Raw genomic sequence first — 55,871 nt, forward strand, 5'->3', positions numbered from 1 at the left:
GTCAGGTAACGTCAGCCGAAGGGAAAAAGTTTCTCCGGCCGCTCTTTATGCTTTTAAGATGGTAGCTTTAGCGGAATTGCGCAAGGCGTTTCTTAAGAAAGGGTTAACTTCCACAGTTTCATGGAAATGGTCCCCAACGCAATAAAAAAGAAGAGCCGCAAAAGCGGCTCTCAAGGTAAAACAGGGAGAAAAATCAGACCAATTCACCGCATGGAAAACTGTCTGAGATCCAGAGAAGATCTGGATGAGTACAGTAATACCTTATAAAGCTTAATGGCCGCTTAAACCTGTCCCAGTTTAGTCCTTTACGGAAGCATGGTTTGCTGCTTTAGCCAGCCGCCGATCAGGAGCGGAAGAGGCTTTCCGCCGCTGATCTTGTCGAGGTCTTGCTGGCCACCTCAGTTTCAATTCTCACGATCTCGGCCTTGAGCAGCTCAATGCGCGATCTCAATTCGTCGACCGAGACGGTCGAGAGATCGCCACCGATCTCATGCGCAACCTTTTTCTGCGGCCGGTCGTCGTCGATGAAGCTCATGTGCTCCTCCCTTTTCTGCCTCAGTTATATTTTAGGGCAGGATCGCCGGTTTCGGGAGTCTTGGCGGTTCCGCGATCGGCAAGCGACATGCTTTCGGGCGTCAGCGTTTGCGATGTGGCCGTCGGAATTGTGGTAAAGGCGTCGCGATCGCCGACCGGAACGGCGGCGCGCATGCGGCTGCGGATGATGGCATAGGCGGTGATCAGCACATGGGCGATCGCCGTCACCAGGAAGAGGGCGTGCGGGTTGATCATCGACATCACCGGACCGCCGATGGTCGGGCCGATGATCGTGCCGATGCCGTAAAGGAGCAGCAACCCGCCGGAGACTTTTACGAAGTCCTCGGCGGAGGCAAAGTCGTTCGCGTGCGCAACGGCGATCGGATAGAGCGTGTTGGCAACGGCGCCATAGAGAACGACGAGACCGATAATGAAGTAGGGCGAGTCGGGGTGCAGGATCGCCAGCAGCAGGCCGGCGAGAGCGGCAATCGCCGACATTGCCGCCAGTACGTAGCGACGGTCGATACGGTCCGAGAGGCGGCCGGCCGGCAGTTGCATCACGGCACCGGCGAAGATCGTGGAGCTCATCATGATGGCGATGCTGGTATCGGACAGGCCAGCGCCAGCACCAAAGACGGCGCCCAGCGTACCGTAGGCGCCGTTGGCGATACCGACGAGGAGAATGCCAAGACAAGAGACGGGAGAGTTGCGGTAAAGGGCCGGCAGATCGAGCTTGACGGCTTTCAGCGGCTGTGGCGAGGCCGCGGTCGAGAGCGTCGTCGGAAGCATCGCGATGCAGTAGAAGATGCCGCAGATCATGAAGAGCACGGGCGTGCGCACATCCTCCAGCGGAATCATCATCTGGCCGGCCACGACGCCGAAGAGCGTGATGGAGATATAAAGCGAGAAGATCGCGCCGCGGCTTTCGTTGGTGGCGCGCTCGTTCAGCCAGCTCTCGATGATCATCGACGTACCGGCGGTCGCAAAGCCGGTGACGGCGCGCAACAGGACCCACCAGACCGGATGGATGATGATACCGCTTACGAGCGCGATAATCGCGATAATCGCAATGAAGCCGGAGAAGGCGCGAACGTGGCCGACACGGCGCACCAGTTTGGGGGCAACAAGGCAGCCGATGACGAAGCCGGCCGCCCAGGACGTGCCGAGCAGCCCGAGGGTGGTCGTTGCATAACCTTCCAGGTTGCCACGCACTGGAAGCAGGATGCCCTGCAAGCCGTTGCCCATGAAGAGAAAGAGCGTCCCGAAAAGAAGTGAGGCGACGGACAGCAGATTTCTTTTCATATACCCAGACTCTATGCGTTGAATGTCAAAGGACATATGGCAACACGCGAGTGTCGCCCAGCCTCGAGAAGATTGATTGTGCCCCCAAATGCCGCTACGGCATGAATAATTGCAGTCGTGACGCGAAAAAATGTCCGTCCTGTGACAATCAGAAGAGATGGAAAAATAAAGACATGACGAAGCTGATCGCTCTGCTGCTCATCCTGGCGATGGCGATCCAGCTGATCAAGCCGCTGGGTGTCCCGGGGCTACGTCGGCGCATGGATTTCTGGAAGATCGCGCTGATCGCTTTCGCAATATGGGCGCTGGCGCTGATCGGGCGCGACTTGTTCGTTTAATACGCGATTTCGCCGCGCATGACGGGCGCGCAACTGCCGGAAATCGTTACGTCGGTGACGGTCCCGTCCTGCTTGACCACATCGATCCCGATGAGGCTGCGGCGTCCCATCTCGACGCCTTGCTCTATGGTCAGCGAAACGCTCATATTCGCATCCGGCTCCAGCGAAACGAGGTAGGCGCCAAGTGCAGCAGAGGCGCTGCCGGTCGCCGGATCCTCGGGCACGTTGTCGAGTGGCGCAAACATCCGTGCGCGGATCATCCACGGATTTTCCTGCGAGCGCACGTAGACGAACAGCGAGAAGTCGTGGTTGCCTTCAAGGGTCGACCCGGCCGCATCCTGAAAATAGGCAAGGTTCGGTCGGGCGCGGCCGAGGGCGGCAAGGCTCGCGAGTTCGGCAACCACGAAACTCAGCCCAACCGATGCGATAACAGGTTCATGCGTAGATACGCGGATTTCGTCTGGTTCGATGGCGATGCAGCGAGCAACGGTGTGCTCCGAGATTGTGTCGCCGACAGCAAGCGGTCTCGGCGCGCGAATGGATGCGGACAGCACCTCGCCACGGTCCCGCTTTAGGTCAACTTCGACGAGGCCCGCCTTCTCCTCGAAGCGCAGCTTCTCTCCAGTGGGGCGCCCGAACACCTCGCCCTGCCGCCCGAGCACATAGGCGGTACCAACGTTCGGATGGCCGGCAAAGGGCACCTCCATGGTCGGCGTGAAGATACGGATACGGGCGGTATTGGCGGGATCCTCCGGCGGCAGCACGAAGGTGACCTCCGAATAGCCGAACTCCGCGGCGATGTTCTGCATGTCGGTATCGGTCAGACCACGCGCGTCCGTCATGACAGCCAGCGGATTGCCTTCGAAACGGGTGGAGGTGAAAACATCGACGGTCGTGAAGGCAACGGTTTTCATGGCGGCTCCGAACGGGCTGATGCCATGATCCTTACTTGCGATCGGAGGGCTGCAGAAGCTGGAAACTTGTCGCTGTTACAATAGAAAACCGGCCGCTTTGGGCGGCCGGTTCTGTTTGTCTTCCAAGTCGAGAAAGGCTTAAGCGGCCTGCTCGAGGTCCTTCTTCCAGCTGCCCTTTGCGGCGAGGCTGTTCATCTCGGCGCGATGGGCGAAAGCGCGCTGGCCGGCAGCGACATTCTCCGCCTTGCCACCCCAGGCCTTGAGGGCCGTATCCTGCAGGGCGCGGCCATAGGAGAAGGTGACCGCCCAGGGCAGGTCGTAGCCGGAGTTGATCGCGGAAAGATGGGCGCTTGCTTCTTCGGTGGACTGACCGCCCGAGAGGAAGGCGATGCCGGGAACGGCCGAGGGAACGGTGCGCTTCAGAACTTCGACGGTACGCTCGGCGACTTCGGCGACAGACGCCTTGCGGGCGTTCTTGCCGTCGATGACCATGTTCGGCTTCAGGATCATGCCTTCGAGGCTGACGCGGGCATCTGCCAGTTCCTCGAAGACCGTGCGCAGCGTCCATTCTGTGACTTCAGCGCAGCGATCGATGTTGTGGTCGCCCGGCTTGCCATCCATCAGGCATTCCGGCTCGACGATCGGAACGATGTTGGCCTGCTGGCAGAGCGCCGCGTAGCGAGCGAGCGCGTGGGCGTTGGCCTTCATGGAGCCCCAGGTCGGCAGCGTGGAGGAGATTGCGATGACGCCGCGCCACTTGGCGAAGCGAGCGCCGGCTTCATAGTACTTCGCCAGGCGATCTGCGAGACCGTCCAAACCTTCGGTGATGGTTTCACCGGGATAGGCGGCCATCGGTTTTGCGCCGATATCGACCTTGATGCCCGGAATGCTGTCTGCCGCGCGGATGATGTCGACGAAAGGCGTGCCGTCTGCTGCCTTCTGGTGGAGGGTCTCTTCGTAGAGAATGACGCCGGAAATATACTGACGCATCGCCTCGTCGGTACGGAACAGCATCTCGCGGTAGTCACGACGGCTCGTTTCCGTCGATTCAAGTCCGATCGTGTCGAACCGCTTACCGATCGTGGCTGTCGATTCATCCGCTGCAAGCAGCCCGCGGCCACCAGCTACCATACGCACGGCAATGTCTTCCAAACGTTCGCTCATATCGTTCTCTCCACAGCAAAGAAAAATCGTCAACCGATGAATATAGGTCGCGGATAACAGAAGTTTATGGGCGGGAAAACGGCAGCAAAATTCTTTGAAACGTTTGAATTTTTTTTAATCGTTTGAAAGTTCGGGCTTTTGTCCTCTCATTGAGCAAAAGACCGCGACGCTTTCGCGCCGCGGCCTATCTACATGTAAAATCTGTTAAATTCGGCTGTTCGGATCACTTGACCTTGTTCAGGACCGCGACGCCCGGAAGGACTTTGCCTTCCATCCATTCAAGGAAGGCGCCACCCGCCGTCGATACATAGCTGAAGTCATCGGCAACGCCGGCATGGTTCAGCGCAGAGACCGTATCACCGCCACCGGCGACGGAGGTGAGCTTGCCGGCCTTGGTGCGCTCGGCCGCAAACTTCGCTGCCGCGACGGTTGCCTTGTCGAACGGTTCGATCTCGAACGCGCCAAGCGGACCGTTCCAGACGAGCGTATTGGCGCGCTCGATCCAGGCCATAATCGCCTCAACCGACTTCGGACCGACATCCAGCACCATCGCGTCGCTGGGGATCGCATCGATCGCGACGGTCTCGTTGGCGGCGTTTGCCTTGAACTCGCGGGCGACGACGCCGTCTTCCGGGAGAATGATGGCGCAGCCCGCCGTGGCGGCTTCGATCATGATCTGCCTGGCGGTTTCTGCCAGATCGTGCTCGCAGAGCGACTTGCCGACATTGGTGCCACGGGCGGCAATGAAGGTGTTCGCCATGCCGCCGCCGATGACCAGCGCGTCGACTTTCTTCACGAGGTTCATCAGGAGATCAATCTTGGTCGAAACCTTGGCGCCGCCGACGATCGCAACGACAGGTCTTGCCGGATTGCCGAGGCCACTTTCCAGCGCTTCGAGCTCAGCCTGCATGGTGCGGCCGGCATGGGCAGGAAGATGATGGGCGAGGCCCTCCGTCGAGGCGTGCGCGCGGTGGGCGGCGGAGAAGGCGTCGTTAACGTAGACGTCTCCCTGCGCGGCGAGCGCTTTGATGAAATCCGGGTCGTTCTTCTCTTCGCCCTTGTGGAAGCGGGTGTTTTCCATGAGCAGGATGTCGCCGTTCTTCATCGCAGCAACGGCGTCGCTGGCCGCAGGGCCGATGCAGTCGCTGGCGGTCGCGACTGCGCGATCAAGCACCTCCTCGACCGAAGGCGCGATCAGGGACAGCGAGAGGTCTGGCGACGGGCCATCCTTGGGGCGACCGAAATGCGCGAGCAGGATGACCTTGGCGCCCTTCTTCGACAGTTCCAGGATCGTCGGGGCAACACGCTCGATGCGCGTGGTGTCGGTCACTTTGCCGTCTTTGACCGGAACGTTCAGGTCAACGCGAACGAGGACGCGCTTGCCGGCAATGTCGTTGAGGTCGTCGAGGGTCTTGAAGGAAGGCATAGAGAAGTCCGTTCGTTATTGCCCAAAAGATGCGGGGACCATAGCAAGGATGACTGCAGACGCAAGGCGGTCATTGCCGCTTTTCATCACCCTTGCCGGATGCCGCCGCGGCGGCTGCTTCGCGGTTCTTGCGGCCTTTGAAGCGGTCACGGACGCGGTCGATGATGTCATGCAGATTAAGGAAGATCGGCAGGGCGGTGGCAGGCTCCAGAGCCTCGAGCGACATGCCGACCGAAGTGATGTGGTCCTGGTCGTCGAGATCGCGGACGATCAGGATAATGGAACCGAGGCGCACTCGGTCGGCATAGTCGGCCTTGCCACCGAGACGATGCTTCATCAACTCGGCGATCGTCAGTCCCTTCTCGGATTCGTTCAGCAGTCCAGGGCCATAGGCGGCGTCGAGATCTGCGGCAGGGCGAGCCGGTGAGAGTGCGAAGGCGCCGAAGAAATCCGCATCGTCCTCCTCGACGGGAACTCGGCTGGCAAAGAGCTTGTCGAGCAGCCGCGAATAGGAGGGAACGACGAAGAGATAGACGAGATCGTTTTCGCGCAGCCGTCCGGCATACTGATAGCGCATCGACTTGCCATCTCGGATGACGAGCGAGGGCGTTGCCCAACGCGGGATGCGCTCACCGCGTAGGACCGGGCTATCCTTGACGACGCGGTAGGAGAGAAGTTCGTGGTTTGCCGCGCCCGGCAGATCCACCTCCACCTTGTCGACGGCACCCATCCGCGGTGGGGTAATGAGCCCGAGCTTTTTTGCAACCGGTTTGATCGTCCATCCCTGTACGAGCAGCGAGACGAGCACGATGATGAAGGCGGTATTGAAATAGACCTGCCCATTCTCCAGTCCGCCAAGGATGGGCATGATCGCAAGCAGGATCGACACTGCGCCGCGCAGGCCGACCCATGCAACAAAGCCAATCTCCTGCTGCGTATAGTCGAAGGGCAACAGCGAGAGCCAAATGGCAAGCGGGCGTGCAATGAAGATCAGGAACAGGGCAAGCAGTATTGCCGGAATGGCGATCGACGGAAACTGCGACGGAGTTGCAAGGAGCCCGAGAACGAGGAACATGATGATCTGTGCAAGCCAGGTCATGCCGTCCTGGAAGCGCTTGATGGCGGCATAGCCATGGAGCTTGCGGCTGCCTGCGTAGATGCCGGCAACGTAGACGGCAAGGAAGCCGCTGCCGCCGACCGCGCCGGTCGCCGAGAACACCAGTAGTGCCAGGGCCAGCACGAAGATCGGCGTCAGGCCGCGATCCGTCTCCAGCTTGCTGACGATCAGAACGATCATCATGCCGCCGAGCAGACCGAGGATGACGCCGAGGCCCATCTGCTGCACGAACATGGCGAGCATGCCGATGTTGATGCCGTGATACCGCTCGCCGCTGGCAAGAACCTCAACGAGCGCAATGGTCAGGAAGATCGCCATCGGGTCGTTGGAGCCGGATTCCACTTCAAGGGTCGAGCGCACTTTGTCGCGAATATTGATGCCGCCGATACGCAGCAGGAAGAAGACCGCCGCCGCGTCGGTAGAGGCAACGATGGAGCCGAGCAGCAGGCCTTCCAGCCACGTAAAATTCAACAACCACATGGCGACGACGCCAACCAACGCGGCCGTTATCAGCACGCCGACCGAGGCGAGTGTCAGTGAGGGCACGGCGGCGAGCTTGAAAGCTTGCACCGGCGTTCCAAAGCCGGAGTCGAACAAGATGATCGCGAGCGCGATCGAACCGAGGATATAGGCGAGATAGTTGTTGGTGAATTCGATGCCTAGGCCATCCGTTCCGGCAAGCAATCCGATCGCCAGGAAGAGCAGGAGGAGGGGGGCGCCGAAGCGGAACGCGAGCAGGCTGGAGAATGCGGCGAGGAGCACGAGCGTCGTCGACACCAGTACGACGATATAGAACGCTTCCATGCCTATCCCCTTACCTGCAATTCAATGCAGACCGCCCCCGGTCCCGCAGCCCATTCCCAGTCGCCCTTTCGTCGTCATCCAAGCTTGCTGCGAGTAAACGGCAAAACAAACGGGATGGGTAGGCCTTGCGGTCGAACCCCTGCTGTTTTGCGGCTTCATGCTGCTGTTTTGGCGTGCCGAACGGCAAAGCCGGATGAGCGCTCACGAAGGAGCTTGAAAAGAGTGTATGAGCAAATCGGGCGATAGCAGGGCAGAAGCAGCGCTCGCGCGCTTTTCCTGGCGATCAGTTTCTTGTCGGAAGTGAACCGCGTCGAGGCCTCAGCTCAGACGTCGTCGTCCTCATCGCCTTCGTCATCGCCGATGTCGGAAATTGGCACCAGGAAGACGACGAATTCGTCATCGATGGTGCGCTCCGGATCGTCGTCGAACTCGTAGGCGTGCTCGACTTCGCTCGCCTCTTCGGCAGTTGCCTTGCGCAGGTTGAGCGCCGCGACGCCGTCCCAAACCGGCTTGCCTTGAGACTTCAGGACCGTGAGGTCCTCCCTGAAATCCTCAGCCTCGAAGAAAGTCTTGGCATCGTCGGCGTTCTCGGAGCGAAAGCTTGCGACTGGTTGTCCATCGATTTCGATCGTAAAGTAGTCCATCAGAATTCCTTCGCCTGCGCACCATCCGCGTCTACAGCGACAGTACGGTGATCGAACACCCCGCGCCAGCCCTATCCTTTAAGGATAACGATTATCGCGGTCCCATGACCTGCGTGGACGCCAGCAGCGGTTGCCCCTCGGCGATCTGCTTGGAACTGCGACCGCCAACAAGGCTCAAGCTCAGCACGCTCGCGATCATGCAAACAACAATGATCGTCATCAGAATTTTCATGGGGGACCCGTCGGCAATCCGGCATCTCTTATGCCTGTGACGCTAGCCAGTTTGACGATGGGACGCAAGCAGAAGGACCCACTCGCCACGGCCGTCGGACTGGCCATAAGAAAAGCGGCCCGGTTGCCCGGGCCGCTTTCCGAGATAATTCGGCAGGGCTGTTAGATGAGCTTCGCGAAAGCCACGGCCGTGTCGGACATGCGGCTGGAGAAGCCCCACTCGTTGTCGTACCAGGACAGGACGCGCACGAAGTTACCTTCCATGACCTTGGTCTGATCGGTTGCGAAGATCGAGGAGTGGCTGTCGTGGTTGAAGTCGCGGGAAACGAGCGGCTCGTCGGTATAGCCGAGGATGCCCTTCAGTTTGCCGTTTGCGGCCGCCTTGATCGCTTCGTTGATTTCGCCGACCGTCGTGGCCTTCTTGGCGACGAACTTGAAGTCGACGACCGAGACGTTCGGGGTCGGAACGCGGATCGACGTACCGTCAAGCTTGCCCTTCAGATGCGGCATGACGAGGCCAACGGCCTTGGCTGCGCCCGTCGACGTCGGGATCATGGACAGGGCTGCGGCGCGGGCGCGGTACAGGTCCTTGTGCATGGTGTCGAGCGTCGGCTGGTCGCCGGTGTAGGAGTGGATCGTGGTCATGAAGCCGTGGTCGATGCCGACCGCGTCATCGAGAACCTTCACAACCGGCACGAGGCAGTTCGTCGTGCAGGATGCGTTGGAGATGACCAGGTGCTCCTTGGTGAGCTGGTCGTGGTTGACGCCGAAAACGACGGTCAGGTCAGCGCCGTCGGCAGGGGCCGAAACGATGACGCGCTTGGCGCCTGCTGTCAGATGGGCAGCGGCCTTGTCGCGAGCGGTGAAGATGCCGGTGCACTCCATCGCGATGTCGACGCCGAGTTCCTTGTGTGGCAGCGTCGCCGGATCCTTGATCGCCGTTACCTTGATCGGCTTGCCGCCGCCAACAGTGATCGTGTCGCCTTCGACCTTCACCTCGGCCGGGAACTTGCCGTGGATAGAGTCGTAGCGCAGCAAGTGGGCATTGGTCTCGACCGGGCCGAGATCGTTGATGGCAACGACTTCGATGTCGGTGCGGCCGGATTCGACGATAGCGCGGAGAACGTTGCGGCCGATGCGGCCGAAGCCGTTGATGGCAACCTTTACAGTCATGTGCATTCACTCCCTAGAGATGGGGCTTGCGGATTGAGTTGGAGAGCGCTTGTGCGCTCCCTTTATAGTTTTGCTTCTGCGGCCGCGACCACGGCGTCCGCGGTGATGCCGAAATGTTCGAAGACCTTCTTTGCAGGGCCCGATGCGCCGAAGCCCTTCATGCCGACGAAGCTGCCTTCCGGACCGATGAACGCATCCCAGCCTTCGCGGACGGCGGCCTCAACGGCAACCTTGACCGGCGAGTTGCCGATGACTTCCTTGCGGTAGGCCGCCGGCTGGTCGAAGAACAGTTCCGTGCAGGGAACCGAGACGACGCGGGTGGAGATACCCTTGCCTTCGAGCGTTGCGCGGGCGGCAACGGCGAGTTCGACTTCGGAGCCCGAAGCGAAGATCGTGACCTTGGCGTCGGCGTTCCCGGCAAGCGTGTAGGCGCCCAGCTCGCAGAGGTTCTTCTCGCTGTACTCAGCGCGCACAGGCGTCAGGTTCTGGCGCGTCAGCGCGAGTGCGGACGGGTGGGTCTTCGACTTGATGGCGATCTGCCAGCACTCGGCCGTCTCGGTCGGGTCGGCCGGACGGAAGACCCGCAGGTTCGGAACGGCACGCAGGCCGGCGATCTGCTCGACCGGCTGGTGCGTCGGGCCGTCTTCGCCGACGCCAATCGAGTCGTGCGTCAGGACGTGGATGACCCGGATGCCCATGAGGCTGGCGAGGCGGATCGGCGGGCGGCAATAATCCGAGAAGATCATGAAGCCGCCGCCGTAGGGAATGAGACCGCCGTGCAGCGCGATGCCGTTCATGGCCGAAGCCATGCCGTGCTCGCGGATGCCCCAGTGCATGTAGCGGCCGGCGAAATCCGTCGGCGTGATCGAATGCATCTGGCTGGTCTTAGTATTGTTCGATGGCGTCAGGTCGGCTGAGCCGCCGAGGGTCTCCGGCAGGAAGCCGTTGATGACTTCGAGCGCATCTTCCGATGCCTTGCGCGTGGCGATGACAGGCTTGGTTTCGACGAGCTTCTTCTTGTAGTCGCTGATTGCGGCGTCAAAGCCTTCCGGCAGGTCGCCGGCAAAACGGCGAGTGAACTCAGCCTTGTGTGCGGATTTGGCGAGACCGTCTTCCCACGACTTGACAAGGTCAACCGAACGGCTGCCGGCTGCGCGCCATGCGTCTAGGATGTCAGAGGGAATGACAAAGGGCTCGTATTCCCAATTCAGCGCCTTGCGGGTGGCTGCGATTTCATCGGCGCCGAGTGGGTTGCCGTGGACCTTGTGAGTGCCCTGCTTGTTCGGAGCGCCGAAGCCGATGATCGTCTTGCAGGCGATGAAGGTCGGGCGGTCGGACTTGTGGGCGGCTTCGATCGCGGCGGCAATGGCAGCCTGGTCGTGGCCGTCGATCTCGATCGTGTTCCAGTGGACAGCTTTGAAGCGGGCAATCTGGTCGGTGGAATCCGACAAGGAGACGGCGCCGTCGATGGTGATCGAGTTGTTGTCCCAGAAGAGAACGAGCTTGTTGAGCTTCAGGTGGCCGGCAAGCGCAATCGCTTCATGGCTGATGCCTTCCATCAGGCAGCCGTCGCCGCAGATCGCATAGGTGTAGTGATCCTGCAGATCGGCGCCGAACTCCTCGCGCAGCTTCCGCTCGGCGATAGCCATGCCAACGGAATTGGCAATGCCCTGGCCAAGCGGTCCGGTCGTCGTTTCGATACCTGTCGCATGGCCATATTCGGGATGGCCGGCGGTCTTCGAGCCGAGCTGGCGGAACTGCTTCAGGTCCTCGACCGTCATGTCGGGATAGCCGGTCAAATAGAGCAGCGAGTACAGCAGCATCGAGCCGTGGCCGGCCGACAGCACGAAGCGGTCGCGGTTCGGCCAATGCGGCTTCTTCGGGTCGAACCGGAGATACTTCGTGAAGATGATGGTCGCTACGTCGGCCATGCCCATCGGCATGCCTGGGTGCCCGGAATTTGCCTTTTCGACTGCATCCATGGCGAGGAAACGGATCGCATTTGCCATCCGGTCGTTTTGTTCAGGAGAGGTCATGGCTGTTCCACGGGGTTCCGGTGTCGGGGGATGGCCTCAAGCCTGTGGAGACCATCAATGAGAGCGGGTGACACATAGCAGTTGGATCGGCCAAGTCAATAAAATGAAGGCGCACCAAAGGCCGCTCCAATCGATTTTAGACATTTGACCATTAATTTTTACAAAAGTTGAATACCGTGCGCGACAGCGATTGATTTTTGTCATCCACAGAATAGGTCTGCGGCTGCGGTACCGGCTTTATTGACGCGCCGTTTGCGAGGTGCGTATCCTTTTGAAAATACTGAATCGGGCGCACGCGCCGATTCGCGGGTCTTGCGCGGGGAACCGGAGAGACATGACGCCTACAGGCAAAATCATGGAAGCGGCACTGAACGAGCTGCGGCAAGCGATCTCGGGACTCGAGAACGCAGTCGACATGCGTATCGAGCAACAGCGAGAGCAGGGCGAGGTCGAAGGCGAGGTTCGCCGGATCCACGCGGATCGCTCGAAGCTTGCCCAGGAATTGGACCAAGCCGAATTCCGCGCGAACCGGCTGGAAGAAGTCAATCGCGAGGTCTCGCGGCGGCTGGTGACGGCCATGGAGACTATTCGCGCGGTTCTCGACCGATAGAAAGGCGCGGCAGATGGCGCAGGTAACGGTAACGATCGACGGCAAGGCCTACCGGATGGCTTGCGAGGAAGGGCAGGAAGATCACCTGACGGATCTCGCAACGCGCTTCGACAATTACGTCGGCCACCTCAAAGGCCAGTTCGGTGAAATCGGCGACCTGCGCATCACCGTCATGGCAGGCATAATGGTCATGGACGAGATCTCCGAGTTGACCCGCCGGATTGCGGATCTTGAATCCGAACAGGGCGCCTTGCGCAACAGCAGCGACACGGTGCTGGCGGCGAATGCACGCACTGAAGAGAACCTGGCGGCAGCACTCAGCGAGGTGACGAGCCGCATCCGCGGTATCACCGACAAGCTGAACGGCCGGGCGCCAGCCGAGCTCAATTAAATCGGAAGGGCGTCCCGGCGCCCTCTGGCGCGCCGCGGAAATCAGTCTTATATATCGGGTGCGGTCTGCGCCTCTCGACAGGAACCACAATCCCTGGGGCCATACTCGATCCAAAGGGAGCTGTCCCTGACCAGGCTCGTGGGCCTGGACACACGGTGCCCACCTACGTTTGTAGGCACCCAGGATCGTAAACATCCATCGGTTGCCGTGGATCGCGCTTTCCCCTCCGTCTCCTCCGCCCCTGCCATTCGTGAGCTCCGTGCGCGAACGTGATATTTTTTCACCAATCCCATATCGACGAGGTGTGGGCTTTGCTTCTGCCGTGCACCTACCGCTCTGCGTCGGCTTCTTGCTTCGCGTCATATCCAAATGTGACAGAGACTTCTCTTGCTTGCCGCATAGCGAGTGCTAGTTTCCGCATCATATCGATTTAATTTCCAGGAGATTTGAGATGCAGCTTGGCATGGTGGGTTTGGGCCGCATGGGCAACTACATGGTTCAGCGATTGATGCGCGGCGGCCATGAATGCGTCGTCTACGACGCCAAGCCGGAGAGCGTTGCCGATCTCGTCGGCAAGGGGGCTGTCGGGACCGCCTCTTTTGAGGAATTCGTCTCGAAGCTGTCGCGCCCGCGCGCGATCTGGCTGATGCTGCCGGCGGCGATCACGGACAAGGTCATCGCCCAGATCGTGCCGTTGCTGCACGACGACGATATCATCATCGACGGCGGCAACTCGTACTATCACGACGACATCCGACGTGGCGCCGAACTCATCACCAAGGGCATCCACTACGTCGATGTCGGCACCAGCGGCGGCGTATTCGGTCTCGAACGCGGCTATTGCCTGATGATCGGCGGCGAAAAAGGAATCGTCCAGTCGCTGTCGCCGATCTTTGCATCCCTGGCGCCCGGGCAGGGAGATATTGCTCCTTCCGCGGGGCGCAGCGCGCATCCGGAGAGCACTGCCGAACAAGGCTTCCTTCATTGTGGTCCGCACGGCGCCGGTCATTTCGTCAAGATGGTGCATAACGGCATCGAATACGGCCTCATGGCCGCTTATGCGGAAGGGCTGAATATCCTGAAACATGCGAACATCGGTGCGACGACCCACGAGGTTGACGCGGAAACCGCGCCATTGGCCCACCCCGAGTATTACCGCTATGACCTCAACCTGCCTGATATTGCCGAAGTATGGCGTCGTGGCAGCGTGATCACATCCTGGCTGCTCGATTTGACCGCCGACGCGCTGCATGCCGATCCGGTCCTCACCAAGTATGCCGGTCGCGTTTCCGATTCCGGCGAGGGCCGCTGGACGATCATGGCGGCAATCGATGAAAGCGTGCCGACGCCCGTGCTCAGCGCCGCGCTTCACGGTCGCTTCTCGTCTCGCGACAATGACGAGTTCGCCAACAAGGTGCTTTCGGCGATGCGTGCAGGGTTTGGTGGCCACGTCGAGAAGCCGAAGGGCTAGATGAAAAACTTTTCGTTTTCCAAGCCCGCGCAGCGGTGCCTGTGCGGGCTTTTCTTTTAAACAGCACGATATATTGTCGGAGGATCGTATCGAGGGGGCAAGGAATGATGGGTCCTGCAATTGGCGCGCGCGGCATGATGCAACTGCTGATGTCAATGATGTTCCTGTTCGCGTTTGCCGGCGCCTCCGCCGCCCAGACCGCTCCCGCTTCAACACCCGCCGCGACGACCGCTGCCCAACCGCCAGCGGAAGTGCGGCAGATACTCGAACTGATGCAGAAACCGCAGGTGAAAGAGTGGATGGCGACGCAGACGAAGCCTGCGCCGACCGCACCCACGCAGCCGCCTACCGGCGAAATGTCAGCGCTTTCCGACCTCCTCGGTCACGCTCGCCGCCATGTCGAGATGGTCTCCGATGCAGCGATGGAGTTTCCTGGTGAAGTGGAATCTGCCTCAGAGGTCGTTGAGCAGGAGGTCGCTCCCAGCGGCTGGCTGCTGATAACCGCGGAGGTCGTTGCTCTGTTCCTTGCCGGCTTGGCTGTCGAGCTGGTCTTTCGCCTTATCGTGCCCAAACCACGGATCCGGCAGACAGACGACGGTGCTGTGACCGTTGCCCACCATGCGACGGCAAATCTGCTTTACCGCATTGTTCCGGCGATCGTCTTTGCCATTGCGACGCTTGTTCCGCTGCTTGCCTTCAGTTGGCCGCCGATCACGCGCTCCATGGCGATCGCAATCGCGATTGCGCTCATCGTCGCCCGCTTTACCGTCGCATTGGGGCGGCTGCTGGTAGCTTTGGTCACCTTGCCACGCGCGGATGGCGAACGCCAGATCTCACGGGCACGGGCGCTTTTCTGGTTCCGCCGCTGCGTGGTCTTCGTCATCTACTTCGCCTTCGGCTGGGCAGTGATCCAACTCATGGCGCCGCTCGGCTTTTCCGAAGGTGCACGCTATTTCGTCGGCTACATCCTCGGTCTTGGACTGTTTGCTATCGCGGTTGAGGCCGTTTGGTCCCGCCCCGTGGAAGAGGGACAGCACCGTAGCCTGTCCCTTTCCTGGGGGCTGACGCTCTATTTCGGTCTGCTTTGGCTTCTCTGGGTTTCGGGATTCAACGTACTGCTCTGGATCGGCATCTATGTCGTGCTTCTGCCGCGTGCGCTTAGTGTTGCGACGCTCGCCGTTCGCTCCCTACATCAGGCGGAGGCAGGCTTTCTTGCAGGGCGACGCATCGCTACTGTATTGCTTGATCGCGGCGTTCGAGCCCTCATCATCGCAGTCGCAGCTTTCTGGCTGGGGCGCATGATCGGGCTTGCCGCCGACAGGATGGCGGCGGGAGAAACAATGATCGATCGTATCGCCCGTGGTGCGATCGGTGGCATCGTCATCCTGCTTGCTGCCGATCTGCTGTGGCATCTGGCGCGGGCCTACATTAACGGCAAGCTCGACGACTCTCGTATCGACGGGGCGCTTACGGATGAGGACAAGGCCAGCCGCGCGAGGTTGCAGACGCTGCTCCCGATCTTCCGCAATATTCTTGCCGTCGTCATCGCCGTCATTGCTGTGCTGATGGTGTTGTCGGGCCTCGGCGTCGAGATCGGTCCGCTGATAGCCGGTGCCGGGGTGGTCGGCGTCGCCGTCGGTTTCGGCGCGCAGACCATCGTGAAGGATGTGATCAGCGGTATGTTCTACCTGTGGGACGACGCCTTCCGCGTCGGTGAATATATCGAAAGCGGCAGCCACAAGGGTGTCGTCGAGGCTTTCAGCCTGCGATCGGTTCGGCTCAGGCATCACCGTGGACCACTGACGACGGTACCATTTGGTGAGCTTGGCGCAGTCAAGAACCTGAACCGCGACTGGACGATCGACAAGATCACCCTCAACGTGACCTACGACACCGACCTCGTGAAGGTGAAGAAGGTGATCAAACAGATCGGGCAACAGCTGCTCGACAATCCCGACTACAGCCCGCACATCATCGAGACGTTGAAGATGAAGGGCGTGGAGCAGTTTGGCGACTTCGCGATCGTCATCCGGCTGGCAATGATGACCAAGCCCGGCGAGCAGTTCGTCATCCGGCGCAACGCATTGGCGATGATCCGCAACGCCTTCAAGGAAAACGGCATCGAGTTCGCTGTGCCGACCGTGCAGGTATCGAGCGAGAGCCACGAGGCTGATCATGCGGCCGCTGCCCGACATCTGTCGCAGCTCTCGGGTTCGGGTGAGCCAGCGGCATAGCCCGGCGCTCGACCCCAGTCCTATCAACCTTACGAAATTGCAATGTGCAGACCTGCGTCTTGCGCCAAATTTGCCCCAATTGGAGATGAAGGAGGCGACAACGGACGGGCTTAGGTCGGGGCAGACGCACATTCATAGAGCTTGCATGCCGCCTATGTTACGTGCTTCGAACATCATCCCGCTAAACAGGAAATTGTGACGGTACGAGATGTCGGGGCACGGCAAATTAGATGAAATCGACGACGCCGACGAATCTTCATTCCGCGGGTTCTTCAGGCGCTATCGCGCGCACCTGACGGCGCTGGTGACGCTCGCCCTTTTCTGCCTCGTCGGCTTTGCGATCGTACAGCTGACGAACGAAGTGCGTTACGATGACGTTGTGCAGGCACTGGCCGACACCAAGGTCAGCTCGATCCTGTTGGCATTGGTGTTCACCGGCTTGAGCTTCCTTGCCCTTGTTTTCTACGATGTGAATGCCATCGAATATGTTGGCCGTAAGCTGCCATTTCCGCAGGTGGCATTGACGGCTTTCAGCGCCTATGCGGTTGGTAACACGGCGGGATTCGGCGCGTTGAGCGGCGGCGCGATCCGCTACCGCGCCTACTCGCGCCTTGGCCTGACCCCCGAGGAAATCGGCCGCGTCATTGCATTTGTGACGCTGTCGTTCGGACTCGGGCTTGCCGGTGTCGCGGCGATCGCGCTTCTGATCATAGCCGACGAGATTGCGCCCCTGATTGATGTCGGTAGCCTTACCCTGCGGCTGCTGGCCGGTGCGGTGATCGCCGGCCTTGGCGTCATTACGTTCATGGGGCGCGGCGGGCGCGCAATTCATCTCGGCCCAGTTGAGGTCCGGTTGCCGGACTCGCGGACGTGGTCGCGGCAATTCCTGGTCACCGCCTTCGACATCGCGGCGTCGGCGACAGTCCTCTATGTCCTGCTGCCGCAGGCGGCGATCAGTTGGCCGGTGTTCCTCGCGGTTTATGCGATCGCCGTCGGGCTTGGCGTCCTCAGCCACGTGCCGGCCGGTCTCGGTGTGTTCGAGACCGTTATCATCGCCTCGCTGGGCAGCGCTGTGAACATCGACGCGGTGCTTGGATCGCTGGTGCTCTATCGGCTGATCTACCATGTTTTGCCGCTGCTGATCGCGGTCCTTGCCGTTTCGGCGACGGAGCTTCGCCGGTTCGCGGATCATCCGGTTGCGTCGGGTATCCGGCGGATCGGCATCCGGTTGATGCCGCAATTGCTCTCGGCGCTGTCGCTGCTTCTCGGCGTCATGCTCATCTTCTCGAGCGTCACCCCGACACCCGACCAGAATCTCGAGTTTCTTGCCAACTACCTGCCCCTGCCGATCGTCGAAGGCGCGCATTTCCTGTCGAGTCTGCTCGGGCTAGCGCTGGTCGTTGCCGCCCGCGGCCTCGGCCAGAAGCTTGACGGCGCGTGGTGGGTATCGATTCTGTCGGCGGCGGCTGCGCTCACCTTGTCGCTACTGAAGGCGATCGCGCTCGTCGAAGCTTGTTTCCTCGGCTTCCTGATATTCGGCCTTTTCGTCAGCCGCCGGCTGTTCCGCAGGCACGCGTCCCTTCTTAACCAGACGCTGACGGCCTCGTGGCTGACCGCCATCGCGGTTATCTGCGTCGGCGCCATCGTCATCCTGCTCTTCGTCTATCGTGACGTCGAGTACAGTAGCGAGCTATGGTGGCAGTTCGAATTTGCCGGCGAGGCGCCCCGCGGCCTGCGTGCCGTGCTCGGGTTGACGATCATTTCCTCGGCAATCGCAATCTTCAGCCTGCTTCGCCCTGTAGCGATCAAGCCGGAGCCGGCTTCGGCGGACTCCTTGCAGCGGGCGGTCGAGATCGTCGAAAAGCAACGCTATGCCGACGCCAATCTGGTGCGCATGGGCGACAAAAGCATCATGTTCTCCGAGAAGGGCGACGCCTTCATCATGTACGGAAGGCAGGGTCGCTCCTGGATCGCTCTCTTTGATCCCATCGGCGAGCGCAGCGCGATTCCGGAACTCGTCTGGCGCTTCGTGGAGTCGGCGCGCGCCGCCGGCTGTCGCGCTGTGTTCTATCAGATCTCCCCGGCGCTTCTTTCCCACTGCGCTGATGCGGGGCTGCGCGCCTTCAAGCTCGGCGAGCTTGCCGTCGCCGATCTGAAGACCTTCGAGATGAAGGGCGGCAAATGGGCAAACCTGCGTCAGACCGCAAGCCGCGCCCAGCGTGACGGCTTGGAATTCGAGGTGATCGCGCCCGAAGGCGTTCCGGCGGTGATGGATGAGCTTGCAGCGGTTTCGAATGCCTGGCTCGAGGACCACAATGCCAAGGAGAAGGGTTTCTCGCTCGGAGCGTTCGATCCGGATTATATCCTTGCGCAGCCGGTTGGCATTCTCAAGCTCGAGGGCAGGATCGTGGCCTTCGCCAACATCCTGATAACGGCCGCTAAGGACGAGGGTACGATCGATTTGATGCGCTTCTCGCCGGATGCGCCGAAAGGATCGATGGATTTCCTCTTCGTCCAGATCATGGAGCATCTGCGCGGCGAGGGTTTCGCGCATTTCAACCTCGGCATGGCGCCGCTCTCGGGCATGTCGAAGCGCGAGATTGCGCCTGTGTGGGACCGTGTCGGCAGCACCGTCTTCGAGCACGGTGAGCGCTTCTATAACTTCAAGGGTCTTCGGGCCTTCAAATCAAAGTTCCATCCGCACTGGCATCCGCGGTATCTTGCGGTTTCCGGTGGAGGCAATCCGATGATCGCTCTCATGGACGCGACATTCCTGATCGGCGGCGGATTGAGAGGGGTAGTGAGAAAATGATGAAGAGACACCTTCTTGCAACCGTCTTCGCCCTGTCGCTGTCCGCCACGGCGGCAATGGCCGCGACCGAGACGACGCAGAGCTTTGAGACAGGGACAATTCCTTCCCCGCACATCTTCCTGCCCAATGGAGATGTGAAGGGGGCGGTCGTCCTGATTTCCGATGGCGCCCGCTGGGGCGACAACGAGAAGGCGGAGGCCGATCGGCTCGTCGAACAGGGCGCCGTCGTCATTGGCATCGACTTTACGACCTACATGGATGCGCTCAGGAATTACGATGTCAGCCAGAATGACGGCTGCATCTACATGGTGTCCGATATTGAATCGCTGAGCCAGCAGGTGCAGCGCGCGGCGGGCAACAGCGCGTACCATTTGCCGATCGTTGCCGGCATCGGCGAGGGCGGCGCGCTGGCGCTGGCGATCGCGGCGCAGACGCCGGATGCGACGATCGGCCAGACGCTGGCGATCGATCCAGCTGCCGGCATTCCGCTCACCAAGGAATTATGCACGCCGGCGAAGAAGCAGACGGTCGGCGATCGTATGGTCTACGGGCTTAGCGATATAGCGCTTCCGGACCCGATCATCGCTTCGTTCACGGCGTCGGCGAACAAGGACGGTCGTGCGCACGTCGAAGAACTCAAGAAGCAGCACTCGGATATCGATATCCGCGATTCCGGCGACGATGCCCAGACGACGCTCGCCGACACGCTCTCGGACCTGATCGACGCCTCCGGCAGCGCCGATAATCCGCTCGGTTTGCCGCTCACCATTCTCGATGCCAAGCCGGCTTTCGATACAATGGCGATCATCTACTCCGGTGATGGCGGGTGGCGTGACATCGACAAGGAGGTCGGCGCGGCGTTGCAGAAGCAGGGCGTCCCTGTCGTTGGTATCGACTCGCTGCATTACTTCTGGTCGGAACGCCAGCCGCAGCAAACTGCGGACGATCTCGGCAAGATCATCGAGCTTTATCGCAAGCAGTGGCAGGTGAAGCACGTTCTGCTGATCGGCTATTCCTTCGGCGCCGATGTCGTGCCTGCTGCCTTTTCGCGGTTGAAGCCTGCGACCAAGGCTGCCGTCGCGCAGATGTCGCTCCTGTCGCTCTCGCATGAGGTGGATTACCAGATCTCCGTCATGGGCTGGCTCGGGCAGAAGACGGAGGGTGCCGGCGGCGATCCTGTTGATGACCTGAAGAAGGTCGACGCGAAGATCGTCCAGTGCATCTACGGCAAGGAAGACGACGACGAGGTGGCTTGCCCTGAACTCAAGGATAGCGGTGTCGATGTGATCGCGCTTGCCGGCGACCACCACTTCGATGAGAACTACGAACTCTTGAGCAAGACGATCATCGACGGGCTGAAGGCGCGACTTCAGGACTAGGCTGCACTCCGGCTAGCGCATCAAATAATCTTCACTCCAGCCGAGAGCGGCGATATCGGCGCTCCGGAAGCGGCCATCATCGGCGACGATGAACTCATCGAGCTGTGGTGGCGGTACGCTCGTTCCCGCCAACATTGCATGGACCTGGCCGCGGTGGTGTGTCTGGTGCTGGAACAGGTGGTTCAAAACGTCTTCCATCCGCTCGTGCTGAATGCGCCCAGAACGATGGATCTCGGTCGTGGACGCCAGCTTTTCCGGCGTCGCCGCCTCGCAAAGCGCGACCAGCCGACGATCGACTTTGGCCTGCTCAGCGGCAAGCGCCGTGATATCGTCGAACGGCTCCTCGACGTCCCAGGCGGCAGGGCCAAGTGTCCCGCCTTCGAGCGCATCGACGTAAAACCAGTCGACGGTCAGAATATGGTTGAGCGTTGCCTTGATCGACGGGAAGAAGCTCACCCGAGATGCCTCGAACTCTCCCGGCATCAACTTGCTGCAGGCTTCATGCAGTCGATGGTTCGCAAGCGCATTGTTGTAGGCGAGCTTGCGTGCGGTTCTGCAGGGGTCGAACGTGGGCATCGGTTAACTCCGTTTCTTGACGCCCCTTCCGCAAGCATCAGTCGTCTTCCTGGAACAAGCGGAACTGCGCGGCCTCGAGATCCTTCGGGGGCTGCATGCCGAGGTGCTTCCAAGCCGTTGCCGTGAGCACGCGACCGCGCGGCGTACGCTGAATAAAACCCTGCTGGATCATATAGGGCTCGATGATGTCCTCAATCGCGTCGCGCGGTTCGGAGAGACCGGCGGCGATGGTTTCGATGCCGACCGGGCCGCCGCCGAAATTGACCGCGATCATGTTGAGGTAACGCTTGTCGAGCTGGTCGAGGCCCATGTTGTCGACGAGCAGCCGGGTCAGCGCCTCATCGGCAATCTCGCGGGTGACGGCTTCGGCCTTCGCCACTTCGGCGAAGTCACGCACACGACGCAGCAGGCGACCGGCGATACGCGGCGTGCCGCGGGCACGCCGGGCGATTTCGCGCGCACCCTCGTCGGTCATCGGCAGGTTCATCAAGCGAGCGCCGCGGCGAACGATCAATTCCAGTTCCTCTACGGTGTAGAAGCTCAGGCGGACGGGAATGCCGAAACGGTCGCGCAGCGGCGTGGTCAAAAGGCCAAGGCGTGTCGTTGCGGCCACGAGGGTGAATTTGGACAGGTCGATCTTGACGGAGCGCGCGGCCGGGCCTTCGCCGATGATGAGGTCGAGCTGAAAGTCCTCCATCGCAGGATAGAGGATTTCCTCGACAGCCGGATTGAGCCGGTGGATTTCGTCGATGAAGAGCACGTCGCGCTCTTCGAGATTGGTCAAGAGAGCGGCGAGATCACCCGCCTTGGCAATAACCGGGCCGGAGGTCGAGCGGAAGTTGACGCCGAGTTCCTTCGCCATGATTTGCGCCAGGGTGGTCTTGCCGAGGCCGGGCGGGCCAACGAAAAGAACGTGGTCGAGTGCCTCGCCGCGGTTCTTCGCCGCCTCGATGAACACCTTCAGGTTTGCGCGTGCTTCGGCCTGGCCGGTGAACTCGTCCAGCGATTGCGGCCGCAGCGTCACATCCAGGTCTTCGCCTCGTTTTTCGGCCGATATCAGGCGCGCGGCTTCACTCATGCTGGCATTTCCCAATCTTCAAACGCTCGTGACCAATACACCAAGCCGGCGGCTTTTGGCACCCGCTCGGGCAATCGGATCAGCGAGCCAGTTCCTTCAACCCGAGGCGGATGAGTTTGGCGCTGTCGGCGCCTTCCCCGGCGGTCTTCATTGCCGCGGCAACGGCGTTGGCCGCCTGGTCGCGGGAATAGCCGAGGTTCGTCAGTGCCGAGACCGCGTCGGCGACCGGAGCAGCTGCGATGCCTTCGCCCAGTTCCTGCTTGAGGCCGATCGTGCCGGACGCTTCTCCGGCAAAGGCCGGCGCCTTGTTCTTCAGTTCGGTGACGATACGCACTGCGACCTTGGGTCCGACACCCTGAGCGCGGGCGACCGCCGTGCGATCCTGCAGCGCGATGGCGTTCGCCAGTTCGCTTGGAGGCAGTGTTGAAAGCACGGCGAGAGCCACCTTTGCACCAACGCCTTGGACGCTTTGCAGGAGGGTAAACCATTCCCTCTCGAGCGCGGTCATGAAGCCGAAGAGCTTCAACTGGTCTTCGCGAACATAGGTTTCGATGAAGAGCACACAGGCTTCGCCCACCGAGCCGAGACGAGACAGGGTACGCGCCGAGCAGAAGGCGACGTAGCAGACGCCGTGGACATCGACGAGGACATAGTCGTCGCCGATTTCTTCGATGGTGCCTTTGAGCTTGCCGATCATGCAAATGGTCCGTTCGGTGGGTTGTCAGTGAAGATTAGCCGGCAAGTGCTGCCTGCCGCATGCGGTTGCTGCCGCGGTTGTGCGCATGGCAGATGGCGATCGCCAGGGCGTCGGCGGCGTCATTGCCTTTGAATTCGACCTTCGGCATCAGGATTTTCAGCATCATGTGGATTTGCTGCTTTTCACCGTGGCCGACACCGATGACCGCCTTCTTGACCGCGTTCGGCGCGTATTCAGCGACCGGCAATCCGGCGCGGGCCGGGACCAGCATGGCAATGCCGCGCGCCTGGCCTAGCTTCAGGGTCGCAACGGCATCCTTGTTGACGAAGGTCTGTTCGACAGCGGCCTCATCCGGCTTGTAGCTATGGACGACTTCCGCCAGGCCGTCATGCAGTTGGCAGAGGCGTGAGGCCAGGTCCATGTCGCCGTCCGAGGTCACCGTACCGGAGGCGACGAAGCGCAAGGAATTGCCGAGCGTGTCGATAATTCCCCAGCCGGTGCGGCGCAGGCCCGGATCAACGCCGATGATGCGAATCGTATTTTGCATGCTTCACCCTATTGCACTCGCAAAATAACTGCCATCGATATGTGAACAAAACAAAAACATGCCTTGTTTTTCAGCCCCGCTGTTTACGGCAATTTAAGCTCCGTAGCCGACTTTTGATCCATAAAATGTCAGAGGAGCTCCCTTCTTCAGGAGGCAAGGCTCCCGTGTTCTGTTTACAGGTCAGCCGGCAGGGCGTTTCCGTTCTGCCTGTATGAGCCGTTCCGGAAGGGTTCGTCGTTCATGGTTCAGAGATTTCAATCCCTGTCCTTTAAGGTCATTGCTACATTCATCCTGCTCACGGCGCTGTCGATCGCGGTCATCAACGTCCTCGCTTACTTCGCTAGCAGCCGCACTTCCGGCGAGCAGGCGCTCAAGGCAAAGGAGAGCGTCCTGATCTTCCGCGGCGACATGCTGCGGGATCAGCTTGAGCAGCTAGAAAACCAGGCGAACTCGATTGCGCGCATCGAAGCGCTGCAGATGTCGATCACGAGCCTGAAGAGCGGTTGGAAGACCATCGAGAAGACGTCGGGTGATGCTCGCGCCGAATTGAAGAAGGTGTTCATCACCAACAATCCGAATCCGGCAGATCAGCGCGAAAAACTGATAAAGCCAGAAGCACCGAGCGGCTTCTACTTCTCCAACCACGAAACAACGCAGGGCGAGGTGGCCCGCGACCTCGAGAACACCGCCTTCAGCGACCTGCTGATTGCCGATCTCGATGGCAACGTTCTCTATTCCTACAAGAAGAACGACGACTTCGCTGAAAACCTGAAGACCGATGCGTGGAAGTCGACCGGTGCCGGTCTCGCTTTTGCTAAGGCTATCGAGAACACCGCCAAGGCGAAGGACGATTCCGCGCCGACCGGCTTTTCAGGTCTTCGCGTCGATGCAACAAGCGGCAAGTCGGCCATCTTCTACGCCGTGCCGATCGTCAAACTCGGTGCCCCGAAGGGCGTGATGCTTTTCAAGGTACGCGATGACATCATTACCAGCATTCTCGCCAAGGGTATCGTGGCCGGCAGCACCGCACAGGCAGCGATCATCTCGGAAGACGGCTCCGCTATTGGCGTGAACAGTACCGGCCAGCTCGTGATGCTGGATACGGGGCCCTTCACCTTCGTTAAGGACGCTCTTTCGGTAAAAGGGATGACGGTTGACGACTTCGATCGCGCAGACGGCTCGGCGCGCGCCTACGTCCGCGGCATCGACTATCAGGGTTCCCGCTTCCTCGTGGTGGAAAGTGTACGCCTCAGCGAGCTTAACGCTGGGTCGCTCGAAATCGCGACCCTGCTGACGATGATCGCATTTGGTGTTCTGATCGTGATGGCCGTGGCGACCTGGATGATCACCAAACTGCTGTTCTCGCCACTTGCCCGTCTTGCCGGCGTCACCCGTGATGTTGCCGACGGCAAGCTCGACGTTGAGATCGGTAGCCAGAGCCGCGGCGACGAGATCGGCACGATGGCCAAGGCCCTGGCGCGGTTCAAGCAATCGCTCGTCGAGAGCCGCGAGCTGGAAGCTGCAAGCAATGAAACACGGGCGCGCGCCGAGCGTGATCGCCAACAACATATGGCCGAGCGCGAGGCGGAAGCGCGGACACTGCAGGAAGTCGTCCAGGCAATCGACGAAGGTCTGCATCATCTCGCCAGTGGCGATCTTGCCTATCAGATCGAGACCCGTTTCCCGAGCGAGCTCGAGGGCCTGCGCGTCAATTTCAACGAGGCGCTGGCAGCGCTCAGCGAAACAATGACGGCGATCGGCGGCAACTCCATGGCGGTGCGTGCGGGCTCGGAGGAAATGCGCACCGGCGCCGACGAGCTTGCCGGTCGTACCGAGCGGCAGGCCGCTTCGATCACGGAGACTGCAAACGCGATCGATGCGATCACCCAGTCGGTCCGGGTTCAGATCGAGCGCGCCGAGCAGGCCGAACGTATTGCCCGCGACGCCAAGCGCGAAACGACGGGCTCCAGCCAGATCATGCAGGAGACGATCGCTGCAATGGAAGCGATCCAGGCATCGTCGCGCCAGATCAACTCTATCATCGCCGTGATCGACTCGATCGCCTTCCAGACGAACCTGCTGGCGCTCAACGCCGGCGTCGAAGCGGCGCGCGCAGGGGAATCCGGCAAGGGTTTCGCTGTCGTCGCCATGGAAGTGCGCGAACTGGCGCAGCGTTCGTCGAGTGCCGCAAAGGAAATCGGCAGCCTGCTGCAAAAATCCACGCATGAGGTTGAGCTCGGCGTATCGCTCGTCGAGCGTGCCGGCGACGCGTTGACCGGGATCGGCAGCCACGTCGAGGCGATCAACGGCCAGATCAGCGAGATCATGGAAACGACCCGTGAAGAGGCGGACACCCTGCGCCAGATCAACGCGGCGGTGTCCGAGCTGGACGCGATGACGCAGCAGAATGCGGCAATGGTCGAGGAAACCACCGCGGCTATCCACCGACTTGCAACGGAAGCGGTCGAAATGGATCGGCAATTGGCGAATTTCACATTGGCGCATGAACATCCGAGCGCTGAGGTGCACGTGCTGAGACGTCGGGCCTGAACCGAGCGGTGGCGAAACAAGGGGCCGGGTGACCGGCCCTTTTTCTTTCCCGCTTCGTTTGGAGCGGAAGAAGAGCACACCTACATAGACCTGTCCTTTCAACTAGCGACAGGCTTGGTCATGGTTCCCTTTTCCATTCTCGATCTCTCTCCGGTCCCAGACGGCGGGACGGTCCGCCAGTCGTTCGAGAGTTCGGCGCGCATGGCGCAGAAGGCCGAAGAGTTCGGGTACAACCGCTTCTGGCTTGCGGAGCATCACGGCATGCCGGGGATCGCCAGCGCGGCGACTGCGGTCGTCATCGGCCACGTCGGCGCGGCGACGAAGCGCATCCGTATCGGCTCGGGCGGCATTATGCTGCCGAATCACTCACCGCTCGTGATTGCCGAGCAGTTCGGAACGCTGGAGGCTCTTTTTCCAGGGCGGGTCGATCTCGGCCTTGGACGCGCGCCCGGCACCGACATGCGGACTGCCCAGGCGCTGCGGCGCAATTTGGACGCCGGGGCGCAGAGCTTCCCGAATGACGTCGTTGAATTGCAGCAGTTGCTCGGAGCGCCGATCGAGAACCAGGCGATCCTCGCTGTTCCCGGCATGAATACCAATGTGCCGATCTGGCTGCTGGGGTCCAGCCTCTACAGCGCACAGCTCGCGGCAATGCTTGGGCTACCCTATGCCTTCGCTTCCCACTTCGCGCCGGATTCCCTGCTTGATGCCATCGACATCTATCGCAGCCGCTTCACGCCATCCGCGGTGCTCGACAAGCCGTATGTCATGGTCGGAGTCATGGGTTCCGTCGCCGCGACTGACGAGGAGGCGCAGTATCATTTCACCTCTGCCCAGCAGCAGTTCGTCAATCTGCGCCGAAATGTGCGCGGCCAGTTCCCACGCCCAGTCAAGGACATGGAGAGCTTCTGGTCGCCGATGGAGAAGCTGACGGTGGAACATACGCTGCGTTACGCGGTCGTCGGTTCCCAGAAAACGGCAGAGGCGAAGCTCACCGGGTTCCTGGCGGAGACACAGGCCGACGAAGTCATCATCTCGATGCCTATTCACGATATAGAAGCGAGATTGACCTCGGTGGAGCTTTTTGCCGGGCTTGGAAACTTCCTTAGCGCTGCGGCGTAATGTCGCGTGCGCGGCTGGGTCAGGCAACACAGCCATTTGTGCGAATTGACTTAACGCAGTCGCACCATAGCTTCGTCTGATTGCACTATCGTTTGCAGAGTTGCGGCGATGCAGGTGCGATTGGACGGCGCGCCAAAAATGGCGCGGCCGGTTTCGAGCAACCTTTGGAGGATGAGGATTGCTATGCGTTACCGCGGTCTTGCTGCTTTGATTTCAGTGCTCTGTCTTTCCACCTCGGCTGCAATCGCCCAAGAGGGTGATGCGGCGGCCGGGGAAACGGTATTCAAAAAATGCGCGGTCTGTCACATTGCCGACAGCGACAAGAACAAGGTCGGGCCGTCGCTGAACCACGTGTTCGGTCGCACCGCCGGAACCCATCCGAACTTTGCCTATTCGTCGGCAATGAAGGCTGCGGGTACAGCCGGATTGGTCTGGGATGACGCGACGCTGCGCGATTATCTTCACGACCCCAAGTTGAAGGTAAAGGGAACGAAGATGGTGTTCGTCGGCCTAAAGGATGATGGCGAGATCACCAACCTGATCGCCTACCTCAAACAATTCTCGAAATGAAATCAGCCGATTGCGACCGGGCCGACTGATTTGGGAGGCTCGCTCGCGCCATTGCCGTGATGCTTTGTTTATGAGATAGTCCTAACGCAACTGCCGACGGATTGCGGGTAATTTCCGCCTAGACGGTGGTTTGGGAGGAACGCATGGTTGTCGTGCTTGTTCTCGTTCTGATCGTCATCGGGTCGGTGGCATTCCATCTGCTCAGCCCGTGGTGGTGGACTCCGATTGCCTCGAACTGGAGCTATATCGACCATACCATCATCATCACGTTCTGGATCACCGGCGTCGTCTTCGTCGCGGTGATCTCGTTCATGGCCTATTGCATCTTTCGTTTTCGCCATCGGCCGGGGAACCGGGCGGCCTATGAACCAGAAAACAAGCGTCTGGAATGGTGGCTTGCCGGCAGCACTGCTCTCGGGGTGGGTGCGATGTTGGCACCTGGTCTCTTCGTATGGCACCAGTTCGTGACTGTCCCCGCGGATGCTGGCGAAATCGAAGTCGTCGGGCAGCAGTGGCTGTGGAATTTCCGGTTGCCCGGAGTGGATGGCAAGCTCGGCAGGGCCGACAACCGAGCGGTGACCGCAGACAATCCGCTCGGCGTGATCAGAAGCGATCCGGCTGGCCTCGACGACATCATCATTTCAGGTGGCGAACTGCATTTGCCCATCGGAAAACCGGTCCGCGTGCACCTGCGCTCGGTTGACGTCTTGCACGATTTCTATGTTCCCGAGTTCCGGGCGAAAATGGACATGATCCCCGGCTCGGTCACCTATTTCTGGTTCACGCCGACGCGCACGGGCACATTCGAAGTGCTCTGCGCGGAGCTTTGCGGTGTTGGACATCCGCAGATGCGAGGGACTGTCGTCGTCGACGAGGCGGACGCCTATCAGGCGTGGCTCGCGCAGCAGCAGACGTTCTCGCAGCTGATGGCAGCGGTTGAACCGGCCAACTAGGCCGGCGTTGCGACCGGGGGAGCGGTCGCAATGGGAGGAGGAAGGAAGGCATGCGATGGTTGATATTCCAACCAGTGCCGGCGACGTTATTCCGCCCGCCGAAGTGGCGGATGTCGAACTTTACCATCCGAAGAGCTGGTGGACGAAATACGTCTTCAGCCAGGACGCCAAGGTCATTGCCATCCAGTATTCCATGACGGCGTTCGCGATCGGGTTCGTGGCGTTGGTGCTGTCTTGGCTGATCCGCCTGCAGCTCGGCTTTCCGGGTTATTTCTCCTTCATCGACGCCGATCACTACTATCAGTTCATCACCATGCACGGGATGATCATGGTAATCTATCTGCTGACCGCGCTCTTCCTCGGCGGCTTCGGCAACTATCTCATTCCCCTGATGGTCGGCGCTCGCGACATGGTGTTCCCCTATGCGAACATGCTGAGCTACTGGCTCTACCTGCTCGCCGTGATCGTGCTTGTCGCCGGCTTCTTTGCGCCCGGCGGGCCGACGGGTGCCGGCTGGACGCTCTATCCGCCGCAGGCGTTGACATCCGGTACGCCGGGCGGGCGCGACTGGGGTATCATCCTGATGCTCTCCTCCCTGATCATCTTCATCATCGGCTTCACGATGGGCGGGCTGAACTATGTCGTCACCGTGCTGCAGGGAAGGGCGCGCGGCATGACATTGATGCGAATGCCGTTGACCGTATGGGGCATCTTCACCGCCACCGTCATGGCGCTGCTGGCGTTCCCGGCATTGTTCGTCGCCGCCGTCATGATGCTGTTCGACCGGCTGCTCGGCACCAGCTTCTTCATGCCTGCGATTGTCGAGATGGGCGAACAGCTGAAGTCGGATGGCGGAAGCCCGATCCTGTTCCAGCACCTCTTCTGGTTCTTCGGGCATCCGGAGGTCTATATCGTTGCGCTTCCGGCCTTCGGCATCGTCTCCGACCTGATCAGCACGCATGCGCGCAAGAATATCTTCGGCTACCGCATGATGGTCTGGGCGATCGTGATCATCGGGGCGCTGAGCTTCATCGTCTGGGCGCACCACATGTATGTCAGCGGCATGAACCCGAATTTCGGGTTCTTCTTCGCCACGACAACGCTCATCATAGCCGTGCCGACCGCGATCAAGGTCTACAACTGGGTCTTGACACTTTGGCGGGGGGATATCCACCTGACTTTGCCGATGCTGTTTGCCATCGGCTTCATCGTGACGTTCGTCAACGGCGGGTTGACCGGGCTTTTCCTCGGCAATGTCGTGGTTGATGTGCCGCTGTCCGACACGATGTTCGTCGTCGCGCATTTCCACATGGTGATGGGCGTTGCACCGATTATGGTGGTCTTCGGCGCCATCTATCACTGGTATCCGAAGATTACCGGGCGGATGCTCGACGAGGTTCTCGGACGGATTCACTTCTGGGTCACCTTCATCGGCGCCTATGCGATCTTCTTTCCCATGCATTACGTGGGCCTTGTCGGTGTGCCGCGCCGCTACTTCGAGCTCGGCGACACGGTATTCATTCCGCCGTCCGTGCATGATTTGAACATGTTCATTTCCGTCGCAGCGCTGATTGTCGGTGCGGCTCAACTCGTCTTTTTGTTCAATGTCGTCTGGAGCCTGTTCCATGGTCGAGAGGCCGGCGGCAACCCGTGGCGGGCGACGTCATTGGAATGGCAGACACCCGAGACGCCGCCGGCACACGGCAATTGGGGCAAGGAGCTTCCGGTCGTCTACCGCTGGGCATACGATTATAGCGTCCCCGGTGCTGCCGAAGACTTCATACCGCAGAACCAGCCGCCGCCGGCCGGTCTGTCGAGGGCGCCAGCATGAGCGTCGTTCTGATCTTCCTCGCAGGCGTCGCCGCCATCGTCATCTGGTGGATGTCCGGACAGCGGTTGATGTCGAAGCCGTGGCTGGAGATCGGCACGCTCGACGATATCCACCAACCGGCCAAGCAGCCGATCCCGACTGCCAAGATCGGCCTCGGTATTTTTCTTGCGGTTGTCGGGGCTCTCTTCTCCTTGCTGGCCAGCGCCTATCTCGCCCGGATGAGCGGCGCCGATTGGTGGGCGGTCCCCATTCCGCGGCTTCTTTGGGCGAATACCGCGGTGCTGATCGCCAGCTGTGCGGCCCTGCAGTGGACCGTGGTTCAAGCGCGGCGAGGCGCGGATGACGGTGTACGGCTGGGCCTCGATGCCGCATTGGCGACCGCAGTCCTGTTTCTCGCGGGGCAGATCGTCGCCTGGCTGCAGCTTGTTGCGGCGGGTTATGTGTTGGCCGATAACCCTGCAAACAGCTTCTTCTACATGCTGACCGGGCTGCACGGTCTCCACATTCTCGGCGGGCTGGCGGTGCTTGCGCGGACACGGGTGAGACTGCTCGCGGGCACCAGCATGGCACCCGCAAGACTGCGCCTCGGCATCGAGCTCTGCGCCACCTACTGGCACTTCATGCTCGTCGTGTGGCTGCTTCTCTTTGCGCTTTTCACCGGCTGGGCAAACGACTTTGTCGATCTCTGCCGTCAACTCGTTTCTTAAGGGGTAGCCAATGGCCGAACTCACCCGAGTTGAAACAGAACCCGTTGCCCATGGCAGCCATACCGGCGGTCTGCGTGGTGTGGCTGCGGATTTTGCCTCGGATCAGCGAGCGTTCAAGAACGTGTCCTGGGGCAAGGCCATGATGTGGATCTTCCTCCTCAGCGACACCTTCATCTTCGGCTGTTTCCTGCTTGCCTACATGACGGCTCGGATGTCGACACCGATCCCATGGCCCAATCCGAGCGAGGTCTTTGCACTTGAAATCGGCGGGCAGCAGGTCCCGCTGATCCTGATCGCCATCATGACCTTCATCCTGATCAGCAGCAGCGGCACGATGGCCATGGCCGTCAATTTCGGTTATCGCCGCGAGCGCGGGAAGACGGCAGCACTGATGCTTCTGACGGCGGTGCTCGGCGCCTCTTTCGTGGGAATGCAGGCGTTCGAGTGGACGAAGCTCATCACCGAAGGCGTGCGTCCCTGGGAAAACCCGTGGGGTGCGGCACAGTTCGGATCATCCTTCTTCATGATCACCGGGTTTCACGGTACGCACGTGACGTTTGGCGTGATCTTCCTATTGATCACCGCGCGCAAGGTATGGCGCGGAGACTTCGATACGGGCCGTCGCGGCTTCTTCACAAGCCGCAAGGGCAATTATGAGGTCGTCGAGATCATGGGCCTCTACTGGCACTTCGTCGACCTCGTCTGGGTCTTCATCTTCGCGTTCTTCTATCTGTGGTGAGGCGCATCATGGCACAGGCACAAGCCCATTCCGGCCAACAGCATCCGATCAGGCTTTACCTCGTCGTCTGGGGATTGCTGTTCGTCCTCAGCACCTTCTCCTATCTGGTCGATTATCTCGGCATCCAGGGCTATCCGCGCTGGACGCTCATCATCATTTTCATGATGCTGAAGGCCGGCCTGATCGTTGCCATCTTCATGCACATGGCGTGGGAGCGGCTGGCGCTGGTCTATGCGATCCTGCTGCCACCGCTACTCGTCCTGGTCTTCGTGGCGATGATGGCATCGGAGTCGCACTATACGATCTTCACCCGGCTGACCTTCCTCGGCGGCGCCGGTTCCTAGGTGGACCAGCGCGGCTTACGTGATCTTCTCGTTCGGATAGACGCCCCACAGGGTGGACTGGCGAACGAAGCCACCAACCTCATGGCCGGTCACCTCGACGTTGCACCATGTGCCGTCGCAAGAGCGAACAGCGACGCGGACACGGGCCGCCAGCTTCGCAAGGGCGTTGGGCGGAGGCGCGTGGCGCGGCGCGGATCGGCACCGGTGAGGTGATCCACGGGCCGATCAGCGCAGTGCGGTGGCTGGAGAGCAGCGCGCGGTGCATCCAACCGGAGATGCCATCGCAATCCCGCACCTGACGCCAGTTGTCGTATTCTGCGATGATTTCCAGCGGCAGTCCCGGTGCCTGGTAGATCCATTGGGTTGCGTAGTCGAGCGAGGGCCCGACGCGCATGCGGGCTTCCTTCGATTTCACAGAAACGAAACGGGGCACGCGAAGCCCCGTTTCGCGCCCTGGGGAGCCGTTGGACTGGATCGACTGCTGCGGGGCTGGATTGGCTGCAGTCGTTTGGCTGGACAGCATGATGCCGAGCAAACAGCCGGCGGACAGCACGCCGAGCCGGCGTGCGGCACGATATGGACGGCGTGCCATCGCTTAGTTGCAGGATGCCACGCGCTTCAGGGCCGCGGTCACCCCATTCAAGGAGTAGGTGTAGGTCGTCGCCGTGCCGCGTTGGGAGACGGCTTCGACAGTCATGTCGCTGCCGGAGCGCATGGCGCTGATGACGTCAGGTTCGCGGGACGCTTCAAGCACCCAAGCGGATTTGCCCCTGGTGAACATCGTGAACGTCTTGTCGCCGATTGCGACCTTGACTCGCGAGCCCGGCTTCAGTTCGTAGCCCATGATGGCCTGCGGCTCATACCCGGCACTCGGCGCCCGGCCGATCACGAAGAAATTGCTGCCATGATCGACGCTTGCCGGCTGTTTGGTTGTCGGGCCTGTCAGCAAATAACACACGGTCTCCCCGCCCTTGCTGTAGGAATAGACGCCCCAGTCCTCGAACTGCTTGACCATCGTCGGCTGCGCGTTTGCTGAAATTGCACCGGCAACTGTGAAGGAGAGTACGAGAGCTATTCTTTTCATGGGCATTTTCCCCGCCGAAAGTGTGAGAGGTGCTGGCCTTGGAACAGACCGGCTGGAGCGAATGCGGGGCATTCAAGGCGGAGAGGGTTACCGAGACCTTAATTCGGGCTGGAGGTAACGAACGTGTGACCGATCGGTCGTCTGATGTGAATGGATAGCCCAAAAACAAAAAAAGCCGGCCACGTTTCCGGGACCGGCTTTGAATAAATGCTTGAAATCGATCAGGCCGAAAGCTTGGCCAGAACCTCTTCATCCACCTCGAAATTCGAGTAGACGTTCTGAACGTCGTCGTCGTCTTCGAGGCTGTCGATCAGCTTCAGCAGCGACTGGGCCCGTTCCTCATCGACCGGCACGTTGTTCTGGGCGCGCCAGACAGCCTTGACGGTTTCGGCTTCACCGAGCGAGGTTTCGAGCGCCTTGGCAACTTCGCTGAGGGCTTCGAAGCCGCAGGTGATGTAGTGGCCTTCCTCGTCGGTCTCGACGTCGTCGGCACCGGCTTCGATGGCGGCTTCCATCATCTTGTCGGCATCGCCTGCCTCAAGCTTGTAGGTGATTTCACCGACGTGGTCGAAGGAGAAGGAAACAGAGCCTGTTTCTCCAAGAGCGCCGCCGGCCTTCGTAAAGATCGAGCGGACGTTGGAGGCGGTGCGGTTGCGGTTATCGGTCAGGGCCTCGACGATGATCGCCGTGCCGCCCGGGCCGTAACCCTCGTAGCGGACTTCATCGTAGTTCTCGCCGTCGGCGCCCGCAGCCTTCTTGATGGCGCGGTCGATGTTGTCCTTAGGCATGGACTGCGCCTTGGCGTTCTGGATCGCAAGGCGCAGGCGGGCGTTCATCGAAGGATCAGGCAGACCGGCCTTGGCGGCTACCGTGATTTCGCGCGCGAGCTTGGAGAACATTTTTGACCGCACGGCGTCCTGACGGCCCTTGCGATGCATGATGTTTTTAAACTGTGAATGGCCAGCCATGGCACCCCTGTTCACGTCATATTGTTAGGAATGGGCGCCTTATAAGAGCGAAATGGGCCGTATTCAAGGGAAAACGGCTCCGCCCGAAAGGCGGAACAAAGCTCGGAAGTTGACGTTTCAAAGCACGGACCCTCGAAACGGAAGGAAGTGCTATGGCTAGTTTCAACGAGGCGCGGGAACACCCGGCACGCCAGCTCTGGGACCAGGTGAACGACATTCATGCCGGCATGCTCGGCGTGGACGGGGCTGACATGCACATGCAGCCGATGGCGCCGAACGCGGATCCGAAGACGAATACGATCTGGTTCTACACGAAGTCGGATGCGGCCATCGTACGTGCCATCAAGCCAGGCACGCGGGCGCATTTCTGCGTGGTCGGAAAGGATCATGATTACCATGCCTGCCTCGCCGGCAAGATCGAGGTGCGGCTCGACCCGTCAAAGATCGACGAGTATTGGAACTCCGTTGTCGCCGCCTGGTATGATGACGGCAAGAAGGATCCGAAGCTCACGATGCTCGCAATGCATGTCGACGACGCGGAGATCTGGGTGTCGACGGGCAGCAAGCTGAAGTTCGGTTGGGAAATCGCCAAGGCCAATCTCGACGACGACAAGATGCCCGATGTCGGCATCAGGCAGCACTTGCAGTTTGCTTGAAAGAACAGACCCGGCGCAGCCCGGGTCCTTTACTGCATGCCCTTCGCGACGTAGATCAGCGGCTTTTTCGGCAAGGTGAGCAGCGACACGGAGATCGTGTTCGTCGGTGCGTAGCTGATGTCGAAATCGGGCCCGAACATCGACAGGAAGCTTTGCAGGGGCCTCGGTTGATGCATCGGCAGGATCAGCGAGGCGCGCAGACGCTTGATGACGCGGCTCATGCTGTCGGAGCCCATTGTCAGGCCACCATCCACTGGCACCATCACGACATCCAGTCGGCCGATTTCCGTGTAGTGGGTTTCCGTCAGTTCGTAGTGCAGATGGCCAAGATGGCCGATGCAGAGGCCGGCAACCTCGAAGATGAAGATTGAGTTCCCATCCTGCTGCGGCGCGCCGAAACCGCCCCTGATATCGGTGGTGACATTGCGAATGTAGGTGTCGCCGACGACCAGGTTGATCTTGGCTTTTTCGCCCGGCACGTCGCTCCATCCATGCAGCACATACTTGATGGCCGGGTCGGTGACCAGAGTATAGTGCGAGGAATGGGCGCGGTTCATGGTGACGACCATCGGCGCCTGCGTCGGCGAGTACCAGCCGCTGTAATCGGTCGCGATCGTCACACCGCCCGGCGTTTCAATGAGGAAGGTGGAGTGCCCGATGTAGGTCAGCGTAACCGATTGGTTGGTGGCGCCGGCGTCGATGACTGGGGCCGGGCCTGTGAAACTCGCGAAGGTTGCTTGCGGGATCGATTGGGCAATAGCCTGGCACTGGCTGACGTTTCGCCGTTCCTCCTGAGCGGCGGCCACTTCCACGGCAACCAAGACCATCACGCAGGCAATTGCGAAGACAAGAAAACGCGGCTTCATGCCACTTCCTCCAGCGCTCTCACGGGTGCGCTCGGAGGATGCGGCAAGGCGCCGCAGCGGTCCAGTTGAAATGCCGGGACCGCTGCTCACTTTTGCGTCATGGCAGGCGGCTGCCTATGCTAGCGCCAGAACTCCGGGATGGTCTCAGCGAGACGCGGACCGAGCCGCAGCGGAGCGATCTTTTCAGCGAGCCCGGTTGCGTCCGAAATCTCCACTCCGACGCCGCAGATGGTGGCGGGGCCAGTCGCGGCCTCCATGCGACCCTTCGGCATCTTGGAGATGAACCGGTTCAGCGGCTCTTCCTTGTCCATGCCGAGCGAGGAATCGTAGTCGCCGCACATGCCGGCATCCGACATGTAGGCGGTGCCGCCATTCAGGATCTGGTGATCGGCCGTCGGGACATGGGTGTGCGTACCGACGACGAAGCTGGCGCGGCCGTCGACGAAATGGCCGAAGCACTGCTTCTCGCTGGTCGCTTCAGCATGGAAGTCGAAAATGATCGCATCGGCCTGTTCCTTGAGCGGGCAGGCATCAAGGATCGCTTCGGCGGATTTGAAGGGATCGTCGAGTTCGGGATGCATGAAGACGCGGCCCATGACATTTGCGACAAGCACGCGTGCGCCGTTGCGGGCATAGAACAGCCCCGAGCCGCGACCCGGCGTGCCCTGCGGGTAGTTCGCGGGCCGCAGGAACTGGTCGTGACGCCCGGCAAAGGCAACGGCTTCCTTCTGGTCCCAGACGTGGTTGCCCGTCGTCACGACATCGGCGCCGGCATTGATCGTCTCGAGGAAGATATCCTCGGTGATGCCGAAGCCGCCGGCGGCGTTCTCGCCGTTGACGACGACGAAATCGAGCTTCAAGTCGGAAATGAGGCCGGGGAGGCGGTTCCAGACGGCGGTGCGTCCGGTCTTACCCACCATGTCACCCAGAAAAAGCAGTCGCATTGCTATCCAATCCAAGAGGCAAAAAAGCGAAGCCCGCTTTCCGTCAGGAGGGCGTCCAGGCTGACATCGTGCGGCTCGTCGGGCACATGTGCCACTTCCTGGCAGTCGAATGCAATGCCGATCAGCTTGGGATGCTGGCCTTTTTGCCGCAAACGCTCGATGGCGCGGTCGTAATAGCCGGCGCCGTAGCCGATGCGGTGGCCGCGATTGTCGAAGGCGGAGAGGGGGACCAGCATGATTTCTGGATCGAGCACGGCGGCGTCCGCCGGCGGCCCCGAGGTGCCGAAGCCGGTGTTGACCAATGGCACGCCGCGCACCAACTCGCGAAATACAATCGTCTGTTTGTCGAGGATGGCGGGCACGCAAAGCCGTGCACCACGCGCCTGGAAGCGCGCCAGAAGCGGTCGGATGTCGGCCTCCGACCGGATCGGCAGGAAGCCGGAGACAACAGTGCCGGGATCGAACGCGACGGCCTCGCCGGCATGCTCGGCCATGGCCAGGCTCATCTCGATTCGAATGTCTTCCGGGATCGCGTCGCGCAATGCGAGGCGGCCGGCACGCATTTCGGCTTTCAGTTCTTTCGGGGTCATGCCGTCCATCACGTTGTTTTCAGCAGACGATAAAGCTCTTGCCGATCATTTCAACGGGACAATACGACCTTTGACCGCCCGCCTTAGCCAATCGGATCAAATCGTGATGCTGGCCGGTATGGCTGAGGCGTCGGCCTGTGCCTCAAACGAGTAGGCGTTGACGCCTGATGCCTGCTGGCCGGTTCCTGCGCGCAAGTCGCGTATCGCCTTGTCCATGAGCTGCCGAACCTCCTGCAGGATGGCCTTGAACTCTTCCATCGTCTTGCGATCTTCGGTGGAGATGCCTGCGGATGCTTGTTGTCCGTCTTCGACGACGCTCTGGTAGGCGTTGCGCGCCGCAGTTGCGCCGTCGGGCTCGTCCGCTTGGGCAGCGCTCGCGTCGGAGCTGTCCGACGCCGCCGCCGCGTCTGTGGCTGATGTATTGGTTGCGGCATCTGCCGACGCCGCTCCGGTATCGGCCGTTGCCGCAGAGGCATTGGCTGCGGAAGCAATGTTTGTTGCACTGGCCGCAACAGCCGAGGCAAATTCCGCCGCAGCGGCGCTGATCTTGTGGGCAAGTTCGGCTGCAAGCCGGGCGACGACTTCTGGCGGGTAGCCGCCGCTCTTTAGCATTTCGAGCTGCTGCTTGGCTTCCTCAAGCTTGCGTGCCGCACGGGCTTTGGCCGCTTCGGCCGATGTCGCCATGCTCTCACGCAGGCTTTCCTGTGCCTTTGCCGCATTCTGCAAGATCTTCAGGCGCGCGCTGGTGCTGTCGGTCGACGTATTGAGATTGTCGGCGGAGTAAGTGGTGCGCAGGATGTTGAGCGCTGATGCGGAACCGACTTGCATACTATCCTCCGGATTGCACTATCCGGTGTAGTCTGCAACTTCAGGCTTGCGTGGGCCTGTGCCACCTATGTACGGGTGGCGAGCGTATGGATCGTTTCATTGAACAGCGGCATGCCGCCCGGTGACCAACCGAGGGCGCGGATTTTCGCAGTGTCCATCGGCGTCAGCTGTGACTTGTCGGCAGGAAGCGGCAGCCTGTTCAGGCAATCGCGCTCCCAGCGAATGTGTTCCAGGATGTCCCAGGTATCGAGGGTGACATCGGAGACGTTGAAGGTCTCACCGCAGATACGATTGGCGTCCGCTTCCAGCATCAGCCGTACGGCCCCGCCGACGTCTCTTCCGTGAACCTCGGTGCCGGCACGTGATGGCAGATGGCGGCCGGCGAGGTAATCTTCAATCAGCTTGTCCCATTTGTTCGGCCGAAGGTCGCCGTAGACGCCGGTCAAGCGCAGGCTGGCCGTTGCGAAGCCGGGCGCCGCGAGATGCGCGAGGCTGCGTTCGGCGTCGAGCTTGACGTGGCCGTAGAGGGTCTCGGGTTTCTCGGGCATGCCTTCCATCAGCGTGGTTCCCGGTGCGTGCTCGCCATAGGCGGCGCGGCTCGAAATGAAGATGCAGCGGCGTGTGCCGGCGCGTTTGGCCGCTTCGAAAAGCCGGACGCTGCCGTCAAGGTTAAGGCGCTTGAAGGTCTCCGGATCATCGCCCTCGCCGCCGCGGTATTTGCCGGGCAGGTGGTGGAAGGCGGCGTGCACGAAGAAATAGGCGTCGTCAAAGGCTTCGATATGATCGTGCGTCGGATCGAGCGAAAGCGGGGCGAATTCGACCGGTCTTGAAAAGAAGCGGGGCAGGGGAGCGTGGCGGCCGCCGATGATCACGGTATAGCCGGCGGCGAGCAGTTCTTCGACGATATAACGTCCGACGCGACCTGTTCCCCCCGATACCAATACCTTCATGCCGCCTCGTCAGGGTTGGTCATTGTCGATGGATCCGGCAGGTCATCGCCGGCATAGAACGCATGCCAAAGGTCGATCAGCGGCCGCAGTTTATCGGCCTTCGGATGATTCGTCTCCCACGGCTTCTCATACTGGTAATGCAGGACGGAAATACTCTGCCAGTCCCAAAGCCGGGGCATGGTGAACCACACGTACTGGAGCATGTTGAAATAGACGGGCAAGCCGTGCCAATCCGGGAAAAACTCCTGCAGGAAGGTCTGGTCCGTCCGCTTCCAGAACACCCCCGGCTGATCCAGCCGTTCCAGCATGCGCTGGAATGTCTCTTCGGACGGTTGCGCGACGAAGACTCCGGAGTTCAGCCGGTGAAAGTCCGCAAGGGACTCATAGACATTCGGGGCGGCGGAAAACTCGGGGTAGCGGAAGAGCTTGTCGATGTTTCGCAGCACGAGCGCGTCGGCGTCGATGAAGACGCAGCTGGCATATTCGGTCAGTTGCCATAGGCGCAGCTTGCAGAAATTGTCGAGCGGCGAGTGAAACGCCGGCTTGCGTCCCTTTGTGAAGGGGGCCGCGGTATGCAGATTGGATCGAGCATGACGCTCATTGAACGCGGCTGACAGCGGCAGATGTTCGACCGGCACGAGACGGCAGTCGAGCTGCAGGAGTGGGCCAAGGTTGGCTTGGTCGGCGCCTGCCGTATGGAGGATGACGATGTCCGCTGGAGTGGCGGTTCGGCGCAAGGATGCCGCAAGCGCCTTGGCGCCCATGGCGTAGTCGTCGTTGGTGACGAGCGTGACATAGGCGTGCCGAGGCTCACTCATGAAACGGACTTCAGCCTCTTGCCTTCCGGATCACGGTTGATCGTGGCCGCAATGTCTTTCGTCCAGGCAGAGACTGCCGGGACGCGCGACCGATCGACGCGATAGGCAAATTTCTTGGCGACGTCGACGATTTCGCTCAGAAGACCTGCCTGGAGGGTGATCGGATCGAGACCGAGACTGCGGAATTTCTCGTTCTTGACGATGAGTTCGTTTTCCGGCGCTTCCTTGCGCGGGTTCGGCAGCCAGGCGATCTCGGCGCCGCTCAGCTTGGCGATCATTTCCGCTAGATCGCGCACCCGATGCGTTTCGGTCATCTGGTTGAAGATCTCGACACGGGCGCCTCGGGCAGGCGGGTTGTTCAAGGCAAGCTCGATACAGCGGACCGAATCCTGGATGTGGATGAAGGCACGGGTCTGGCCGCCGGTGCCGTGGACGGTCAGGGGATAGCCGATCGCCGCCTGGATCAGGAAGCGGTTCAGCACTGTGCCATAATCGCCGTCATAGTCGAAGCGATTGATCAGCTGCGGATGCCGACACGTCTGCTCGGTGTGGGTGCCCCAGACAATGCCCTGGTGCAGGTCGGTGATGCGCAGGCCGTCGTTCTTGGCGTAGAAGTGGAATAGCAGCTGATCCAGGCACTTGGTCATGTGATAGATCGAGCCGGGATTGGACGGGTAGAGGATTTCCTGGCTGACGGTCTCGCCATTCGCCGTCTGGATGCCAACCGGCAGATAGCCCTCGGGGATCGCTGCGCCGACCGTTGAATAGCCGTAGACGCCCATCGTGCCGAGGTGGATCAGATGCGCGTCGAGTTGAAGTTCTACGAGCGCATTCAGGAGGTTATGGGTGGCGTTGACGTTGTTGTTGACGGTGTAGTTCTTGTGGCGGTCGCTCTTCATGGAGTAGGGCGCCGCGCGCTGTTCGGCGAAATGAATGATGGCATCCGGCCGGTTCTCGGCTAGCCACTTCTTCAGCAGCTCGTAGTCCTTGGCGAGGTCGATCAGGTTGAAATGAATGCGCCGGCCGGTTTCCGCGTGCCAGATGCGCGTCCGCTCCTGGATCGAGTCCATTGGGGTCAGCGACTGAACCCCGAGTTCAGTGTCGATCCAGCGCCGCGAGAGGTTGTCGAGAATATGAACATCGTGTCCCGTGTCGGAGAGATGCAATGATGTCGGCCAACCGATGAATCCGTCTCCGCCCATCACTGCAATCTTCATCGCATCGTCTCCTGCTTGAATGTCTCTGTCAAAAATTACTTAGGAAGCGTGACAATTGTTCAATGCTTGCAAGGCGGAAAGTCTTCCGCCAAAGAGGGCGCGTGACTTTGGAGAAAATTATGGCGGACAACGGGTTTTCGATTTCGGGTGAACTCACGGAAACGGGTCACCGGCTCCTGCAGCGGGTCTACTACGAGGACACCGATTTTTCCGGCCTCGTCTACCATGCGCGTTATCTTCACTTCCTCGAGCGTGGCCGCACCGACTACCTCCGTTGTCTCGGCGTCGAGCAGCGCGAACTCATCAATGCGGACGAGGAGGGGCTTGTCTTCGTCGTTCACCGCATGGAGATCGACTTCAAGCAGCCGGCGCGGATGGACGACATCCTGACCGTGCTGACCCACACCGAAAAAGCCGGCGGCGCCAAGATGGTCCTCAATCAGGAGATTCGGCGCGGTGAAACGCTGCTGATCGCCGCCAAGGTAATCATCGCCGTTATCAACGCCAATGCCAGGCCGCGACGACTGCCGGAGACACTCGCCGAGAAATTTCTCGAAGGCAGCAAGCCGCTCCGCGGGCCTTGAGCCCTTGCCGCGCGCAATGCGATCGACGCGGCTTGTGCGCGGTGATTCGCCTGGGTCGATCGCGAACGCTGAAAAGACGCGGGATTTCCGGTCTTGCATAAACATGAGTTTTGTGTGAAGGAATTTGCGCGCTGGAAGATAAGCGCTGTTGTGGTCATCGACCTAGATCTGACCAAGTAATCCAAGGGATAAATCTTTCGCCGATAGTTTCGCTGTCATGATCCGGCGCTAACGAACTGTTAACCATAATAGTGTCTTACTCGGATTGTCAGAGTTTGTGCGGTGCACGCCTTCCTTTGACCAAATTTGACGGCAAGGAAGGCGGATAAGAGCTTGGAAGCTTGACCAGGGCTTTGGGCGGCGGCCGCCAGACACTTCTTGCGAGATCACTTTGTGCCGCCCGGTCAAGTGCCGGGCGTTTGGATTCGGGGATTTTGGATCAATGGAACAAGTAGGATTGGCAGCAGCAACGGCCGACGTCAGCCTCTGGTCGCTGTTTATGCAGGCAGGTCTCGTCGTCAAGCTGGTCATGCTCGGGCTCATCGCAGCCTCGGTCTGGACCTGGGCGATCGTCATCGACAAGTATCTGGCGTATGGTCGCGCACGGCGCCAGTTCGAGAAGTTCGAGCAGGTATTCTGGTCGGGCCAGTCGCTGGAAGAGCTTTATCGGACGCTGTCGGAACGCAACAATACCGGCCTTGCCGCGATCTTCGTTGCGGCCATGCGCGAATGGAAGAAGTCGTTCGAGCGCGGTGCGCGCTCCCCGATCGGTCTGCAGATGCGTATCGACCGCGCCATGGACGTTACGCTGGCGCGTGAATCCGAATTCCTCTCAGCCCGTCTCGGCTCGCTCGCGACGATTGGTTCTGCCGGTCCGTTCATCGGCCTCTTCGGTACGGTCGTCGGTATCATGACCTCGTTCCAGGCGATCGCCGGCTCGAAGTCGACGAACCTCGCGGTCGTTGCTCCCGGTATCGCCGAAGCGCTGCTTGCAACCGCAATCGGCCTCGTTGCCGCTATTCCGGCCGTTATCGCCTACAACAAGTTCACTGCCGACGCCGGCAAGCTTTCGGGCCGTATGGAAGGCTTCGCGGATGAATTCTCCGCCATCCTTTCGCGCCAGATCGACGAGAAACTGCAGCCGCGCCAGGCCGCGCAGTAATCGACGGGAACGGAGTCAACGATATGGGTATGGGTGCTCCAAGCGGTGGCGGTAGCGGCGGTGGCCGCGGTGGCCGTCGTCGTGGTGGCCACAGAGGTGGCGCGATCTCCGAAATCAACGTGACGCCGCTCGTCGACGTCATGCTCGTGCTTTTGATCATCTTCATGGTGGCAGCACCGATGATGACGGTCGGCGTCCCGGTCGACTTGCCGGAGACACAGGCCAAGGCGCTGAATTCCGAAACGCAGCCGATCACGATCTCGGTCAAGAACGACGGCCAGGTGTTCCTGCAGGAAACACCGATCCCGGTCGAAGAGATTGCCGCGAAGCTCGAGGCGATCGCAACGACCGGCTACAATGAACGCATCTTCGTTCGCGGCGACGCGACCGCGCCCTATGGCGTGATCGCCGACGTCATGGCCCGCATCCAGGGTGCCGGCTACAAGAACATCGGCCTCGTGACGCAGCAGAAGAAGGACCAATAGCGAACGCTATGAAGGCCAGTATCGTCACATCTGCGGCTCTGCACTGTGCACTGCTTGCCTGGGCGCTGATCTCGATCGGCTCCCCGGAGCAGTTCAAGGTCGAGGATTTCGAGGCGATGCCCGTCGACCTCGTGCCCGTAGAAGAAATGACGCAGATGCAGCAGGGCGACAAGACGGCCAAGCCCAGCGAAAAGCCGGCGCCGAAGCCGACGGCCAAGCCGACCAATGTCGAAAACGCCGAGAACATGGGCGAGAACAAGGTCGACCTCAAGACGCCGCCGGTCCCGAACGCCAAGCCCAGCAATAACGAGAGCGCTGCTGCCCCCAAGGCCGTCGAAAAGCCTCTTCCTCAGAATGATCCCGTCCCCAACGAGGTGAAGGAGATCATGAAGGAGGAGACGGACGTCGAGCCGAAGCAGGTCGCGTCCATCACCCCGCCAAAGCCCGAAATCACCCCGCCGACGCCGCCAAAGCCTGAGGAAACGCCACAGGAACAGCCGGAGCCACCGAAGCCGGACGCCGAGGCGCTGCCGGACAAGGTTCCGACTCCGGTCGTGAAGCCGCAAGCCAAGCCGCCGGAACAGAAGCCGGCCGAAAAGCCCCCGGAGAAAAAGACCGAGGATCAGGCGAAGGCGGACGAAAAGCCGACGGACAAGAAGAAGGCCGACAAGAAGCAGGAGAAAGCGAAGTCCGCCTCCTCCAAGCAGAGCGACTTCAACGCCGACGATATCGCGGCGCTGCTGAACAAGCAGGACCCGTCGAATGGCGGAGCCAAGAGTTCGACCGAGGTTGCTTCGCTCGGTGCCAAGAAAGCCACCGGTGGCTCCAAGCTCTCGATGAGCGAGATGGATGCGCTGCGTAGCGCGATCGCCGGCAACTGGTCGGTTATCCCGGGGATGGAAGGTGCTAGCGACGTTCGCATCAAGGTCCACATGAAGCTGGACCCTGACGGTAACATCATCGGCTCGCCCGAGGTCGAAGCAGTTGGCGGCACCAACGAGGCGACGCGCATGGCGTTGGCAAGCGGTGCCAAGCGTGCCGTCATGAAGTCGTCGCCCTTCACCAGTCTCCCGAAAGACAAATATGACGCCTGGGGCGAAGTTATCGTCAACTTCGATCCCAGTGATCTAGCACTTTAAAATGCTGAAAGGCTTGTCCTCCATGACCAAGTGTTCCCTCATTCGCGCCTTGATGGTCGCCGTCGGCATGATAACCACTGCGGTTGTCGCCACGCCGGCCAACGCGCTTGTCGAAATCAACATTAACAAAGGTAACGTCGAGCCGCTGCCGATCGCGATCACCGACTTCCTGCAGGGCGACATGGGTGCCCAGGTTTCACAGGTGATTGCCGCCGACCTTCAGCGCTCCGGCCTTTTCAAGCCGATCGACAAGAACGCCTTCATCGAGAAGATCTCCAACCCGGATGCCGCCCCGCGCTTCGAGGACTGGAAGGTCATTAATGCGCAGGCACTCGTGACCGGTCGGGTGACGCAGGAAAGCGACGGACGTCTGCGCGCCGAGTTCCGTCTCTGGGATACGTTTGCCGGCACGCAGATGACCGGGCAGCAATTCTACACGCAGCCGGAGAACTGGCGCCGCGTTGCTCACATCATCGCCGACGCGATCTACAAGCAGATCACCGGCGAGGAAGGCTACTTCGATACGCGCGTCGTGTTCGTTTCGGAGTCTGGGACCAAGCAGGAGCGCAAGCGCCAGCTCGCCATCATGGACCAGGACGGCTTCAACGTCCGCATGCTGACGAACGGCAGCGACCTGGTTCTGACGCCGCGCTTCTCGCCGAACCGGCAGGAAGTCACCTACATGTCCTTCGCCAACCAGCAGCCGCGGGTTTACCTGCTGCAGCTTGAAACGGGACAGCGCGAAGTTGTCGGCAACTTCCCGGGTATGACCTTCTCCCCGCGCTTCTCGCCTGATGGCCAGAAGGTCGTGATGAGCCTTCAACAGGAAGGCAACGCCAACATCTACACGATGGACCTGCGGTCGCGCACGACGACGCGCCTGACCTCGACGGCCGCCATCGATACCTCGCCGTCCTATTCGCCGGACGGTGGGCGGATCGTGTTCGAAAGCGACCGCGGCGGCAAGCAGCAGATCTACGTCATGAATGCCGACGGCTCCGGCCAGACGCGCATCTCCTTCGGCGACGGCAACTACTCCACGCCTGTCTGGTCTCCGCGCGGCGATCTGATCGCCTTCACCAAGCAGTCGGGCGGCAAGTTCTCGATCGGCGTGATGAAGCCGGACGGTTCGGGCGAGCGAATCCTGACGACGGGCTTCCACAACGAGGGCCCGACCTGGGCACCGAATGGCCGCGTCATCATGTTCTTCCGCCAGGCCGCCGGTGCGGGTGGTCCGCAGCTCTACTCGATCGATCTGACGGGCTACAATGAGCAACTTATCAAGACCCCGACCTACGCTTCCGACCCGGCCTGGTCGCCGCTTCTCGAGTAGAAAAGCCTGTGGACGTGCCTTTTTGTCGCCGCAAAAATCCCTGATTGGGGCGACTGAGGGACAAATCAACCATCTGTTAACCATAATTCTTGAATGCCGATTAACCCAATACGGTTACAGTCCGGCAACCTTAATCAAGTCGCAAGGAGACCGGCCATGAGCCGAATTCACACCCCGGCAATGAGCCGCATGCAGAATTTCGCCCGCAACCCCGTCATGATCGCGCTTGTCGCCGGTCTTGCTCTGGCCGGTTGCGCCAACAAGAAGAACATGGCCAACAGCGCCGGTGACCTCGGCCTTGGCGCCGGCGCCGCAACGCCGGGTTCGGCCCAGGACTTCACCGTCAACGTCGGCGACCGCATCTTCTTCGACACCGACTCCACCTCGATCCGCGCCGACGCCGCCCAGACGCTTGACCGTCAGGCTCAGTGGCTCGCTCGCTATCCGAAGTATGCCATCACCGTCGAAGGTCACGCCGACGAACGCGGCACGCGCGAATACAACCTTGCCCTCGGTGCTCGCCGTGCAGCCGCCACCAAGGATTACCTTGCTTCGCGCGGTGTTCCGGCTCAGCGCATGAAGACCATCTCCTACGGCAAGGAACGCCCGGTCGCCGTCTGCGACGATATTTCCTGCTGGTCGCAGAACCGCCGCGCGGTCACCGTTCTGGGTGGTGCCGGCATGTAATTGCCGGGAAATATTACAATTTCGAAAGGCGGCTCCATTGCGGGCCGCCTTTTCTTTTTGAACACACTTTGGCCAGTTTCCGTTGCTTTTTGAAAGCAATTGGAAAAATCTCCTGTTCGTGCCAAAGGGTGCGAAGAATCACTGGGACAGGACGAACCATATGAAAAAACTTGTCGTTGCGGGCATGCTGTGCCTCGCGGCCGTGGCCGGGGCGGGCCAATCGGCGAATGCGACGTCGATTTTGGGTTGGCAGATCGGCGGCAAAGCCGCGGATCGGCAGCCTCAGGCACCGGTCGTAAACGTGCAGGCCGGCGGAGCTGAAGTTCGCGTCCAGCAGCTTGAAGAGCAGTTGCGTCAGCTGAACGGCCGCATCGAAGAGATGAGCTTCCAGCTCCTGCAGATGCAGGAAACGATCCGCAAGGCCCAGGAAGACAACGAATTCCGGTTCCAGGAACTGGAAAAGGGCGGCGGCAGCAGTGCCGGCGGTAGCACCAAGACGATGAAGAAAAGCGAGGCCGATGTGCCTCCTCCGGCTCAAGGTCAGGGCGGCGGCGATGATGTCGCCCGCGTGATCCAAGCACCACAGGGAGCCGAAACGGCTCCCTCGACCGATGTTCCGGCAAACGAGGGTCTCGGTCAGCCGCCGAAGCAGCTCGGCTCGATGGAGTTCGACAAGAACGGCAATCCGGTCGGCGGCTCGGTCAATGAGAATGCCGCGGTTGGATCAGGCCCGGTTCCGGGTGTCGATTCCGGTCGTTCGTCGCAGACTGCGTCGCTCGGCAGCGAAGCCGATCAGTACAAGGCTGCCTATGGCCACGTTCTGTCCGGTGACTACTCGACGGCGGAGCAGGAGTTCACCCAGTATATCGCTCAATATCCGAGCAGCGCACGGGCAGCCGACGCGAATTTCTGGCTTGGCGAGGCGCTCTACTCGCAGGGCAAGTACAACGAAGCCGCCAAGCGGTTCCTCGATGCGCACAAGAAGTACGGCAGCTCTGAAAAGGCGCCGGAAATGCTGCTGAAGCTCGGCATGTCGCTCGCAGCGCTCGACAACACGGAAACCGCATGCGCCACGCTGCGGGAAGTCCCGAAGCGTTACCCCAAGGCTTCGCGGGCCGTCATAACCAAGGTCGCCAGCGAGCAAAAACGCCTCGCTTGCTAAGGTCTTCCGGTTTTGTGCCCGGACGGCCCGCTTCTACCTGAGACGGCAGCACGCCGTTTTCTTGACTCGCTGACCAAGCCCTCGCGCATTCTTGTCGCTATTTCGGGTGGAAGCGATTCAACCGGCCTGCTTCTGGCGCTTGTTGAAGCCCTCAAGGCCACATCCAATTCAAGAATCTCTCTTTGTGCGGCAACTGTCGACCATAGCTTGCGGGCAGAATCGGCCGAGGAGGCGCGCGAGGTTGCAGCCTTCTGCAGCTCGCTTGGTATCCCGCACTTAGTCAAGGTGTGGCAGGGTGAGAAGGCCAAATCAGGCATCATGGCGGCAGCACGCGACGCTCGCTACCAGCTGCTTGCGGATGTCGCCGAAAGCCTGAAGGCCGACATTGTCGTGACCGCGCATACGGCAGACGATCAGCGCGAGACGCTTGCCATGCGCAAGGAGCGCTCTGAGCAAGCGAGCACGGGTATTGCCGACCTCGTTCTTTTCGATCGAAACCTCTGGATAGCCCGGCCACTGCTCGGCTGCAGACGGGAAGCTATTCGCGACTTTCTCCGTGCGCGACAGGTTTCCTGGATCGATGACCCGAGCAACGACGATCCGAAATATGAGCGCGTTCGGGTGCGCTTGCGCCTGGCGGGGGAAGCTGAGGTCGCGTCTGATGCGGACGGGGCGGATATGCGCGCGGCGCTCGCCACTTCGGCGGGCCGGTGGTTGCATCAGTATTTTGCCCTGCATTCTCCTTGGATAGGTCAGGTGATGCCGGCCGGGCTCGCCGATCGAGAGACGCTTTGTTATGCCGTTCCACGCCTTGCGGCAGTGTTTGGCGGGCAGGCATTCCCGCTCGGGCGAAAGCAAACGGACGATGTGCTCGGGCTTGTTGAACGTGGAAGGCCGGGCCGGATGACCGCGGGCAGGGTGGTCTTCGACCTTCGGCGCGACGGGCTCTTTCTCGTCCGCGAAAGCCGCGGCATTTTGCCGTTGACGTTGTCGCCGGGTGCGCGCGGTCTCTGGGACAGCCGGTTCCTCGTTGAAAACGGATCTCCGGCCGACATCACTATTCTTGCAGGTCAACCCGGGCCCGTCAGCGGTCGACTGCCCAGGGGTGTTGTTCGACGAGCCTTCGCGGCGACACCACGCATCGTTGATTTCGCAGGAGAAGATCCACTTGCCAGTGTTAGCGAGAAAGTACGGATCAGCCCCTATTTTTCGCCCTTCGACCGTTTTTTGACACGATTTGATTTCATCTTCGCAGATAGCCTTGCGGCTGCCTTTGGTACACGCCCCTATCCAAAACCGCCTTTAGGTCTTATTGACGGAAAATCTATCTAACAGTCCAGTTTGCCTTGGCATTCACCTGAGGCAATCCTATGTTAGAGGCCAAATAAGACGGTCGCCATGAGGCGGCTGTTCCAGTGCTGGGGAGTTCGATGAACCCTAACTTACGTAATTTCGCCTTGTGGGCAATCATAGCTCTGCTGCTGATTGCTCTGTTCAGCATGTTCCAGACGTCGCCGGCGCAGACCAGCTCCCGCGAAATCCCTTATTCGCAATTCTTGCGTGAAGTGGATGCGGGCCGCGTCAAGGAAGTCGTCGTCACGGGCAACCGTGTCTCCGGCAGCTATGTTGAAAATGGCACCACATTCCAGACCTATACCCCCGTCGTTGATGACAACCTGCTCGATCGCCTGCAGCAGAAGAATGTCCTCGTTTCGGCGCGCCCGGAAACCGACGGCTCGTCGGGCTTTCTGAGCTATATCGGCACGTTGCTGCCGATGCTGCTGATCCTGGGCGTCTGGCTGTTCTTCATGCGACAGATGCAGGGTGGTTCGCGCGGCGCGATGGGCTTTGGCAAGTCTAAGGCCAAGCTTCTGACTGAGGCGCACGGCCGGGTGACCTTCGATGACGTCGCGGGCGTTGACGAAGCCAAGCAGGACCTTGAGGAAATCGTTGAATTCCTGCGCGATCCGCAGAAGTTCCAGCGTCTCGGCGGCAAGATCCCGCGCGGCGTGTTGCTGGTCGGCCCTCCCGGCACCGGTAAGACGCTGCTCGCCCGCTCTGTCGCCGGCGAAGCGAACGTTCCGTTCTTCACGATCTCGGGTTCCGACTTCGTTGAAATGTTCGTTGGCGTCGGCGCGAGCCGCGTCCGCGACATGTTCGAGCAGGCCAAGAAGAATGCGCCCTGCATCATCTTCATCGACGAAATCGACGCCGTCGGCCGCCATCGTGGCGCCGGTCTCGGCGGCGGTAACGATGAACGCGAGCAGACGCTGAACCAGTTGCTGGTCGAGATGGACGGCTTTGAAGCGAATGAAGGCATCATCCTGATCGCTGCGACCAACCGTCCCGACGTTCTCGACCCGGCACTGCTGCGTCCGGGCCGTTTCGACCGCCAGGTCGTCGTTCCGAACCCCGATATCGTCGGTCGCGAGCGCATCCTGAAGGTTCACGCCCGCAATGTGCCGCTGGCACCGAATGTCGATCTCAAGGTTTTGGCTCGCGGTACGCCCGGCTTCTCCGGTGCTGACCTGATGAACCTCGTCAACGAAGCTGCCCTGATGGCCGCGCGCCGCAATAAGCGCGTCGTCACCATGCAGGAGTTCGAAGACGCCAAGGACAAGATCATGATGGGCGCCGAGCGCCGCTCTTCGGCGATGACCGAGGCGGAGAAGAAGCTGACGGCCTATCACGAAGCCGGTCATGCCATCACCGCGTTGAAGGTTCCCGTTGCGGATCCCCTGCACAAGGCAACCATCATTCCGCGCGGCCGTGCGCTCGGCATGGTGATGCAGCTACCTGAAGGCGACCGCTACTCCATGAGCTACAAGTGGATGGTGTCGCGCCTGGTCATCATGATGGGTGGTCGCGTTGCAGAAGAGCTGACCTTCGGCAAGGAAAACATCACCTCCGGCGCATCGTCCGATATCGAGCAGGCCACCAAGCTTGCGCGTGCAATGGTGACGCAGTGGGGCTTTTCGGATGCGCTCGGCCAGGTCTCCTACGGTGAAAACCAGCAGGAAGTGTTCCTTGGCCACTCGGTTTCGCAGTCGAAGAATGTTTCCGAGGCCACCGCTCAGACGATCGACACCGAAGTCCGTCGCCTGATCGACGACGCCTATTCGGAAGCGCGCCGCATTCTCACCGACCACCACGAGGAATTCGTGGCGATCGCCGAGGGGTTGCTCGAATACGAGACGCTGACGGGCGAAGAGATCAAGGCGTTGATTCGCGGCGAGAAGCCGTCGCGTGATCTCGGCGATGACGCGCCGCCCAGCCGCGGTTCGGCCGTGCCGAAGACCGGCACGCGCCCAGCGACAAAGGGTGACGAGCCGGAGGCTGGCCTGGAGCCGCAGCCGCATTGATTTCTCTTGCAGAATGACCGAAAGGCCGGGTCCGTTAGGACGCCGGCCTTTCGCGTCGGTAACGCGATGTAATGGGTTTTCTTGCTAATTTACGTGATGGACACCGCGATTTATGTCATGCCGGTGACATAGCGAGGCCTCATTTGGGGCTCTTGTAGCGATAATTCCGCCTGTGGCGGCTCATTTTTTGCAAGTGGTAATGCGCAGCCTGAAGGCGCGCCAAGGCACAGGGGTGCATATGAAAAGACGCTATTTCGGTACGGATGGCATTCGCGGTCAGTCCAACGTGTTCCCAATGACACCGGATCTTGCGATGCGAGTTGGTATCGCAGTTGGAACGATCTTCCGAAGAGGCAACCACCGTCATCGCGTCGTCATAGGCAAGGACACTCGCCTTTCTGGCTACATGTTGGAAAACGCCATGGTTGCGGGCTTCACCGCTGCCGGCATCGATGCGTTCGTTCTTGGTCCGATACCGACGCCGGCTGTGGCCATGCTGACACGGTCCTTGCGTGCCGATATCGGTGTCATGATTTCGGCCTCGCATAATCCCTACGAGGACAATGGCATCAAGCTCTTCGGGCCGGATGGCTACAAGCTGTCCGACGATCTGGAATCGCAGATCGAGGACCTGCTTGAGAAGGATCTGTCCACGCAGCTTGCAAAGTCGGATGACATCGGCCGCGCCAAGCGCGTTGACGGCGTTCACGACCGTTACATCGAGCACGCCAAGCGCACGCTGCCGCGCGACGTGACGTTGCAGGGATTAAGGATTGCGATCGATTGCGCCAACGGCGCTGCCTACAAGGTCGCTCCAGCTGTTCTCTGGGAACTCGGTGCCGATGTCGTGACCATTGGCAACGAGCCGAACGGCACCAACATCAATCTCAATTGCGGTTCCACCAGCCCGGTCGCACTGCAGAAGAAGGTCGATGAAGTGCGCGCCGATATCGGCATTGCGCTTGATGGCGACGCCGACCGCGTGATCATCGTCGACGAGAACGGTGCGGTTGTGGATGGCGACCAGCTGATGGCTGTGATTGCCGAAAGTTACGCCGAGAGCCAACAGCTTCGCGGCGGCGGCATTGTCGCGACTGTGATGTCCAATCTCGGCCTCGAGCGCTTCCTCGACGACAAGGGACTCGGTCTCGTGCGTACGATGGTCGGTGACCGCTACGTTGTCGAGCATATGCGCCAGCACAACTACAATGTCGGCGGCGAACAGTCCGGACACATCGTGTTGTCGGACTATGGCACGACCGGCGACGGCTTGGTGGCTGCGCTGCAGATCCTTGCTGCGGTCAAGCGGACCGGCAGGACCGTCAGCGAAGTGTGCCGTCGCTTTGACCCCGTGCCGCAGCTCCTCCGCAACGTCCGTATCTCCGGCGGCAAGCCGCTCGAGGATATTCAGGTGCAGAAGGCGATCGCCGATGCGGAGGCCGAGCTCGCAAAGAATGGCCGCCTGGTTATCCGCCCGTCCGGAACGGAGCCTCTGATCCGCGTCATGGCCGAGGGTGATGATCGCTCGCAGATCGAGCGGATCGTCAACGAGTTGATCGGCACGATTTCGAACGTGCGCTCTGCGGCGTGAAGTCGACATGCACGCTTTTGGTCGGGTGCCGCCAGCGTCCAACTGGCGCGCCTCCGTTCCCGTAACATCATGATAAATATCTTGTAAATTTAATCGGACATTAACTCTAGTTTGCAAGAATCCAGGCTGAATAAAGGTCAGACGCGGTCTCGTGGCGCGTGCTGGGTATTGATTGTTCCTGGAGAATACTATGAAGCGATTTTTGATTGCCGCGGCTGCGGCGCTGATGGGAGGTGTCCCGGCTCTCGCTGCCGATCTTTACGTCGACCCGGCGCCGCCACCGGTTCCCGCTTTTGGCGGATGGTACTTGCGCGGCGATATAGGCATGACCAATCAGCGTCTTGGCGGAATGCAGCACGAGCTGTTTGACGACGTGGATATTCGCGAATTTGTCGATGACGGCAGCTTTGACAGCGGGCCGCTCGGTGCGCTTGGTGTTGGCTATCAATTCAACCAGTGGCTGCGTGGCGATGCGATCGTCCAGTATCGGGGCAAGACTGATTTCTCTGCGCTTGATCGTTATGGGCACACTGATGCAACGGGCACGGCTGTCTGGGATGCCACGAATGACTACGACGGTGCCAAGTCGGAATGGCTGTTGATGGCCAACGCCTATGTCGATATCGGCACTTGGGAGGGCATCACGCCATATGTGGGCGCCGGTATCGGTGCCTCACGCAATACGATCTCTCGTTTCCGCGATGTTAACGTCCCTACCTTGGGAGTTGCATACGGCGACAGCGACTCCACCTGGAACTTTGCCTGGGCGCTGCATGCTGGTATCGGCTATCAAGTGACCGACCGCCTGACCGTCGATTTTGGCTACAGCTACGTTGACCTTGGTGACGCAAAAAGCGGCCGGCTCCGCTCCTATGACGACACTGTTAACACCGGCCCGATGCACTTCAACAACATTACCTCGCACGACTTCAAGCTCGGCCTGCGCTACTCCCTGCAATAGCCAATTCATTCATCGCTGCACGAGCTTTCGACTTCAAGGTCGCCGTCACGGCGGCCTTTTTCGTGGTTTTAACCTCAATCGCAGTTAACAAATATAGTTAACCGCGCGTTAGCATCTCGCTGGAATAATACCGCATGGTCAGTCATGCGGGCACCGCTTTGCCCGGTCGGGAATTGCAATGAAATCGTCCATCACGATCCTCGCCACTGCGGCAAGCCTTGTTCTGCTTGGTGGGCGGGCGATGGCGGAGGAGCCCCCGATTGATGAGGCACCGGAGATAAGCATTCCGGGCGACTCATCCACGACCGGCTGGTATCTCCGCGGTGATCTTGGTTATGCTCCATGGACCGGCAACGAAACGCCGGACTACCGCTTCGATGATGGGGCGACCCACGAGTTCGATTCGGCACGCTTCTCGAAGCCTGTTTCTGGCGGTGCGGGGATTGGCTATCAATTCACCGACATCTGGCGCGCCGACCTGACCGGGGATTTCTTTAAAAGCGATTTTACCGGCACGGCCAACACTAATCTGCCTTGTGCCGCTTCCGCGCCTGCTGGGACCGGCTGCGCCTCCGGTGTGCGCGCCGATCTTCGGGCCTATGGCGTCATGACCAACGGCTATGCGGACCTTGCGACGGTTGCCGGCTTCACGCCGTATGTCGGCGCCGGCATTGGGATAACCAACGTCAGATGGGGTAGCGTACGTTCGCAACCCGAGTGCGTCGATGGTGGTTCGGCCTGCTCTGGGGTCACGTTTCTCCCCCAAGATTTCAACGGCAAAAACAACTGGCGCTTCACCTATGCACTGATGGCCGGCCTCAGTTATGAAATCACCAACAACATCAAGGTCGATTTCGGCTATCGCTTCTCCGATATTGCCGGCGGCAGCATGTTTGCCGGCCCCTCCGGGACAAGCGGCCGCGACGACGGATTGACTCGGCATGAGATCCGTATCGGCTTGCGGATGGCCGGCTGGTAGTCCGTGACGCAATGACGCGTGTAGACCAAAAAATCCTCCAGCTGCGACACTTCTCCGTTGACTATGTCAGGCCCGATCTATATCCACGGCGGCGGGACACCTCTCCCCAACGAGAGGCTAATTACCTGGAAGGGTATACATATGGCCACTGCCACCGCGAAGCCGGACGTCCGTCCGAACAACACCCATTTTTCTTCTGGCCCTTGCTCGAAGCGCCCCGGTTGGTCGCTCGAAGCCCTTTCCGACGCGCCGCTCGGCCGTTCGCATCGTGCGAAAATCGGAAAGACGAAGCTCAAGCAAGCCATTGATCTCACACGCGAAGTTCTCGAAGTGCCTGCGGATTACCGCATCGGCATCGTGCCCGCTTCCGATACCGGCGCCGTAGAAATGGCGCTCTGGTCGCTGCTCGGCGAGCGCGGCGTCGACATGGTCGCCTGGGAAAGCTTTGGCGCCGGTTGGGTCACCGACGTCGTCAAGCAGCTGAAGCTGAAGGACGTTCGCAAGATCGAAGCCGGTTACGGCGAACTCCCCGATCTCTCGACCATCGATTTCGACCGCGACGTCGTCTTCACCTGGAACGGCACCACCTCGGGCGTTCGCGTTCCGAATGGCGATTTCATTCCCGCTGACCGCAAGGGCCTGACGATCTGTGACGCGACGTCTGCCGCCTTCGCGCAGAACCTCGATTTCGCCAAGCTCGATGTCGTCACTTTCTCCTGGCAGAAGGTTCTCGGCGGCGAGGGCGCTCATGGCGTCATCATCCTCAGCCCACGCGCCGTCGAGCGTCTGACGACCTACGCACCGGCCTGGCCGCTGCCGAAGATCTTCCGCATGACCTCGGGCGGCAAGCTGATCGAGGGTATCTTCACCGGCGAAACCATCAACACGCCGTCGATGCTCTGCGTCGAGGACTATATCGATGCGCTGCTGTGGTCGAAGAACGTCGGCGGTCTGAAGGGCCTGATGGCTCGCGCTGACGCCAACGCCAAGGTCATCGCCGACTTCGTCGCCGCCAATGACTGGATCGCCAACCTGGCAGTCAAGGCCGAGACGGCTTCCAACACCTCGGTCTGCCTAAAGATCACCGACAAGGACGTTCTGGCGCTCGACGCCGACGGCCAGGCGAACTTCGCCAAGGGTATCGTCAGCCTGCTCGACAAAGAAGGTGTCGCTTATGACATCGGCCACTACCGCGACGCGCCGTCGGGCCT

At 60.5% G+C, this 55,871-nt stretch carries 53 protein-coding genes and 1 other RNA gene (1 of these 54 running past the window's edge); 30 read left to right on the forward strand and 24 right to left on the reverse strand.

Going from position 1 to position 55,871, the window contains the following annotated elements; translation table 11 throughout:
* Positions 1 to 343 precede the first annotated feature (343 nt).
* Both RGCCGE502_RS25900 and RGCCGE502_RS25905 read right to left on the reverse strand, forming a co-directional pair.
* Positions 344 to 535, reverse strand: coding sequence for a DUF1192 domain-containing protein (locus RGCCGE502_RS25900; protein WP_016557169.1), 192 nt, complete (start codon positions 533 to 535; stop codon positions 344 to 346).
* Between the two features lie 20 nt (positions 536 to 555).
* A complete protein-coding gene (locus RGCCGE502_RS25905) occupies positions 556 to 1,836 on the reverse strand; it encodes an MFS transporter (protein ID WP_016557170.1) in 1,281 nt (426 codons plus the stop codon).
* Positions 1,837 to 2,009: 173 nt separating this feature from the next.
* Between RGCCGE502_RS25905 and RGCCGE502_RS37535 the strand changes: the two genes are divergently transcribed.
* On the forward strand, positions 2,010 to 2,174 hold the full coding sequence (locus tag RGCCGE502_RS37535; RefSeq protein ID WP_016557171.1) for a hypothetical protein: 165 nt from the start codon (positions 2,010 to 2,012) through the stop codon (positions 2,172 to 2,174).
* Here the strand turns inward: RGCCGE502_RS37535 and RGCCGE502_RS25910 are convergent.
* The 8 genes from RGCCGE502_RS25910 to tkt form a co-directional block, all read right to left on the reverse strand.
* A complete protein-coding gene (locus RGCCGE502_RS25910; RefSeq protein WP_016557172.1) occupies positions 2,171 to 3,088 on the reverse strand; it encodes a PhzF family phenazine biosynthesis protein in 918 nt (305 codons plus the stop codon). The two genes, RGCCGE502_RS37535 and RGCCGE502_RS25910, sit on opposite strands and share 4 nt — an antisense overlap.
* 138 nt (positions 3,089 to 3,226) lie before the next feature.
* Positions 3,227 to 4,252 carry a class I fructose-bisphosphate aldolase gene (locus RGCCGE502_RS25915; RefSeq protein WP_016557173.1) on the reverse strand — a complete coding sequence of 342 codons (1,026 nt, stop codon included), beginning with the start codon at positions 4,250 to 4,252 and terminating at the stop codon, positions 3,227 to 3,229.
* A 223-nt stretch (positions 4,253 to 4,475) separates the two neighbouring features.
* A complete protein-coding gene (locus RGCCGE502_RS25920) occupies positions 4,476 to 5,678 on the reverse strand; it encodes a phosphoglycerate kinase (protein ID WP_016557174.1) in 1,203 nt (400 codons plus the stop codon).
* Positions 5,679 to 5,748: 70 nt separating this feature from the next.
* Positions 5,749 to 7,599 (reverse strand): potassium/proton antiporter, encoded by a 1,851-nt coding sequence (locus RGCCGE502_RS25925; protein WP_016557175.1) that lies wholly within the window; start codon positions 7,597 to 7,599, stop codon positions 5,749 to 5,751.
* Positions 7,600 to 7,922: 323 nt separating this feature from the next.
* Positions 7,923 to 8,243 carry a hypothetical protein gene (locus tag RGCCGE502_RS25930; protein ID WP_016557176.1) on the reverse strand — a complete coding sequence of 107 codons (321 nt, stop codon included), beginning with the start codon at positions 8,241 to 8,243 and terminating at the stop codon, positions 7,923 to 7,925.
* Positions 8,244 to 8,334: 91 nt separating this feature from the next.
* Positions 8,335 to 8,463, reverse strand: coding sequence for a hypothetical protein (locus tag RGCCGE502_RS38815; protein ID WP_019280713.1), 129 nt, complete (start codon positions 8,461 to 8,463; stop codon positions 8,335 to 8,337).
* Between the two features lie 173 nt (positions 8,464 to 8,636).
* Entirely contained in the window at positions 8,637 to 9,647 is a 1,011-nt protein-coding gene (gene gap, locus RGCCGE502_RS25935; RefSeq protein ID WP_016557177.1) for a type I glyceraldehyde-3-phosphate dehydrogenase, read from the reverse strand.
* A 62-nt stretch (positions 9,648 to 9,709) separates the two neighbouring features.
* The gene (gene tkt, locus RGCCGE502_RS25940; protein ID WP_016557178.1) at positions 9,710 to 11,683 is read right to left on the reverse strand and encodes a transketolase; all 1,974 of its coding nucleotides are present in this window, start codon (positions 11,681 to 11,683) and stop codon (positions 9,710 to 9,712) included.
* A 334-nt stretch (positions 11,684 to 12,017) separates the two neighbouring features.
* Here tkt and RGCCGE502_RS25945 point away from each other — a divergent pair, with 334 nt between their 5' ends.
* The 7 genes from RGCCGE502_RS25945 to RGCCGE502_RS25970 all read left to right on the forward strand — a co-directional run bounded on the left by RGCCGE502_RS25945 (position 12,018) and on the right by RGCCGE502_RS25970 (position 20,580).
* Positions 12,018 to 12,293: a DUF4164 domain-containing protein gene (locus RGCCGE502_RS25945; protein WP_016557179.1), complete on the forward strand. Its 276-nt coding sequence runs from the start codon at positions 12,018 to 12,020 to the stop codon at positions 12,291 to 12,293.
* 13 nt (positions 12,294 to 12,306) lie between these two features.
* Positions 12,307 to 12,684 (forward strand): cell division protein ZapA, encoded by a 378-nt coding sequence (locus tag RGCCGE502_RS25950; protein ID WP_016557180.1) that lies wholly within the window; start codon positions 12,307 to 12,309, stop codon positions 12,682 to 12,684.
* Positions 12,685 to 12,743: 59 nt separating this feature from the next.
* A non-coding RNA gene (gene ssrS / locus RGCCGE502_RS35025) (6S RNA) lies at positions 12,744 to 12,902 on the forward strand.
* Positions 12,903 to 13,135: 233 nt separating this feature from the next.
* Positions 13,136 to 14,155: a phosphogluconate dehydrogenase (NAD(+)-dependent, decarboxylating) gene (gene gnd / locus RGCCGE502_RS25955; RefSeq protein WP_016557181.1), complete on the forward strand. Its 1,020-nt coding sequence runs from the start codon at positions 13,136 to 13,138 to the stop codon at positions 14,153 to 14,155.
* Between the two features lie 107 nt (positions 14,156 to 14,262).
* Positions 14,263 to 16,389, forward strand: coding sequence for a mechanosensitive ion channel family protein (locus RGCCGE502_RS25960; RefSeq protein ID WP_081647313.1), 2,127 nt, complete (start codon positions 14,263 to 14,265; stop codon positions 16,387 to 16,389).
* A 208-nt stretch (positions 16,390 to 16,597) separates the two neighbouring features.
* The gene (mprF, locus tag RGCCGE502_RS25965; RefSeq protein ID WP_016557183.1) at positions 16,598 to 19,201 is read left to right on the forward strand and encodes a bifunctional lysylphosphatidylglycerol flippase/synthetase MprF; all 2,604 of its coding nucleotides are present in this window, start codon (positions 16,598 to 16,600) and stop codon (positions 19,199 to 19,201) included.
* A complete protein-coding gene (locus tag RGCCGE502_RS25970) occupies positions 19,198 to 20,580 on the forward strand; it encodes a virulence factor family protein (protein WP_016557184.1) in 1,383 nt (460 codons plus the stop codon). The genes mprF and RGCCGE502_RS25970 overlap by 4 nt, the downstream gene beginning before the upstream one ends.
* A 12-nt stretch (positions 20,581 to 20,592) precedes the next feature.
* Here the strand turns inward: RGCCGE502_RS25970 and RGCCGE502_RS25975 are convergent, their stop codons facing one another.
* From RGCCGE502_RS25975 to ruvC, 4 genes are all read right to left on the reverse strand, one after another.
* The gene (locus RGCCGE502_RS25975) at positions 20,593 to 21,156 is read right to left on the reverse strand and encodes a DinB family protein (RefSeq protein WP_016557185.1); all 564 of its coding nucleotides are present in this window, start codon (positions 21,154 to 21,156) and stop codon (positions 20,593 to 20,595) included.
* Positions 21,157 to 21,193: 37 nt separating this feature from the next.
* Positions 21,194 to 22,234 (reverse strand): Holliday junction branch migration DNA helicase RuvB, encoded by a 1,041-nt coding sequence (gene ruvB / locus RGCCGE502_RS25980; RefSeq protein ID WP_007527359.1) that lies wholly within the window; start codon positions 22,232 to 22,234, stop codon positions 21,194 to 21,196.
* Between the two features lie 79 nt (positions 22,235 to 22,313).
* Positions 22,314 to 22,931 carry a Holliday junction branch migration protein RuvA gene (gene ruvA / locus RGCCGE502_RS25985; protein ID WP_016557186.1) on the reverse strand — a complete coding sequence of 206 codons (618 nt, stop codon included), beginning with the start codon at positions 22,929 to 22,931 and terminating at the stop codon, positions 22,314 to 22,316.
* A gap of 34 nt (positions 22,932 to 22,965) precedes the next feature.
* Positions 22,966 to 23,478, reverse strand: coding sequence for a crossover junction endodeoxyribonuclease RuvC (gene ruvC, locus RGCCGE502_RS25990; RefSeq protein WP_016557187.1), 513 nt, complete (start codon positions 23,476 to 23,478; stop codon positions 22,966 to 22,968).
* Between the two features lie 240 nt (positions 23,479 to 23,718).
* On the opposite strand from ruvC, the gene RGCCGE502_RS25995 reads away from it, so the two are divergent.
* From RGCCGE502_RS25995 to RGCCGE502_RS26030, 8 genes are all read left to right on the forward strand, one after another.
* Positions 23,719 to 26,028, forward strand: a complete 2,310-nt coding sequence (locus RGCCGE502_RS25995; protein ID WP_016557188.1) for a methyl-accepting chemotaxis protein — start codon at positions 23,719 to 23,721, stop codon at positions 26,026 to 26,028.
* Between the two features lie 120 nt (positions 26,029 to 26,148).
* Complete coding sequence (locus RGCCGE502_RS26000; RefSeq protein WP_016557189.1) at positions 26,149 to 27,150, forward strand: LLM class flavin-dependent oxidoreductase; 1,002 nt, start codon at positions 26,149 to 26,151, stop codon at positions 27,148 to 27,150.
* A gap of 183 nt (positions 27,151 to 27,333) precedes the next feature.
* Entirely contained in the window at positions 27,334 to 27,720 is a 387-nt protein-coding gene (locus RGCCGE502_RS26005; RefSeq protein WP_016557190.1) for a c-type cytochrome, read from the forward strand.
* A 143-nt stretch (positions 27,721 to 27,863) separates the two neighbouring features.
* Positions 27,864 to 28,673, forward strand: coding sequence for a cytochrome c oxidase subunit II (locus RGCCGE502_RS26010; RefSeq protein WP_016557191.1), 810 nt, complete (start codon positions 27,864 to 27,866; stop codon positions 28,671 to 28,673).
* A gap of 55 nt (positions 28,674 to 28,728) precedes the next feature.
* On the forward strand, positions 28,729 to 30,504 hold the full coding sequence (ctaD, locus tag RGCCGE502_RS26015; protein WP_016557192.1) for a cytochrome c oxidase subunit I: 1,776 nt from the start codon (positions 28,729 to 28,731) through the stop codon (positions 30,502 to 30,504).
* The gene (locus RGCCGE502_RS26020; RefSeq protein WP_016557193.1) at positions 30,501 to 31,211 is read left to right on the forward strand and encodes a cytochrome c oxidase subunit 3; all 711 of its coding nucleotides are present in this window, start codon (positions 30,501 to 30,503) and stop codon (positions 31,209 to 31,211) included. Before ctaD ends, RGCCGE502_RS26020 begins: the two co-directional genes overlap by 4 nt.
* A gap of 10 nt (positions 31,212 to 31,221) precedes the next feature.
* Entirely contained in the window at positions 31,222 to 31,950 is a 729-nt protein-coding gene (locus RGCCGE502_RS26025; RefSeq protein WP_016557194.1) for a heme-copper oxidase subunit III family protein, read from the forward strand.
* 8 nt (positions 31,951 to 31,958) lie between these two features.
* Positions 31,959 to 32,294 (forward strand): cytochrome C oxidase subunit IV family protein, encoded by a 336-nt coding sequence (locus tag RGCCGE502_RS26030; protein WP_016557195.1) that lies wholly within the window; start codon positions 31,959 to 31,961, stop codon positions 32,292 to 32,294.
* A 79-nt stretch (positions 32,295 to 32,373) separates the two neighbouring features.
* Here RGCCGE502_RS26030 and RGCCGE502_RS26035 read toward each other — a convergent pair whose 3' ends face one another.
* The 3 genes from RGCCGE502_RS26035 to RGCCGE502_RS26045 all read right to left on the reverse strand — a co-directional run bounded on the left by RGCCGE502_RS26035 (position 32,374) and on the right by RGCCGE502_RS26045 (position 34,346).
* On the reverse strand, positions 32,374 to 32,886 hold the full coding sequence (locus RGCCGE502_RS26035) for an SH3 domain-containing protein (RefSeq protein ID WP_016557196.1): 513 nt from the start codon (positions 32,884 to 32,886) through the stop codon (positions 32,374 to 32,376).
* Between the two features lie 3 nt (positions 32,887 to 32,889).
* Entirely contained in the window at positions 32,890 to 33,378 is a 489-nt protein-coding gene (locus tag RGCCGE502_RS26040) for an invasion associated locus B family protein (protein ID WP_016557197.1), read from the reverse strand.
* Positions 33,379 to 33,599: 221 nt separating this feature from the next.
* Positions 33,600 to 34,346: a YebC/PmpR family DNA-binding transcriptional regulator gene (locus tag RGCCGE502_RS26045; protein WP_016557198.1), complete on the reverse strand. Its 747-nt coding sequence runs from the start codon at positions 34,344 to 34,346 to the stop codon at positions 33,600 to 33,602.
* A 152-nt stretch (positions 34,347 to 34,498) separates the two neighbouring features.
* On the opposite strand from RGCCGE502_RS26045, the gene RGCCGE502_RS26050 reads away from it, so the two are divergent.
* On the forward strand, positions 34,499 to 35,002 hold the full coding sequence (locus tag RGCCGE502_RS26050) for a pyridoxamine 5'-phosphate oxidase family protein (protein WP_016557199.1): 504 nt from the start codon (positions 34,499 to 34,501) through the stop codon (positions 35,000 to 35,002).
* Positions 35,003 to 35,031: 29 nt separating this feature from the next.
* Here the strand turns inward: RGCCGE502_RS26050 and RGCCGE502_RS26055 are convergent, their stop codons facing one another.
* The 7 genes from RGCCGE502_RS26055 to RGCCGE502_RS26085 all read right to left on the reverse strand — a co-directional run bounded on the left by RGCCGE502_RS26055 (position 35,032) and on the right by RGCCGE502_RS26085 (position 41,215).
* Positions 35,032 to 35,868 carry an MBL fold metallo-hydrolase gene (locus RGCCGE502_RS26055; RefSeq protein ID WP_016557200.1) on the reverse strand — a complete coding sequence of 279 codons (837 nt, stop codon included), beginning with the start codon at positions 35,866 to 35,868 and terminating at the stop codon, positions 35,032 to 35,034.
* Positions 35,869 to 35,987: 119 nt separating this feature from the next.
* The gene (locus RGCCGE502_RS26060; protein WP_016557201.1) at positions 35,988 to 36,812 is read right to left on the reverse strand and encodes a TIGR00282 family metallophosphoesterase; all 825 of its coding nucleotides are present in this window, start codon (positions 36,810 to 36,812) and stop codon (positions 35,988 to 35,990) included.
* A 2-nt stretch (positions 36,813 to 36,814) separates the two neighbouring features.
* Positions 36,815 to 37,402, reverse strand: a complete 588-nt coding sequence (locus RGCCGE502_RS26065; protein ID WP_016557202.1) for a 5-formyltetrahydrofolate cyclo-ligase — start codon at positions 37,400 to 37,402, stop codon at positions 36,815 to 36,817.
* 96 nt (positions 37,403 to 37,498) lie between these two features.
* Entirely contained in the window at positions 37,499 to 38,230 is a 732-nt protein-coding gene (locus RGCCGE502_RS26070) for a hypothetical protein (RefSeq protein ID WP_016557203.1), read from the reverse strand.
* A gap of 65 nt (positions 38,231 to 38,295) precedes the next feature.
* Positions 38,296 to 39,180: an NAD-dependent epimerase/dehydratase family protein gene (locus RGCCGE502_RS26075; protein ID WP_016557204.1), complete on the reverse strand. Its 885-nt coding sequence runs from the start codon at positions 39,178 to 39,180 to the stop codon at positions 38,296 to 38,298.
* Positions 39,177 to 39,998, reverse strand: coding sequence for a glycosyltransferase (locus tag RGCCGE502_RS26080; protein WP_016557205.1), 822 nt, complete (start codon positions 39,996 to 39,998; stop codon positions 39,177 to 39,179). Before RGCCGE502_RS26080 ends, RGCCGE502_RS26075 begins: the two co-directional genes overlap by 4 nt.
* Positions 39,995 to 41,215 carry an NAD-dependent epimerase/dehydratase family protein gene (locus RGCCGE502_RS26085; protein WP_016557206.1) on the reverse strand — a complete coding sequence of 407 codons (1,221 nt, stop codon included), beginning with the start codon at positions 41,213 to 41,215 and terminating at the stop codon, positions 39,995 to 39,997. The genes RGCCGE502_RS26080 and RGCCGE502_RS26085 overlap by 4 nt, the downstream gene beginning before the upstream one ends.
* Positions 41,216 to 41,334: 119 nt before the next feature.
* On the opposite strand from RGCCGE502_RS26085, the gene ybgC reads away from it, so the two are divergent.
* The 13 genes from ybgC to RGCCGE502_RS26150 form a co-directional block, all read left to right on the forward strand.
* Positions 41,335 to 41,799, forward strand: a complete 465-nt coding sequence (ybgC, locus tag RGCCGE502_RS26090; protein ID WP_016557207.1) for a tol-pal system-associated acyl-CoA thioesterase — start codon at positions 41,335 to 41,337, stop codon at positions 41,797 to 41,799.
* Between the two features lie 442 nt (positions 41,800 to 42,241).
* Positions 42,242 to 42,961 carry a protein TolQ gene (tolQ, locus tag RGCCGE502_RS26095; protein ID WP_016557208.1) on the forward strand — a complete coding sequence of 240 codons (720 nt, stop codon included), beginning with the start codon at positions 42,242 to 42,244 and terminating at the stop codon, positions 42,959 to 42,961.
* 29 nt (positions 42,962 to 42,990) lie between these two features.
* Positions 42,991 to 43,446: a protein TolR gene (gene tolR, locus RGCCGE502_RS26100; RefSeq protein ID WP_025660914.1), complete on the forward strand. Its 456-nt coding sequence runs from the start codon at positions 42,991 to 42,993 to the stop codon at positions 43,444 to 43,446.
* Between the two features lie 8 nt (positions 43,447 to 43,454).
* A complete protein-coding gene (gene tolA / locus RGCCGE502_RS26105; protein WP_016557210.1) occupies positions 43,455 to 44,585 on the forward strand; it encodes a cell envelope integrity protein TolA in 1,131 nt (376 codons plus the stop codon).
* Positions 44,586 to 44,607: 22 nt separating this feature from the next.
* Positions 44,608 to 45,918, forward strand: a complete 1,311-nt coding sequence (tolB, locus tag RGCCGE502_RS26110) for a Tol-Pal system beta propeller repeat protein TolB (RefSeq protein ID WP_016557211.1) — start codon at positions 44,608 to 44,610, stop codon at positions 45,916 to 45,918.
* A 156-nt stretch (positions 45,919 to 46,074) separates the two neighbouring features.
* Positions 46,075 to 46,605 carry a peptidoglycan-associated lipoprotein Pal gene (pal, locus tag RGCCGE502_RS26115; protein ID WP_040675631.1) on the forward strand — a complete coding sequence of 177 codons (531 nt, stop codon included), beginning with the start codon at positions 46,075 to 46,077 and terminating at the stop codon, positions 46,603 to 46,605.
* 160 nt (positions 46,606 to 46,765) lie between these two features.
* A complete protein-coding gene (gene ybgF, locus RGCCGE502_RS26120) occupies positions 46,766 to 47,767 on the forward strand; it encodes a tol-pal system protein YbgF (RefSeq protein ID WP_016557213.1) in 1,002 nt (333 codons plus the stop codon).
* Between the two features lie 12 nt (positions 47,768 to 47,779).
* Positions 47,780 to 49,099, forward strand: a complete 1,320-nt coding sequence (gene tilS, locus RGCCGE502_RS26125; RefSeq protein WP_016557214.1) for a tRNA lysidine(34) synthetase TilS — start codon at positions 47,780 to 47,782, stop codon at positions 49,097 to 49,099.
* A 98-nt stretch (positions 49,100 to 49,197) separates the two neighbouring features.
* Positions 49,198 to 51,129 (forward strand): ATP-dependent zinc metalloprotease FtsH, encoded by a 1,932-nt coding sequence (gene ftsH / locus RGCCGE502_RS26130; protein ID WP_016557215.1) that lies wholly within the window; start codon positions 49,198 to 49,200, stop codon positions 51,127 to 51,129.
* Positions 51,130 to 51,367: 238 nt separating this feature from the next.
* Positions 51,368 to 52,720 carry a phosphoglucosamine mutase gene (gene glmM, locus RGCCGE502_RS26135; RefSeq protein ID WP_016557216.1) on the forward strand — a complete coding sequence of 451 codons (1,353 nt, stop codon included), beginning with the start codon at positions 51,368 to 51,370 and terminating at the stop codon, positions 52,718 to 52,720.
* Positions 52,721 to 52,910: 190 nt separating this feature from the next.
* On the forward strand, positions 52,911 to 53,681 hold the full coding sequence (locus tag RGCCGE502_RS26140) for an outer membrane protein (RefSeq protein ID WP_016557217.1): 771 nt from the start codon (positions 52,911 to 52,913) through the stop codon (positions 53,679 to 53,681).
* A gap of 178 nt (positions 53,682 to 53,859) precedes the next feature.
* Positions 53,860 to 54,660, forward strand: coding sequence for an outer membrane protein (locus RGCCGE502_RS26145; protein ID WP_016557218.1), 801 nt, complete (start codon positions 53,860 to 53,862; stop codon positions 54,658 to 54,660).
* Positions 54,661 to 54,801: 141 nt separating this feature from the next.
* Positions 54,802 to 55,871, forward strand: partial view of a phosphoserine transaminase gene (locus RGCCGE502_RS26150; protein WP_016557219.1) — the 5' portion only. Its footprint extends 112 nt past the window's final position; only the first 1,070 of its 1,182 coding nucleotides appear in the window; its start codon is at positions 54,802 to 54,804; the stop codon falls past the right edge of the window.

Source organism: Rhizobium grahamii CCGE 502 (assembly GCF_000298315.2).
GTDB lineage: Bacteria > Pseudomonadota > Alphaproteobacteria > Rhizobiales > Rhizobiaceae > Rhizobium > Rhizobium grahamii.

Excerpts from the sequence above, each read along its gene's own strand:
- RGCCGE502_RS25900 (WP_016557169.1), bottom strand. The coding sequence starts at position 535 with ATGAGCTTCATCGACGACGACCGGCCGCAGAAAAAGGTTGCGCATGAG.
- RGCCGE502_RS25905 (WP_016557170.1), bottom strand. The coding sequence starts at position 1,836 with ATGAAAAGAAATCTGCTGTCCGTCGCCTCACTTCTTTTCGGGACGCTC.
- RGCCGE502_RS37535 (WP_016557171.1), top strand. The coding sequence starts at position 2,010 with ATGACGAAGCTGATCGCTCTGCTGCTCATCCTGGCGATGGCGATCCAG.
- RGCCGE502_RS25910 (WP_016557172.1), bottom strand. The coding sequence starts at position 3,088 with ATGAAAACCGTTGCCTTCACGACCGTCGATGTTTTCACCTCCACCCGT.
- RGCCGE502_RS25915 (WP_016557173.1), bottom strand. The coding sequence starts at position 4,252 with ATGAGCGAACGTTTGGAAGACATTGCCGTGCGTATGGTAGCTGGTGGC.
- RGCCGE502_RS25920 (WP_016557174.1), bottom strand. The coding sequence starts at position 5,678 with ATGCCTTCCTTCAAGACCCTCGACGACCTCAACGACATTGCCGGCAAG.
- RGCCGE502_RS25925 (WP_016557175.1), bottom strand. The coding sequence starts at position 7,599 with ATGGAAGCGTTCTATATCGTCGTACTGGTGTCGACGACGCTCGTGCTC.
- RGCCGE502_RS25930 (WP_016557176.1), bottom strand. The coding sequence starts at position 8,243 with ATGGACTACTTTACGATCGAAATCGATGGACAACCAGTCGCAAGCTTT.
- RGCCGE502_RS38815 (WP_019280713.1), bottom strand. The coding sequence starts at position 8,463 with ATGACGATCATTGTTGTTTGCATGATCGCGAGCGTGCTGAGCTTGAGC.
- gap (WP_016557177.1), bottom strand. The coding sequence starts at position 9,647 with ATGACTGTAAAGGTTGCCATCAACGGCTTCGGCCGCATCGGCCGCAAC.
- tkt (WP_016557178.1), bottom strand. The coding sequence starts at position 11,683 with ATGACCTCTCCTGAACAAAACGACCGGATGGCAAATGCGATCCGTTTC.
- RGCCGE502_RS25945 (WP_016557179.1), top strand. The coding sequence starts at position 12,018 with ATGACGCCTACAGGCAAAATCATGGAAGCGGCACTGAACGAGCTGCGG.
- RGCCGE502_RS25950 (WP_016557180.1), top strand. The coding sequence starts at position 12,307 with ATGGCGCAGGTAACGGTAACGATCGACGGCAAGGCCTACCGGATGGCT.
- gnd (WP_016557181.1), top strand. The coding sequence starts at position 13,136 with ATGCAGCTTGGCATGGTGGGTTTGGGCCGCATGGGCAACTACATGGTT.
- RGCCGE502_RS25960 (WP_081647313.1), top strand. The coding sequence starts at position 14,263 with ATGGGTCCTGCAATTGGCGCGCGCGGCATGATGCAACTGCTGATGTCA.
- mprF (WP_016557183.1), top strand. The coding sequence starts at position 16,598 with ATGTCGGGGCACGGCAAATTAGATGAAATCGACGACGCCGACGAATCT.
- RGCCGE502_RS25970 (WP_016557184.1), top strand. The coding sequence starts at position 19,198 with ATGATGAAGAGACACCTTCTTGCAACCGTCTTCGCCCTGTCGCTGTCC.
- RGCCGE502_RS25975 (WP_016557185.1), bottom strand. The coding sequence starts at position 21,156 with ATGCCCACGTTCGACCCCTGCAGAACCGCACGCAAGCTCGCCTACAAC.
- ruvB (WP_007527359.1), bottom strand. The coding sequence starts at position 22,234 with ATGAGTGAAGCCGCGCGCCTGATATCGGCCGAAAAACGAGGCGAAGAC.
- ruvA (WP_016557186.1), bottom strand. The coding sequence starts at position 22,931 with ATGATCGGCAAGCTCAAAGGCACCATCGAAGAAATCGGCGACGACTAT.
- ruvC (WP_016557187.1), bottom strand. The coding sequence starts at position 23,478 with ATGCAAAATACGATTCGCATCATCGGCGTTGATCCGGGCCTGCGCCGC.
- RGCCGE502_RS25995 (WP_016557188.1), top strand. The coding sequence starts at position 23,719 with ATGGTTCAGAGATTTCAATCCCTGTCCTTTAAGGTCATTGCTACATTC.
- RGCCGE502_RS26000 (WP_016557189.1), top strand. The coding sequence starts at position 26,149 with ATGGTTCCCTTTTCCATTCTCGATCTCTCTCCGGTCCCAGACGGCGGG.
- RGCCGE502_RS26005 (WP_016557190.1), top strand. The coding sequence starts at position 27,334 with ATGCGTTACCGCGGTCTTGCTGCTTTGATTTCAGTGCTCTGTCTTTCC.
- RGCCGE502_RS26010 (WP_016557191.1), top strand. The coding sequence starts at position 27,864 with ATGGTTGTCGTGCTTGTTCTCGTTCTGATCGTCATCGGGTCGGTGGCA.
- ctaD (WP_016557192.1), top strand. The coding sequence starts at position 28,729 with ATGGTTGATATTCCAACCAGTGCCGGCGACGTTATTCCGCCCGCCGAA.
- RGCCGE502_RS26020 (WP_016557193.1), top strand. The coding sequence starts at position 30,501 with ATGAGCGTCGTTCTGATCTTCCTCGCAGGCGTCGCCGCCATCGTCATC.
- RGCCGE502_RS26025 (WP_016557194.1), top strand. The coding sequence starts at position 31,222 with ATGGCCGAACTCACCCGAGTTGAAACAGAACCCGTTGCCCATGGCAGC.
- RGCCGE502_RS26030 (WP_016557195.1), top strand. The coding sequence starts at position 31,959 with ATGGCACAGGCACAAGCCCATTCCGGCCAACAGCATCCGATCAGGCTT.
- RGCCGE502_RS26035 (WP_016557196.1), bottom strand. The coding sequence starts at position 32,886 with ATGGCACGCCGTCCATATCGTGCCGCACGCCGGCTCGGCGTGCTGTCC.
- RGCCGE502_RS26040 (WP_016557197.1), bottom strand. The coding sequence starts at position 33,378 with ATGAAAAGAATAGCTCTCGTACTCTCCTTCACAGTTGCCGGTGCAATT.
- RGCCGE502_RS26045 (WP_016557198.1), bottom strand. The coding sequence starts at position 34,346 with ATGGCTGGCCATTCACAGTTTAAAAACATCATGCATCGCAAGGGCCGT.
- RGCCGE502_RS26050 (WP_016557199.1), top strand. The coding sequence starts at position 34,499 with ATGGCTAGTTTCAACGAGGCGCGGGAACACCCGGCACGCCAGCTCTGG.
- RGCCGE502_RS26055 (WP_016557200.1), bottom strand. The coding sequence starts at position 35,868 with ATGAAGCCGCGTTTTCTTGTCTTCGCAATTGCCTGCGTGATGGTCTTG.
- RGCCGE502_RS26060 (WP_016557201.1), bottom strand. The coding sequence starts at position 36,812 with ATGCGACTGCTTTTTCTGGGTGACATGGTGGGTAAGACCGGACGCACC.
- RGCCGE502_RS26065 (WP_016557202.1), bottom strand. The coding sequence starts at position 37,402 with ATGACCCCGAAAGAACTGAAAGCCGAAATGCGTGCCGGCCGCCTCGCA.
- RGCCGE502_RS26070 (WP_016557203.1), bottom strand. The coding sequence starts at position 38,230 with ATGCAAGTCGGTTCCGCATCAGCGCTCAACATCCTGCGCACCACTTAC.
- RGCCGE502_RS26075 (WP_016557204.1), bottom strand. The coding sequence starts at position 39,180 with ATGAAGGTATTGGTATCGGGGGGAACAGGTCGCGTCGGACGTTATATC.
- RGCCGE502_RS26080 (WP_016557205.1), bottom strand. The coding sequence starts at position 39,998 with ATGAGTGAGCCTCGGCACGCCTATGTCACGCTCGTCACCAACGACGAC.
- RGCCGE502_RS26085 (WP_016557206.1), bottom strand. The coding sequence starts at position 41,215 with ATGAAGATTGCAGTGATGGGCGGAGACGGATTCATCGGTTGGCCGACA.
- ybgC (WP_016557207.1), top strand. The coding sequence starts at position 41,335 with ATGGCGGACAACGGGTTTTCGATTTCGGGTGAACTCACGGAAACGGGT.
- tolQ (WP_016557208.1), top strand. The coding sequence starts at position 42,242 with ATGGAACAAGTAGGATTGGCAGCAGCAACGGCCGACGTCAGCCTCTGG.
- tolR (WP_025660914.1), top strand. The coding sequence starts at position 42,991 with ATGGGTGCTCCAAGCGGTGGCGGTAGCGGCGGTGGCCGCGGTGGCCGT.
- tolA (WP_016557210.1), top strand. The coding sequence starts at position 43,455 with ATGAAGGCCAGTATCGTCACATCTGCGGCTCTGCACTGTGCACTGCTT.
- tolB (WP_016557211.1), top strand. The coding sequence starts at position 44,608 with ATGACCAAGTGTTCCCTCATTCGCGCCTTGATGGTCGCCGTCGGCATG.
- pal (WP_040675631.1), top strand. The coding sequence starts at position 46,075 with ATGAGCCGAATTCACACCCCGGCAATGAGCCGCATGCAGAATTTCGCC.
- ybgF (WP_016557213.1), top strand. The coding sequence starts at position 46,766 with ATGAAAAAACTTGTCGTTGCGGGCATGCTGTGCCTCGCGGCCGTGGCC.
- ftsH (WP_016557215.1), top strand. The coding sequence starts at position 49,198 with ATGAACCCTAACTTACGTAATTTCGCCTTGTGGGCAATCATAGCTCTG.
- glmM (WP_016557216.1), top strand. The coding sequence starts at position 51,368 with ATGAAAAGACGCTATTTCGGTACGGATGGCATTCGCGGTCAGTCCAAC.
- RGCCGE502_RS26140 (WP_016557217.1), top strand. The coding sequence starts at position 52,911 with ATGAAGCGATTTTTGATTGCCGCGGCTGCGGCGCTGATGGGAGGTGTC.
- RGCCGE502_RS26145 (WP_016557218.1), top strand. The coding sequence starts at position 53,860 with ATGAAATCGTCCATCACGATCCTCGCCACTGCGGCAAGCCTTGTTCTG.